At 58.4% G+C, this 56,759-nt stretch carries 50 protein-coding genes and 4 tRNA genes (1 of these 54 only partly in view); 26 read left to right on the forward strand and 28 right to left on the reverse strand.

Features of this window, described 5'->3' with window-relative positions; translation table 11 throughout:
* Positions 1 to 15: 15 nt before the first annotated feature.
* Entirely contained in the window at positions 16 to 588 is a 573-nt protein-coding gene (locus ACR0MI_RS01990) for a lipid-binding SYLF domain-containing protein (RefSeq protein WP_170610771.1), read from the reverse strand.
* Positions 589 to 731: 143 nt separating this feature from the next.
* A complete protein-coding gene (hemB, locus tag ACR0MI_RS01995) occupies positions 732 to 1,730 on the reverse strand; it encodes a porphobilinogen synthase (RefSeq protein ID WP_170619164.1) in 999 nt (332 codons plus the stop codon).
* Between the two features lie 119 nt (positions 1,731 to 1,849).
* On the opposite strand from hemB, the gene ACR0MI_RS02000 reads away from it, so the two are divergent.
* On the forward strand, positions 1,850 to 2,371 hold the full coding sequence (locus ACR0MI_RS02000; protein WP_170610777.1) for a component of SufBCD complex: 522 nt from the start codon (positions 1,850 to 1,852) through the stop codon (positions 2,369 to 2,371).
* 21 nt (positions 2,372 to 2,392) lie between these two features.
* Complete coding sequence (gene mfd, locus ACR0MI_RS02005; RefSeq protein WP_170816565.1) at positions 2,393 to 5,848, forward strand: transcription-repair coupling factor; 3,456 nt, start codon at positions 2,393 to 2,395, stop codon at positions 5,846 to 5,848.
* 9 nt (positions 5,849 to 5,857) lie between these two features.
* Here the strand turns inward: mfd and ACR0MI_RS02010 are convergent, their stop codons facing one another.
* The 5 genes from ACR0MI_RS02010 to ACR0MI_RS02030 form a co-directional block, all read right to left on the reverse strand.
* Positions 5,858 to 6,535, reverse strand: a complete 678-nt coding sequence (locus ACR0MI_RS02010; protein ID WP_170610782.1) for an SH3 domain-containing protein — start codon at positions 6,533 to 6,535, stop codon at positions 5,858 to 5,860.
* Complete coding sequence (locus ACR0MI_RS02015) at positions 6,532 to 8,196, reverse strand: tetratricopeptide repeat protein (protein WP_170816564.1); 1,665 nt, start codon at positions 8,194 to 8,196, stop codon at positions 6,532 to 6,534. The genes ACR0MI_RS02010 and ACR0MI_RS02015 overlap by 4 nt, the downstream gene beginning before the upstream one ends.
* Before the next feature lie 58 nt (positions 8,197 to 8,254).
* A complete protein-coding gene (locus ACR0MI_RS02020) occupies positions 8,255 to 9,463 on the reverse strand; it encodes an MFS transporter (RefSeq protein WP_170610787.1) in 1,209 nt (402 codons plus the stop codon).
* A 74-nt stretch (positions 9,464 to 9,537) separates the two neighbouring features.
* On the reverse strand, positions 9,538 to 10,197 hold the full coding sequence (locus ACR0MI_RS02025) for a DsbA family oxidoreductase (RefSeq protein WP_170610790.1): 660 nt from the start codon (positions 10,195 to 10,197) through the stop codon (positions 9,538 to 9,540).
* Entirely contained in the window at positions 10,194 to 11,711 is a 1,518-nt protein-coding gene (locus ACR0MI_RS02030; protein ID WP_170610793.1) for a class I adenylate-forming enzyme family protein, read from the reverse strand. The genes ACR0MI_RS02025 and ACR0MI_RS02030 overlap by 4 nt, the downstream gene beginning before the upstream one ends.
* 64 nt (positions 11,712 to 11,775) lie before the next feature.
* Between ACR0MI_RS02030 and ACR0MI_RS02035 the strand changes: the two genes are divergently transcribed.
* A complete protein-coding gene (locus ACR0MI_RS02035; protein ID WP_170610796.1) occupies positions 11,776 to 12,399 on the forward strand; it encodes an XRE family transcriptional regulator in 624 nt (207 codons plus the stop codon).
* Here ACR0MI_RS02035 and ACR0MI_RS02040 read toward each other — a convergent pair.
* Positions 12,388 to 12,621 carry a hypothetical protein gene (locus ACR0MI_RS02040; protein WP_321252695.1) on the reverse strand — a complete coding sequence of 78 codons (234 nt, stop codon included), beginning with the start codon at positions 12,619 to 12,621 and terminating at the stop codon, positions 12,388 to 12,390. The two genes, ACR0MI_RS02035 and ACR0MI_RS02040, sit on opposite strands and share 12 nt — an antisense overlap.
* 562 nt (positions 12,622 to 13,183) lie before the next feature.
* Positions 13,184 to 14,998: an extracellular solute-binding protein gene (locus ACR0MI_RS02045; protein ID WP_170610799.1), complete on the reverse strand. Its 1,815-nt coding sequence runs from the start codon at positions 14,996 to 14,998 to the stop codon at positions 13,184 to 13,186.
* 301 nt (positions 14,999 to 15,299) lie between these two features.
* On the opposite strand from ACR0MI_RS02045, the gene ACR0MI_RS02050 reads away from it, so the two are divergent.
* On the forward strand, positions 15,300 to 16,073 hold the full coding sequence (locus tag ACR0MI_RS02050) for a 3-hydroxybutyrate dehydrogenase (RefSeq protein WP_170816563.1): 774 nt from the start codon (positions 15,300 to 15,302) through the stop codon (positions 16,071 to 16,073).
* A gap of 64 nt (positions 16,074 to 16,137) precedes the next feature.
* Positions 16,138 to 17,163: a patatin-like phospholipase family protein gene (locus ACR0MI_RS02055; RefSeq protein WP_480853504.1), complete on the forward strand. Its 1,026-nt coding sequence runs from the start codon at positions 16,138 to 16,140 to the stop codon at positions 17,161 to 17,163.
* On the opposite strand, the gene ACR0MI_RS02060 is transcribed toward ACR0MI_RS02055, so the two are convergent.
* The 3 genes from ACR0MI_RS02060 to ACR0MI_RS02070 all read right to left on the reverse strand — a co-directional run bounded on the left by ACR0MI_RS02060 (position 17,164) and on the right by ACR0MI_RS02070 (position 19,712).
* The gene (locus tag ACR0MI_RS02060; protein WP_170610807.1) at positions 17,164 to 17,841 is read right to left on the reverse strand and encodes a DUF502 domain-containing protein; all 678 of its coding nucleotides are present in this window, start codon (positions 17,839 to 17,841) and stop codon (positions 17,164 to 17,166) included.
* 66 nt (positions 17,842 to 17,907) lie between these two features.
* Positions 17,908 to 18,822, reverse strand: coding sequence for a pseudouridine-5'-phosphate glycosidase (locus ACR0MI_RS02065; protein WP_170610810.1), 915 nt, complete (start codon positions 18,820 to 18,822; stop codon positions 17,908 to 17,910).
* Positions 18,819 to 19,712 carry a PfkB family carbohydrate kinase gene (locus tag ACR0MI_RS02070; protein ID WP_170610812.1) on the reverse strand — a complete coding sequence of 298 codons (894 nt, stop codon included), beginning with the start codon at positions 19,710 to 19,712 and terminating at the stop codon, positions 18,819 to 18,821. The genes ACR0MI_RS02065 and ACR0MI_RS02070 overlap by 4 nt, the downstream gene beginning before the upstream one ends.
* A 161-nt stretch (positions 19,713 to 19,873) precedes the next feature.
* Here ACR0MI_RS02070 and ACR0MI_RS02075 point away from each other — a divergent pair, with 161 nt between their 5' ends.
* Complete coding sequence (locus ACR0MI_RS02075; RefSeq protein WP_170610815.1) at positions 19,874 to 21,013, forward strand: HupE/UreJ family protein; 1,140 nt, start codon at positions 19,874 to 19,876, stop codon at positions 21,011 to 21,013.
* Here the strand turns inward: ACR0MI_RS02075 and ACR0MI_RS02080 are convergent.
* Entirely contained in the window at positions 21,010 to 21,630 is a 621-nt protein-coding gene (locus ACR0MI_RS02080; RefSeq protein ID WP_170610818.1) for a thiamine phosphate synthase, read from the reverse strand. The two genes, ACR0MI_RS02075 and ACR0MI_RS02080, sit on opposite strands and share 4 nt — an antisense overlap.
* Positions 21,631 to 21,792: 162 nt before the next feature.
* On the opposite strand from ACR0MI_RS02080, the gene ACR0MI_RS02085 reads away from it, so the two are divergent.
* The 3 genes from ACR0MI_RS02085 to ACR0MI_RS02095 are packed head-to-tail and all read left to right on the forward strand — an operon-like array spanning position 21,793 to position 25,217.
* Entirely contained in the window at positions 21,793 to 22,536 is a 744-nt protein-coding gene (locus ACR0MI_RS02085) for an RNA methyltransferase (RefSeq protein WP_170610821.1), read from the forward strand.
* Between the two features lie 60 nt (positions 22,537 to 22,596).
* The gene (gene ctaA / locus ACR0MI_RS02090; protein WP_170610824.1) at positions 22,597 to 23,742 is read left to right on the forward strand and encodes a heme A synthase; all 1,146 of its coding nucleotides are present in this window, start codon (positions 22,597 to 22,599) and stop codon (positions 23,740 to 23,742) included.
* A gap of 5 nt (positions 23,743 to 23,747) precedes the next feature.
* Complete coding sequence (locus ACR0MI_RS02095; protein WP_170610827.1) at positions 23,748 to 25,217, forward strand: carboxypeptidase M32; 1,470 nt, start codon at positions 23,748 to 23,750, stop codon at positions 25,215 to 25,217.
* A 40-nt stretch (positions 25,218 to 25,257) separates the two neighbouring features.
* Here the strand turns inward: ACR0MI_RS02095 and ACR0MI_RS02100 are convergent, their stop codons facing one another.
* Both ACR0MI_RS02100 and gyrA read right to left on the reverse strand, forming a co-directional pair.
* Positions 25,258 to 26,067 (reverse strand): M90 family metallopeptidase, encoded by an 810-nt coding sequence (locus ACR0MI_RS02100; protein WP_170610829.1) that lies wholly within the window; start codon positions 26,065 to 26,067, stop codon positions 25,258 to 25,260.
* Between the two features lie 86 nt (positions 26,068 to 26,153).
* Positions 26,154 to 28,880, reverse strand: coding sequence for a DNA gyrase subunit A (gene gyrA / locus ACR0MI_RS02105; protein WP_170816562.1), 2,727 nt, complete (start codon positions 28,878 to 28,880; stop codon positions 26,154 to 26,156).
* 193 nt (positions 28,881 to 29,073) lie between these two features.
* Here gyrA and ACR0MI_RS02110 point away from each other — a divergent pair, with 193 nt between their 5' ends.
* Both ACR0MI_RS02110 and ACR0MI_RS02115 read left to right on the forward strand, forming a co-directional pair.
* The gene (locus ACR0MI_RS02110) at positions 29,074 to 29,343 is read left to right on the forward strand and encodes an usg protein (RefSeq protein WP_170610835.1); all 270 of its coding nucleotides are present in this window, start codon (positions 29,074 to 29,076) and stop codon (positions 29,341 to 29,343) included.
* A gap of 168 nt (positions 29,344 to 29,511) precedes the next feature.
* Complete coding sequence (locus ACR0MI_RS02115) at positions 29,512 to 30,141, forward strand: lipid-binding SYLF domain-containing protein (protein WP_480853507.1); 630 nt, start codon at positions 29,512 to 29,514, stop codon at positions 30,139 to 30,141.
* A 3-nt stretch (positions 30,142 to 30,144) separates the two neighbouring features.
* Here the strand turns inward: ACR0MI_RS02115 and ACR0MI_RS02120 are convergent, their stop codons facing one another.
* Positions 30,145 to 31,098 (reverse strand): radical SAM family protein, encoded by a 954-nt coding sequence (locus ACR0MI_RS02120; protein WP_170610841.1) that lies wholly within the window; start codon positions 31,096 to 31,098, stop codon positions 30,145 to 30,147.
* Positions 31,099 to 31,261: 163 nt separating this feature from the next.
* On the opposite strand from ACR0MI_RS02120, the gene zwf reads away from it, so the two are divergent.
* The 4 genes from zwf to ACR0MI_RS02140 all read left to right on the forward strand — a co-directional run bounded on the left by zwf (position 31,262) and on the right by ACR0MI_RS02140 (position 36,808).
* Complete coding sequence (gene zwf / locus ACR0MI_RS02125) at positions 31,262 to 32,716, forward strand: glucose-6-phosphate dehydrogenase (RefSeq protein ID WP_170610844.1); 1,455 nt, start codon at positions 31,262 to 31,264, stop codon at positions 32,714 to 32,716.
* Positions 32,713 to 33,384, forward strand: coding sequence for a 6-phosphogluconolactonase (gene pgl / locus ACR0MI_RS02130; protein ID WP_170610847.1), 672 nt, complete (start codon positions 32,713 to 32,715; stop codon positions 33,382 to 33,384). The genes zwf and pgl overlap by 4 nt, the downstream gene beginning before the upstream one ends.
* A gap of 5 nt (positions 33,385 to 33,389) precedes the next feature.
* Complete coding sequence (gene pgi, locus ACR0MI_RS02135; RefSeq protein ID WP_170610850.1) at positions 33,390 to 35,000, forward strand: glucose-6-phosphate isomerase; 1,611 nt, start codon at positions 33,390 to 33,392, stop codon at positions 34,998 to 35,000.
* Positions 35,001 to 35,188: 188 nt separating this feature from the next.
* Positions 35,189 to 36,808 (forward strand): long-chain-fatty-acid--CoA ligase, encoded by a 1,620-nt coding sequence (locus tag ACR0MI_RS02140; protein WP_170610852.1) that lies wholly within the window; start codon positions 35,189 to 35,191, stop codon positions 36,806 to 36,808.
* 21 nt (positions 36,809 to 36,829) lie between these two features.
* Here the strand turns inward: ACR0MI_RS02140 and ACR0MI_RS02145 are convergent.
* Both ACR0MI_RS02145 and ACR0MI_RS02150 read right to left on the reverse strand, forming a co-directional pair.
* Positions 36,830 to 36,904, reverse strand: a tRNA-Asn gene (locus ACR0MI_RS02145).
* Positions 36,905 to 37,387: 483 nt separating this feature from the next.
* On the reverse strand, positions 37,388 to 38,389 hold the full coding sequence (locus ACR0MI_RS02150; RefSeq protein ID WP_480853512.1) for a helix-turn-helix domain-containing protein: 1,002 nt from the start codon (positions 38,387 to 38,389) through the stop codon (positions 37,388 to 37,390).
* Between the two features lie 269 nt (positions 38,390 to 38,658).
* On the opposite strand from ACR0MI_RS02150, the gene ACR0MI_RS02155 reads away from it, so the two are divergent.
* From ACR0MI_RS02155 to ACR0MI_RS02165, 3 genes are read left to right on the forward strand one after another with little or no spacing between them, the layout of a single operon-like run.
* Positions 38,659 to 38,985: a hypothetical protein gene (locus ACR0MI_RS02155; protein ID WP_170610858.1), complete on the forward strand. Its 327-nt coding sequence runs from the start codon at positions 38,659 to 38,661 to the stop codon at positions 38,983 to 38,985.
* Positions 38,986 to 39,015: 30 nt separating this feature from the next.
* On the forward strand, positions 39,016 to 39,441 hold the full coding sequence (locus tag ACR0MI_RS02160) for a hypothetical protein (RefSeq protein WP_170816560.1): 426 nt from the start codon (positions 39,016 to 39,018) through the stop codon (positions 39,439 to 39,441).
* Positions 39,438 to 40,370, forward strand: a complete 933-nt coding sequence (locus ACR0MI_RS02165; RefSeq protein ID WP_170816559.1) for a YbjQ family protein — start codon at positions 39,438 to 39,440, stop codon at positions 40,368 to 40,370. The genes ACR0MI_RS02160 and ACR0MI_RS02165 overlap by 4 nt, the downstream gene beginning before the upstream one ends.
* A gap of 81 nt (positions 40,371 to 40,451) precedes the next feature.
* On the opposite strand, the gene ACR0MI_RS02170 is transcribed toward ACR0MI_RS02165, so the two are convergent.
* Both ACR0MI_RS02170 and ACR0MI_RS02175 read right to left on the reverse strand, forming a co-directional pair.
* A tRNA-Asn gene (locus ACR0MI_RS02170) sits at positions 40,452 to 40,526 on the reverse strand.
* Positions 40,527 to 40,601: 75 nt separating this feature from the next.
* Positions 40,602 to 41,516 carry an MBL fold metallo-hydrolase gene (locus ACR0MI_RS02175; RefSeq protein WP_170614911.1) on the reverse strand — a complete coding sequence of 305 codons (915 nt, stop codon included), beginning with the start codon at positions 41,514 to 41,516 and terminating at the stop codon, positions 40,602 to 40,604.
* Positions 41,517 to 41,564: 48 nt separating this feature from the next.
* On the opposite strand from ACR0MI_RS02175, the gene ACR0MI_RS02180 reads away from it, so the two are divergent.
* Both ACR0MI_RS02180 and ACR0MI_RS02185 read left to right on the forward strand, forming a co-directional pair.
* A complete protein-coding gene (locus ACR0MI_RS02180) occupies positions 41,565 to 42,884 on the forward strand; it encodes an ATP-binding protein (protein ID WP_170614912.1) in 1,320 nt (439 codons plus the stop codon).
* Positions 42,885 to 43,107: 223 nt separating this feature from the next.
* Positions 43,108 to 43,184, forward strand: a tRNA-Arg gene (locus ACR0MI_RS02185).
* 145 nt (positions 43,185 to 43,329) lie between these two features.
* On the opposite strand, the gene ACR0MI_RS02190 is transcribed toward ACR0MI_RS02185, so the two are convergent.
* Positions 43,330 to 43,403 (reverse strand) — tRNA-Met (locus ACR0MI_RS02190).
* A 180-nt stretch (positions 43,404 to 43,583) separates the two neighbouring features.
* Here ACR0MI_RS02190 and purM point away from each other — a divergent pair.
* The 3 genes from purM (at position 43,584) to rnd (ending at position 46,494) form a co-directional block, all read left to right on the forward strand.
* Positions 43,584 to 44,630, forward strand: coding sequence for a phosphoribosylformylglycinamidine cyclo-ligase (gene purM, locus ACR0MI_RS02195; protein WP_170614913.1), 1,047 nt, complete (start codon positions 43,584 to 43,586; stop codon positions 44,628 to 44,630).
* Positions 44,627 to 45,223, forward strand: coding sequence for a phosphoribosylglycinamide formyltransferase (gene purN / locus ACR0MI_RS02200; RefSeq protein ID WP_170614914.1), 597 nt, complete (start codon positions 44,627 to 44,629; stop codon positions 45,221 to 45,223). Before purM ends, purN begins: the two co-directional genes overlap by 4 nt.
* Positions 45,224 to 45,336: 113 nt before the next feature.
* Positions 45,337 to 46,494, forward strand: coding sequence for a ribonuclease D (gene rnd, locus ACR0MI_RS02205; protein ID WP_170677296.1), 1,158 nt, complete (start codon positions 45,337 to 45,339; stop codon positions 46,492 to 46,494).
* Between the two features lie 6 nt (positions 46,495 to 46,500).
* Here rnd and ACR0MI_RS02210 read toward each other — a convergent pair whose 3' ends face one another.
* The gene (locus tag ACR0MI_RS02210; protein ID WP_170614916.1) at positions 46,501 to 47,025 is read right to left on the reverse strand and encodes a hypothetical protein; all 525 of its coding nucleotides are present in this window, start codon (positions 47,023 to 47,025) and stop codon (positions 46,501 to 46,503) included.
* 138 nt (positions 47,026 to 47,163) lie between these two features.
* Here ACR0MI_RS02210 and ACR0MI_RS02215 point away from each other — a divergent pair, with 138 nt between their 5' ends.
* Entirely contained in the window at positions 47,164 to 47,574 is a 411-nt protein-coding gene (locus ACR0MI_RS02215; protein WP_170614917.1) for a SufE family protein, read from the forward strand.
* A gap of 40 nt (positions 47,575 to 47,614) precedes the next feature.
* On the opposite strand, the gene ACR0MI_RS02220 is transcribed toward ACR0MI_RS02215, so the two are convergent.
* The gene (locus ACR0MI_RS02220; RefSeq protein WP_170614918.1) at positions 47,615 to 48,283 is read right to left on the reverse strand and encodes a DUF1638 domain-containing protein; all 669 of its coding nucleotides are present in this window, start codon (positions 48,281 to 48,283) and stop codon (positions 47,615 to 47,617) included.
* Positions 48,284 to 48,444: 161 nt separating this feature from the next.
* The gene (locus ACR0MI_RS02225; protein WP_170614919.1) at positions 48,445 to 49,143 is read right to left on the reverse strand and encodes a corrinoid protein; all 699 of its coding nucleotides are present in this window, start codon (positions 49,141 to 49,143) and stop codon (positions 48,445 to 48,447) included.
* Between the two features lie 317 nt (positions 49,144 to 49,460).
* On the opposite strand from ACR0MI_RS02225, the gene ACR0MI_RS02230 reads away from it, so the two are divergent.
* Positions 49,461 to 50,525: a PA0069 family radical SAM protein gene (locus tag ACR0MI_RS02230; RefSeq protein WP_170614920.1), complete on the forward strand. Its 1,065-nt coding sequence runs from the start codon at positions 49,461 to 49,463 to the stop codon at positions 50,523 to 50,525.
* 51 nt (positions 50,526 to 50,576) lie between these two features.
* On the opposite strand, the gene gltA is transcribed toward ACR0MI_RS02230, so the two are convergent.
* Together gltA and gltX are read right to left on the reverse strand one after the other, a co-directional pair.
* Positions 50,577 to 51,872 (reverse strand): citrate synthase, encoded by a 1,296-nt coding sequence (gene gltA / locus ACR0MI_RS02235; protein ID WP_170614921.1) that lies wholly within the window; start codon positions 51,870 to 51,872, stop codon positions 50,577 to 50,579.
* A 121-nt stretch (positions 51,873 to 51,993) separates the two neighbouring features.
* The gene (gene gltX, locus ACR0MI_RS02240) at positions 51,994 to 53,394 is read right to left on the reverse strand and encodes a glutamate--tRNA ligase (protein ID WP_170614922.1); all 1,401 of its coding nucleotides are present in this window, start codon (positions 53,392 to 53,394) and stop codon (positions 51,994 to 51,996) included.
* Between the two features lie 78 nt (positions 53,395 to 53,472).
* Here gltX and ACR0MI_RS02245 point away from each other — a divergent pair, with 78 nt between their 5' ends.
* Positions 53,473 to 55,506, forward strand: a complete 2,034-nt coding sequence (locus tag ACR0MI_RS02245; protein ID WP_170816558.1) for a ComEC/Rec2 family competence protein — start codon at positions 53,473 to 53,475, stop codon at positions 55,504 to 55,506.
* A 4-nt stretch (positions 55,507 to 55,510) separates the two neighbouring features.
* On the opposite strand, the gene lexA is transcribed toward ACR0MI_RS02245, so the two are convergent.
* Both lexA and ACR0MI_RS02255 read right to left on the reverse strand, forming a co-directional pair.
* Positions 55,511 to 56,209, reverse strand: coding sequence for a transcriptional repressor LexA (gene lexA / locus ACR0MI_RS02250; RefSeq protein ID WP_170614924.1), 699 nt, complete (start codon positions 56,207 to 56,209; stop codon positions 55,511 to 55,513).
* A 77-nt stretch (positions 56,210 to 56,286) separates the two neighbouring features.
* Positions 56,287 to 56,759, reverse strand: partial view of a molybdopterin molybdotransferase MoeA gene (locus ACR0MI_RS02255; RefSeq protein ID WP_170614925.1) — the 3' portion only. It continues 700 nt past the right edge of the window; the window shows 473 of its 1,173 coding nt (coding positions 701-1,173); its start codon lies off the right edge, out of view — the gene reads right to left on this strand; the stop codon is at positions 56,287 to 56,289.

A 56,759-nucleotide genomic window follows, 5' to 3' on the forward strand; every position in this document is an offset into this window, starting at 1 on the left:
AGTGGTAACCCGGTGTTACGGAATGATACGCGTGTATTTGATGCCTTCGACGGTCGCCCCGAACAGCAGGCCCGCCTGACCAAAGACCGCCGCGATCACAGGCGTGCGCAATGTCGTGGTGCTGGCCCCGACGCTGCTGCCGGTTGCGTCGACCACATAGCCGATGTCCGCGCCTGCGGTCCAACCGTTGGAGCGGCGGAAGTCGTTCAGCGCGTCTTCGGTCATGAAAAACAGAACATGCGCGTATTGCTGCGCGCCGATCTGCAGCCCGGCTGAGCCTTTGACAGCGGAATAATAATCGACTGTCGCACCCTGAACTCGCAATGCGCCCTGGCCAAAACCGCCGCCGAAGATGAACCCGGCTTCGGTGATCAGAGGCATGACAAGCATACCGTTCGCCTTGCTGGCGATCTCGATCGTGTTCGGGTACTTACTGTACATTTCGTTCAGCGTCGCATCGACACGGGCGTCGATGGTCGCTGCGTTGGTGTTGCCGACGCCGTTCCCGCAGGCGGCGGTAAATGTCAGCCCTGCCATGCCAAGTGCAAAGCCGCGACGACCCAGTCGGGGGGAATTGGAACTGCTCATGTTTCCTGTCTCTGTAATAAGTGCCTGATATGTCGGGTGTTCCCGATCTTGTGTGCAAGAATACGCCGATTGCGCCCGGCTGTCACGGGAAAGCTGCGGGTCAGGGGCCTTCAATCGGCGAAAAATTGCGACAGGGCGGGGTTTTAGCCTTGCAGAAGGCGCGCTACTTCGGGCGCGAAATAGGTCAGAACTCCGTCACAGCCCGCGCGTTTGAACGCCATCAGACTTTCCAGCATCACCTTCTCGCCATCGATCCATCCGTTCTGGGCCGCCGCCCGGATCATCGCAAACTCGCCCGACACCTGGTAGGCATAGGTCGGCGCGCCAAACGTGTCTTTAACCTGACGGCAGATATCAAGATAAGGCATGCCCGGCTTGATCATCACCATATCGGCGCCCTCGGTCAGGTCGCGTTCGATCAGACGCAGCGCCTCGTTCGAATTGGCCGGGTCCATCTGATAGGTCTTCTTGTCGCCGGTCAGTGCGCCCGATGCGCCAACCGCATCGCGGAATGGACCGTAAAACGCGCTGGCATACTTGGCGGCGTAGCTGAGAATCATGACGTTGTGATGCCCCGCAGACTCGAGCGCGTGGCGCATCGCACCGATACGTCCATCCATCATGTCCGACGGGCCGATGATGTCCGCGCCAGCATCCGCCTGCGCCAGCGTCATTTTCACCAGTGCTTCGACCGTGCGGTCATTTACGATCTCGCCATCGACGACATACCCGTCATGGCCGTTAATGTTGTACGGATCCAGCGCCACATCGGTCATGACGGCGATATCGGGGGCAGCATCCTTGATGGCACGAATGGCCCGGTTCGACAGGTTGTCAGGATTCCACGCTTCGGCGCAGTCTTCGGTTTTCAGGGCGCTGTCGGTATAGGGGAAAATACAGATTGCTGGGATGCCAAGCGCCTGCGCCTCGACGGCGGCGTGGGCGATCAGATCGACCGATCGGCGCACGACGCCCGGCATTGACGGCACCGGTTCCTCGACCCCTTCGCCGTCGCGCACGAACACCGGCCAGATCAGGTCATCCGGCGTCAGCGTATTCTCGCGGACCAGCCCCCGGATCGCCGCAGACTGGCGGGCCCGGCGGAAACGGGCGAGCGGATAGGGGGCGATGGTCGGTTTCATGGCGCGTTCTCCTTGAACAATCGTGCTTTGGGTGGCATGAAAACGCGTAGGTCTCAAGGGTAACAATCGACGCGGCATTGTGACAAAACCCCGTAAGACAATGTTTAAGGGGTTATGGCTTGGACTTATACTCTTCGATTACCGAAGTCATTGATTTGCGAAGCTTCTCGAACCTGTGGTTCTGGATCGCACTGGCTGTCATGTGGTCATCAGTGAGCCATTGGGTTCTTGGCGTGCCCTATGATCTGATCGTGCGCGCGCGACGCTCGGGCGGGCAGGCCGAAACGGACCTGATGGATATCGTCCGGATCAACACGAACCGTATGCTTTACATCATGGACATGTCCGGTGCCATTTTGTTTGCGATTTCGTGTTTTGTGCTGACCGGGCTTGCGATATCGGGCTTTTATTATGGGGTGGAGTTCGCGCAGGCTGTTTTCCTGCTGATGTTTCCGATGTCGATCGTGGTCATGCTGTATGTGGCGACCGCGCGTCGGCTGCAGCAGATCCCGAAACCTGACTTGGTCATCCGGACCCTGATGCGATGCAGGCTGTACACCCAGTTGATCGGCATGTTTTCGATACTGGTCACGGCCTTCTGGGGCATGTATCAGAACTTTTCTCTGGGACCACTGGGATAGACAAGTCGGAAAGGCGAGGCGATGAAGGCTGCGGACCACGTAACAGTTGGCGGAGCCCCCGAAGGGTTTGACGCGCAGCTTGTTCTGAAAGAGATTTCGCGGACCGGCGGTCCGGTGGCCCATGTCGCACGTGATGACAAGCGGATGGAGGCGATGCGGGCCGCGCTGGCCTTTTTTGCACCGGAAATGCCGGTCTTTGTGTTTCCCGGCTGGGATTGCCTGCCTTACGATCGGGTTTCACCCAACGCCGATATTTCGGCCACACGGGTGGCGACTCTGGCGGCGCTGGTGCATCAGATGCCGCAGCAATTCGTGCTGTTGACGACCCTGAATGCCGCAACCCAGCGCGTGCCGGCCCGTGAGGTCCTGCGCGAAGCGGCCTTTACTGCGCGGGTCGGGCATCGCATTGACGAAGACGCATTGCGCAATTTTCTGGTTCGCATGGGGTTCACCCAAAGCCCCACGGTAATGGAGCCCGGCGACTATGCCATCCGGGGCGGGATCATCGACATATTCCCGCCCGGTGAATCCGGCCCCGTTCGTCTGGATCTGTTTGGCGATGTTCTGGACGGTGCACGCCGGTTCGACCCGGTATCGCAGCGCACCACCGAGAAACTGCAAATTGTCGAACTGGCCCCGGTATCGGAAGTCATTCTGGACGAGGCCGCGATCACCCGGTTCCGTCAAAACTATCGTATTGAGTTCGGCGCCGCAGGTACGGACGACCCGCTTTACGAAGCGGTCAGTGCCGGGCGCAAGCATCAGGGGATGGAGCACTGGCTGCCTTTCTTCCATGACCGGCTGGAGACACTGTTCGACTATCTGTCCGGTGCGACGATCCTGCTGGATGATCAGGTTACGCCCGCGCGGCTGGCCCGGTGGGACAGTATTGCTGATCAGTATGAAACCCGCAGGCTGGCGCTGGAAAACCGGTCGCGCATGGACACGGTCTACAAGCCAACTCCGCCAGCCTTGCTGTACTTGGATGACGGGGCCTGGGAACAGGCTGTTGCAGACCGGCGCGTGATGCAGTTCAGCCCGTTGCCGCAGGCAAGCGGACCGGGCGTGATCGACGCAGGTGGCCGGATCGGGCGCAATTTCGCCCCCGAACGACAGCAGGAAAACATCAGCCTGTTTGGCGCACTGGCCAGTCACATCACCGACAAACTGGCCAAGGGGCCAGTTCTGATCGCGTCCTATTCCGAAGGCGCCCGCGAACGCCTGACCGGTCTGATCGAGGATGAAGGCCTGGCCGAGGCGATCCCGGTGAAGGACGGCACTCGCATCGGCAAGCGCGGGTTGTACTTGGCTGTCTGGGCGCTGGAGCACGGGTTCGAAACCCCCGGTCTGACGGTGATTGCAGAACAGGATGTTCTGGGCGACCGCTTGATCCGGCAGCCAAGAAAACGCCGCAAGGCCGAGAATTTCCTGACCGAGACCCAATCGCTCAGCCCCGGTGATCTTGTTGTTCATGTCGACCATGGCATCGGTCGCTACATGGGGATGGAAGTGGTGACGGCAGCTGGGGCCGCGCACGAATGCCTTCTGCTGGAATACGCGGAACAGTCCAAACTGTATCTGCCGGTTGAAAACATTGAGTTGCTGTCAAAATACGGTCACGAAGAAGGTCTGCTGGACCGTTTGGGCGGTGGCGCCTGGCAGGCCAAGAAAGCCAAATTGAAAGAGCGCATCCGCGAAATGGCGGACAAGCTGATCCGTATCGCCGCCGAACGCGCCCTGCGCAAGGCTCCGGTCATGGACCCGCCGCCGCATGCGTGGGAGGAGTTCAGCGCCCGTTTCCCCTATCAGGAAACCGACGACCAGTTGCGCGCCATTGCCGAGGTGATGGAGGACATGCATTCAGGCGCGCCGATGGACCGCCTGATCTGCGGCGATGTGGGCTTTGGCAAGACCGAGGTTGCAATGCGCGCGGCATTTGTCGCTGCCATGTCCGGTGTTCAGGTGGCGGTTGTTGCGCCCACGACGCTGCTGGCCCGCCAGCACGCGGCCAGCTTCAGGGACCGTTTCAGAGGGTTCCCCCTGGAGGTCCGGCAGCTCTCGCGCTTTGTTTCGGCCAAAGAGGCGCAGCAGACCCGGGACGGACTGGCGCGGGGAACGATTGATATCGTGGTCGGTACCCATGCGTTGCTGGCCAAGGGTATTCGGTTCAACAATCTGGGCCTCCTGATTATCGACGAGGAACAGCATTTCGGAGTGGCGCATAAAGAGCGTCTGAAACAATTGCGCTCGGACATTCACGTGCTGACCCTGACTGCCACGCCGATCCCGCGTACTTTGCAACTGTCGCTGACAGGCGTGCGCGATCTTTCGATCATCGGCACCCCGCCTATCGACCGTCTGGCCATCCGTACCTATGTCAGCGAATTCGATGCGGTCACTGTCCGCGAGGCGCTGCTGCGCGAACATTATCGGGGTGGGCAGAGCTTCTACGTGGTGCCGCGAATATCCGATCTACGCGAGATCGAGGAATTCCTGAACGAACAGCTGCCGGAACTGACTTATGTCATCGCTCATGGCCAAATGGCGGCTGGCGAGCTCGATGACCGGATGAATGCTTTCTACGACGGCAAATACGATGTGCTGCTGGCCACGACGATTGTGGAAAGCGGTCTGGATATTCCGACCGCAAACACCATGGTCGTGCACCGCGCGGATATGTTCGGCCTTTCGCAGTTGTATCAGATACGGGGCCGGGTCGGGCGTTCGAAGGCCCGCGCCTATGCTTATCTGACCACCAAGCCACGCCAGAAGCTGACCGCCACGGCTGAAAAACGCCTGCGCGTTCTGGGTTCGCTGGATACGCTTGGCGCAGGTTTCACCCTTGCCAGCCAGGATCTGGACATTCGTGGTGCAGGCAACCTGCTGGGCGAGGAGCAGTCCGGCCAGATGCGCGACGTGGGCTATGAACTGTATCAGTCGATGCTGGAAGAGGCGATTGCCAAGATCAAAGCCGGTGAGATGGAAGGGTTGTCGGATGCTGATGATCAATGGGCTCCGCAGATCAATCTGGGTGTGCCGGTCCTGATCCCCGAGGATTACGTGCCGGATCTGGATGTACGGCTGGGCTTGTATCGCCGCCTCTCGTCGCTCTCGACCAAGGTCGAGTTGGAAGGGTTTGCAGCCGAACTGATCGACCGCTTTGGCACTCTCCCGAAAGAGGTGAACACCCTGATGCTGGTCGTGCGCATCAAGGCGATGTGCAAGCGGGCGGGGATCGCCAAACTGGATGGCGGACCGAAGGGCGCGACGATCCAGTTCCACAACGACAAGTTCGCCTCGCCTCAGGGATTGGTCGATTTCATTCAGAACCAGCGCGGACTGGCGAAGGTCAAGGACAACAAGATTGTTGTGCGCAGGGATTGGAAGAAAGAGAGCGACAAGATCAAGGGCGCGTTTGCCATTGCCCGCGATCTGGCCGAGAAGGTGGTTGCCGTGAAGAACAAGGCCAAGGTCTGAGCGTCGCGCTCAGTCACCGCCCACGAAGGTGCACAACTGCCATTCCCCCTGGTCGGATTTTACCAGCGCCGCGCGATGACCGGTCATAGGCCAGAGGTAGTCGCGGTGCATGAAGCCTCGCGCGCCGTCGGTCAGCATGACCTTCTGGTATTCGGCGTCAGGATCGTATTCGCTAATCAGCACGACCTCATGGCTGATCAGATCGACGATGTCAGCGGTCCGGTCTGCGCCCACCCGCAGTGACACCCCGGAGCCATTCACAAAATAGGCGTTGAACGGGTCGACGGATGCAGGCAGGCCGATCTTCCACTGATACGGCATCCAGAATTCGCCCAGATCGTCAAAATAACCGGGCGCGGCGAGGGTTTCCTCGAGGGCGGACCAGTAGGCTTCGCGCATCTCGTCGGCCTGATCTCGGTATTCCTCGGCCAGGGTGCCGGCAGGAAGTGTCAGGTTTTCCCTGAGTTCCCGGGGGCCGCCATTGCCGCCGTGGCTGAGATAGATGTCCGGGCAGGCCACCGCCACAACCGCTTCGGTATCGCGGGCTGCGATGTTGGCCAGCAGGTTGGCGCGGAACGTCACCAATGTCGGGTCACGTTCGGCCTGGTCGACCGGGGTAAACGTCATGCGTTCGGCCTGAACGGGAAGACCGGCGGCCAAAAGCATCAGGGCAGGGAGCAGTCTCATTCGGCGGCTTTCATTGCGGACTGGGCGCAGAAGCACGAAGCGGCGACCGCGCAGTCTGCACGGGCCAGAGCCAGATCCAGTCTTTGTTTGATCTGCCTGATTTCAATGGAGTCACCTCGGGATTTCAGGCAATCGTATAGCCCCCTTAGGCTCCAGACATTGTCGGGATGGATCGACGCACGGCTGAGCGAGCCGCCCAGTCCTAGATCCTCGCGGTAGACAGCTTCGGCCTCGGCTACGTGGCCCTGTTCAAACAGCAAGGCCCCGAGTGCGTGGCGGGTTGGCTGCATCCAGCCCCAGGGTTCGTCATACGGCAAAGTGTCATCCAATTCGACCGAGCGGCGCAGGTGTGCATAGGCCGTGTCGTAGTTTCCCTTGCGGTATTCGATTTCGCCCCGCAGCATTTCAGCTGCGATATCCAGCAGGTCGACGACACGATTATTGTGCAGTCGCCGGGTTTCGGGGACGCGGCCCCGGGCGGCAAGAAACCTCTGTTCTTCCGCTTCGGCCTCGGCCACCTGATCCGTCGCTGCAAATGCGATGGCACGGGCGTAGAGCGTGGTCGCGGTCAATGTGCAGTAGAGATCCGGGTCTTCGGGCAGTTCCAGAGCCTTGGCTTCGTCCCAACGGCCAAACCGGATAAGGATATGCGGCCCCATGGACATGTAGCTTTCGAAATAGTCCGCCATCGGCGGGCTTTCGATGCGCAGCATTTCCTCGGGCGTGGTGTCCCAGATGCCCTGATTGGCACGCAAGGCCGGTTCCATCTGGCCCATAAACAGCGCGCCGTAGATGGTGAAGTGATAGTTGTGCTGACGGTAACCGGTGTAGATGTTGAACGGACCTTCGCGTTCGTAATACTTCAAATCTGCTTCGGTGGCTTTTTCGTTCCAATGGGTGACGTTCTGGTAGTGGCCACACTGGACATCGATATGGGTGGGCATGTGCACCAGATGACCTGCGTCCGGCACCAGAGTGCGCAACACGTCCCCGGCTTTCAGTGCTTTTTCAGGAGTGGGCGACATCTCCATCAGGTGCACATACAAGTGCAAAAGCCCCGGATGCGACATGGCGGCCGGGTCGTTCCCCATGGCCCATTCCAGGGTGTCCTGCGCTTCAAGGGTTGCGGCGCCTTCGGCGGGTTGACCGGATTTCAAATCCCACATTTTCCAGGGGGTCAGGTTCAGCAACGCCTCGACAAATATGGTGCGCAGATCAAGGTGATCGGGAAAAGCTGCAAAAACCGCGCGCATCGCGTCCGCAAAATCGTGGTCCCAGTCGTGCATATCCGCGATCGGCTCGCGCTGAGGATAACGGGCGGGCAGGGCGCGGATGAGCGCCTGTTCAACCGGAGTGCACCATTCAGCCAGCGCCAATGCTTTTTGGGTGGCGTCATAGGCCTCGGCCAATGCCTTCTCTTGTCCCTGATCGTCCAGCAATTCCCACGGCAGGTTGTAGTTTGGTCCGGCTGCGTAAGCCACGCCCCAATGCGCCATGGCGCAGTCCGGATCATGTTCCGCCGCGCGCTGGAAACAGGCCAGGGCCTCTGTATGGTTGTAGCCGTAGGTCCAGATCAGACCTCGGTCGAACCACAGCTGCGCCTTTTCCGATGATGTGGTGACGGGGCAATAGTATGTGCCCAGATCATAGTAATCACTCATAGAAAACTCCCCCGAAAATCGCGGAAAGCTTAACGTGATTCAGGGCATTTGCACAGGCTCAGGCCAGTAATCTGTTTTCGACGCGACCCATGTGAACCATCACGCCGAAAGCCATGACGCACATGGCAAGGATGCCCGTTGTCAGCGGTGTCACTGAGCCATCGAACAAGAGGCCCACAGGCGCTGCGATGGCTGCGGCCAGAACGGTCGAGATCGACCCGATCACAGATGCCGCCATGCCTGCGATGTGGCCCATCGGTTCCATCGCGATGGCATTCAAATTGCCTAAAGTGACGCCAGCCATGAAGAAGATGGTGGTCTGCCAGAAAACAAACACCGCGAATGAGGCGGCGGGCGTCAGGTTCGCCATATTCAGAAATATGACGCAGGACGTGATCAGAATCTGTGCCCCAAGCGCCCATGTCACCACGCGCCGCATACCCACGCGGACGACAATCGCGGCGTTCAACAGGCTGGCCGAACCAGACATCAGCGCGACAAACCCGAACCAGAACGGGAAACTGTCCGCACTGTCATGGATCACGTCATAGACCGGCTGCACCATGGTCAGCATGGTGAACAGAATGCCCATGCACAGGGTCTGAACCAGTATCGAAAGGCGCACCGTTGGGTGTGACATCATCTCGTGCGTGGCCGCTACCAGCAGCGGCAGGCGAAACGGGCGACGGTCTTCGCGGGCCAGCGATTCTGGCAACCGTTTTCCCATCCACATCACAACAATCAGGGCGAACAAGATGAAGGATACGAAAATCCCGCGCCAGCCAAACAGGGCTATCACGCCTGCGCCCAGCATCGGCGCAATCGCGGGAACAAGCGTAAATATCATCATCGCGATCGAAATGATCCGGGCCATCTCGCGCCCGGAATAGAGGTCGCGGATAATGGCCATGGCCACCACGCGGGGACCGGCGGCACCAAGTCCCTGAAGAACACGCGCGGCCAGAACCAGTTCAAGCGAGGAACTTGCCCAGGCAACAGCGGACGCCACGATATATAGCACTGCACCGCCAAAGATGACGGGCTTGCGCCCCAGCGCGTCCGAGATCGGGCCGGTGAAAAATGTGCCAAGCCCCATGCCCAGAACAAAGGATGTCAGGATCAGTTGCGCCCGGTTCACATCATCAGGGCTGAGCTCTGCGCCGATTTCGGGCAGTGCAGGCAGCATCGAGTCGATAGAGAACGCGATCGTGGCGAACATCATTGCTATCAAAGCAATGAACTCGCCCCGCGACATGCGATTGGTCATGGGGAACTCCTTACCTGCTTGCGCTATCACGGCAAATCAGGCGGCGCTATGGCGCAAACGCACAGGACTATGTGCTAATTTGCAGGGGAAGCCTCAAGTTGAGACATGATTTCGCGGATGACTTTTTCCCACATTTCCGGCTGCTGGGCGCCAGGAACTGCGTGTTTGTTGGCCACGATGAAGGTCGGTACTGACCCAACACCCATTTCCCGTGAATGCGTATCGCGGTTGCGGATATCGTCCCGGTCCGCGTCGGATTTCAGCAGCTTCATGACGACAGCCGCGTCCATTCCCTGGCTGTCGGCGATGTCGGCAAGCACCTCATGGTCGCCGATGTCGCGTGCCTGCACAAAATAAGCATCGAACAAGGCGTCGACCACCGCGTCCTGCTTGCCTTCAATCCCGGCCCAATGGATCAGCCGGTGCGCATCAAGTGTGTTGGGCGTGCGTTTCATGCCCTCGAAATCGATTTTCAGGCCAGCATTTTCGGCGTGTTCGACCACGGGCGCATAGGCCTGCACGGCACCGTCCTTGCCGCCAAACTTGCGCTCAAGGTATTCTCGGCGGTCCATGCCCGCGTCCGGCATGTCGGGGTTCAGTTGAAACGGATGCCATTCGATCACGAAAGGATGGTCCGGTATGGCGGCCAGCGCTTTGTCCAGATGGGTTTTGCCAATATAGCACCACGGGCAGATCGGATCGGACAGAATATCAAGCTTGACGGATTGGGTCATGAGTTCGGTGCCTTGAAATAGGCCGGCAACGCGCGGCGCAGGAGTTTCCCATTGCCGCCTGCGGGAAGCGCCGGCAGATGTACGAAAGCGCGGGGCTGTTTGTATCGCGCAAGGTTGTCCTGGACATAGGCATGCAAGGCCGTCTCGTCCAGAGTTTCGGGGCCGGTGTAAAAGGCAGCTATCACAAATGTGTCCTGCTTGACCTCGACCGCCGCGGCACCGACCTGTGTGATCCCGGGGTATTTTGACAAGACGGCCTCGACCTCGACCGGTGAAACCCGATAACCGCCCGCATTCATCATATCATCGTCGCGACCCAGGTAGGTGATTTGCCCGTCGACCGCCATGGCGCCCTGATCTCCGGTCAGAAACCAGTCCCCCTGCATGCGGGCCTGAGCCTCATCCGGGGCGTTCAGATAGGTCAGCATAAGGCCGGGGTCGGAACGGTGGATCGCGATTGTGCCTTCCTGTCCCTGCGGAACAGGGCCATCGGGTCCCAGGATGGCGATCTTGCGACCGGGTTGCGGCTGGCCCAATGCCTCGCCCCGGGCCGGGTTTTCAGGGCTGGAGGAAATGAAGGTCGAGCATTCGGACATGCCGTAGGCTTCGTAAAGTTCGGTTCCCGTCACCTCGGTCCAGCGTTCGTGCAGGTGGCGCGACAGTTTTTCGCCTGCGCACAGTCCGTGGCGCAGGTGGGGCAGGCTGAGCCGGTCTGTCCGCTGAACCATCTTTCGGTACACGCCGGGTGCTGCGGCAAAGATTGTGGCCCCGTGACGCCGCAACAAGTCGGGCAATGCTGCCGGATCGGTTCCCGGTTCGGGGATCAGCGCCGTCGCACCGATGGTCCACGGATCCATCAGGCCAGTGCCCAGCGTGTAGGTCCAGTTGAACGCACCGGCATGACACAGCCGATCCTCGGGGCGCAGCCCATACCACCCGTCCACCATCATTTGCCGTGCCCAGATCGCGCGATGCGCATGCGCAACCGCACGCGGCTTGCCCGATGTCCCCGAGGTATAGACCACATAAGCCAGCCGATCCGGATTACCGAGATCAAAGGTGGCGGGCGGCAGATCACGGATGGCACGCAACGTTGCCAGATCGATCTGCCGGGGGTGCGGGGCACAGGCAACATCCGGTGCCTTCAGGATGGCGGCCGGAGACAGGTCGTCAATCATGCGGGCCGTTTCAGGCGCCGTCAGTTGCGATGACGTCGGAACAGGAACGACACCTACGGCAATCGCCCCCAAGTAGGCAATCGGGAAATCGACGGTATTCCCAAGGCGCATCAGAACGATGTCGCCGGGTTTCAACCCGGCCTGCAACAACCCTGTGCCGGTGCCCAGAACGGCAGACAGCAGTTGCCGATAGCTCCAGTCCTCGGTCGCCGTTTCATTCAGAACGGAGAGCGCGGTTTTTTCCGGAATCCGCTCTGCGTGGCGCAGAACGTGCGCTGCGAGATTAAACGGGGTGGGGCAAGGGGCAGGCAGACCCTGATCAAATATGGACAGCATGTCGTCTGGCTAACGCGGGGCAAGGCGCGTTGCAAGCGGCGCGGCCCGGCCCTATAGAAGTGCCATGAGAACGCAGGACCCGAAATCCCTGATCCGTATAGCCCGCGATGCCGGTGAAAATGTCGAACCCGAGCCATTGGATCTGGGCGCGCGCGTGCGCGAATTGCGCAAGGCCCGCAAATGGACGCTGGAACAGGCGGCGACCCAGGCCGGTCTGGCGCGCTCAACGCTCAGCAAGATCGAAAACGGTCAGATGTCGCCGACCTATGATGCCCTGAAGAAACTCGCGACGGGGCTGGGGATTTCGGTGCCTCAACTGTTCACGCCACCCCAGCGCGATCAGGTCATTGGACGCATGTCCGTCACACGGATGGGGGAAGGTGCGGCCCATGCCACGACGACATACGAGCATGAGTTGCTGGCCGAAACGCTGACGAAAAAACAAATGCTGCCCTACCGGGCCCGCGTACGCGCCCGCTCGATGGACGAGTTCGATGGCTGGGTTCGTCATGATGGTGAGGAATTCCTGTACGTTCTGACAGGCGTTGTGCGGCTTTACACCGAGTATTATGAACCTGTCGAAATGCGCCGCGGCGACAGCGCCTATTACGACGGAAGCATGGGTCACAACGTCGTCTCGGTCAGTGACGAAGACGCGTTGATCCTGTGGGTTACGTCACTTGCGTAACGTCTGATCGAATTCGCGATTCAGGCTTTCGGTGAACAGGAAATCCTCCAGTTCTTCCCGGGCTTCGTTCACGGTCAGGTGGTGCCGTTCCGCCAGGTAAGCCTCGAACTGTTTTCTGTCTTGCCGGAAATGCGCGACATCCTGATCACGCAGATTCGGAAAGCGCCGCTTAGCGCGCGCCAAGGATCCGTTCCAGTCCTGCGTCAGTTCTGTCCATTTCATAATCATCAGCGAGCTTTCCGTTTCTTATGCTACAGGACTGCCCGGCCCCCAGATATCAGGTTACGTAGGGGCGGAGTATATACATGCATGACAAAATGTCGCACCCGGGGATGTGGTGACCGGAATGGAAAATGCCCGCTGCGGAACGTCCGCAACGGGCCACGGACCTGCGTTTCGGAGTGAGTGGCGGCCGGTCCGTGAACCACCAGGGCAGGGCGAACCGCCCGCAACTATATCACCGAAACTCAACAACTTTTGCACGGTTCACTGAGGTTCGATTTGATGACACGTTACATGCCCGGCACCCGATCCGTAAAAGTTCTTGTGTCCATTGGAGCAATTTTCGCTGAAATTAGAAGGTCCAACAACATATTGCGGCGAACGTCGCGTAAGCAGTCATATGCTGCGGTGTTTTGACATGTGCCACTTTCCGCCGAAGTATTCCCTGACAACCGCCATCCGAGAAGACCGGGGCAGCACACGTTAGACGAGCGTTGTGAGGCGTTGGTAAAGCGGGTTTCGCCGCACAAATGCGGCCGAAGCGGCGTACACCCACTGCAGATTATTCCTGATACCACCAGACCTCGGGCATGTATTGAGGGCCATCGCCGTAAATGGGCAGGTTTGGCGCGTACTTAAGCTCTTTCACATGCGCGATACGGCCGACATCGAAGTTCCAGATGGGAATGACATACCGGCCAGCGGTCAGGGTGCGGTCAAGCGCGCGGGTGGCCGCGACAAAGTCTTGCCGCGTTTCCGAAGCCAGCATCGCATCGATCATCGCGTCGACTGCGGGTGAAGCGACACCCATCAGGTTCCGGGTTCCGGGCGTGTTCGCGCCATCGCTGCCCCAATAGAGGCGCTGCTCGTTGCCTGGGGACAGGGACATGGCCCTTCGGAATGGCGTCATATCGAAATCGTGTTCCGAGATGCGACCGGTGTATTGCGCGTTATCGACCGTTTCGGTTGTCACCTGAATGCCAAGTCGTTCCAATGCACGGGAATAGATCTCGACTGCGGTGGCCATATCGCTGTCGCCCTGCTGCAGCAAAGCGGTCATGGTGAAGGCATCGCCATTCTGGTTGCGCAGCACACCGTCCTGAATGGTCCACCCCGCTTCGGACAGCAGGTTCGCGGCCTTTCGGATATTGGCGCGATTGCGCGCCGAGCCATCGCCTTGTGGCGGGCTGTAGCCTTCAATCGTTCCGGGCAGAAGATCATCGGCAAACGGTTGCAGCAATTCGGCGACCCGGCCTGTCGCCGGCCCGGGTTGCATCGCCAGGTCCGAGCCCGAGAAATACGAGGTGATCCGGGGCTGGGCACCGCCGGTGATGGTGTCGTTGATGAATTCGAAGTTGAACGCCAGCGTCAGCGCCTCGCGCACGCGCCAGTCATCGAATGGCGCCTTGCGCGTGTTCATCACAAAGCCGGTCATGCCCGACGGTTTGCCATGCGGGATTTCCGTTTTGACTACGTCTCCGCGCTGCGCGGCGGGGAAACTGTATTGCGTGTCCCACTTGTCGGCGTTGAATTCCCGAATGGCGGAGAGTTCCCCAGCCTTGAACGCTTCGAACAACACGGTCTGATCGCCGTAGAACTCGATCCTCATTTCATCGAGGTTCATGGTGCCACGGCGGAAGGGAACATCGCTGCCCCAGTAGTCTGGGTTACGGCGCAGGTTTACGAAGCGCCCGGCCTCATAGTCCTCGACGACATAAGGCCCCGAGCCGATTGGAACATCGTGCAACTGCGCGTCGGCAAAATCCTTGCCGTCCCATTGCGCCTTCTGAAGGATCGGGCGCAGGCCCGCAATCAGGGCCAGTTCGCGGTCAGGTTCGTTGAATGTGATCCTGACCGAGCGTGGACCGGTCTGTTCGATGCTGTCGATCTTGGACCACAACCCGCGATACCGGAGATGCCCTTCGGTCCCCAGAGTTTCATAGGACCACATCACGTCGTCCACGGTGACTGGGCTGCCGTCCGAGAATCGGGCGTTCTCGCGCAGCGTGAATTCCACCCAGGATCGGTCCTCGGCCGTCTCAACTGATTCGGCTAACAACCCGTAAAGAGTGAAAGGTTCGTCCCAGGATCGGCCCATCAGGCTCTCATGGGTCCAGAATCTCAGTTGCCAGGGTGACGTGCCTTTTTGCACAAACGGGTTCAAACTGTTATAGCCGCCGGTATTCCCGAAAACGACTTTTCCTCCTTTTGGTGCATCCGGGTTCACGTAAGGCAGAGACACAAAATCCGGTGGTAGGGCGGGATCACCATACATAGCTATGCCATGAGACGAATCTGCATGGGCGAATGTGGTCGCAAAAATGCCGGTGATTCCCACCAGCATTGAACGAAGGGAGGGTGAAAAATCGGGGCTCATTTTGGAAACAATCCTGCTCTGGCCTTATTTTGTTGGGATTCACCGTAGCCATGATTTTTCTTATTATCAAACTTTTAGCTTGGACGAAGGCGCAGAATTGCTTATAAAGGATGCACTGCTCGATAGGTTTCTTGCCTGTATGAAACCTGCCTCAATAACTTAACGCCCGCTTCGTGCGGGCGTTTTTTTGTGATGGTGATGCCGGTGCCAGAGGAGTTGCATTGGCCCCAGCTTTCCCCGTTTTCTTTGCACGTGCAGCATGGCACTGTGTCGGAAATTCTGACTCAGCAGGAGAGCGGCGATGAGCGTTTCGGGAAAGACGGCAATTATCACGGGATCGAATTCGGGGATCGGGCTGGGCGTTGCGCGCGAACTGGCCAGGGCGGGCGCCAATGTGGTTTTGAATTCGTTCACCGATCGGGATGAGGACCATGCACTGGCTGCTGAAATCTCGAACGAGACCGGAACCAACGCGCGATATATCCAGGCCGACATGTCCAAGGGGGATGATTGCCGGGCCCTGATCGAAAAGACCGGGGCTTGCGACATTCTTGTCAATAATGCGGGCATTCAGCACGTCGCGCCGATCGACCAGTTCCCGGTCGACAAATGGGATGCAATCATCGCGATCAACATGAACTCGGCCTTTCACACGATGGCGGCAGCTTTGCCAATGATGCGAAAGGCCGGGTGGGGGCGCATCGTCAATATCGCGTCGGCCCATGGTCTGACGGCGTCGCCCTACAAGGCGGCCTATGTGTCGGCCAAACATGGTGTGGTCGGCATGACCAAGACAGTTGCGCTGGAAACGGCGCAGGAGCCGATCACCTGCAACGCCATTTGCCCGGGCTATGTTCTGACACCGCTGGTCGAGGCGCAAATCCCCGACACGATGAAAGAATACAACATGAGCCGCGAGGACGTGATCAAGAACGTGATGCTGGAACGCCAGCCCTCGAAAGAGTTTGCCACGGTCGAGCAACTTGGCGGGACGGCTTTGTTTTTGTGCTCGGATGCGGCGGCGCAGATTACCGGGACGACGATTTCCGTCGATGGCGGTTGGACTGCCCTGTAGTGTTTCATGGGGGCGCGGCCCCCATACCCCCGGAGTATTTCGGAAAAGATGAAGGGGCGGGCTTTTGAAACGGATCAATCTGGCTTTGCAGGGCGGCGGCGCACATGGCGCCTTTACCTGGGGTGTACTGGACCGGTTGCTGGATGAAGAGGATATTGAGGTTGCCGCGATTACCGGCACATCCGCAGGGGCGTTAAACGGGGCGGCTTTCAAGTCCGGGATGGTGTGGGCCGGGCGCGAAGGCGCGCGCGAGTGTCTGAACGGATTATGGGAGCGCATGGGGGCGGTTGGCGACATGCGGATTGCCAACTGGATGCAGGCGCTTGAGCCTGCCCAGATCGCGCAGGCCATGGAGTATTCGCTTCCCTATTCGTTTGGCGACGCGTGGTCGCGCATGGTTTCGCCTTATGCCTACGGTCCGTTTTACCAGAACCCGCTAAAGCCTGTTATCGACCGTTTTGACTTCGACGAGATTTGCGCGACTGAAGGCCCGCAGCTGTTTGTCTGTGCGACCTGCGTGCGCAGCGGCAAGATCCGGGTGTTCACTGGCGAGGATGTATCGACCGATGCCATACTCGCCTCGGCCTGCCTGCCGACGCTGTTCAAGGCCGTAGAGATATTCGATCCGAAAACGGGGCGAACCGAGGCCTATTGGGACGGAGGTTTTACGGGAAATCCTGCGCTGTTTCCTTTGTTCAATGACGAGTTGCCGGATGATGTTGTCATCGTGAACATCAACCCGCTTGAGCGGGACGAGGTTCCGAAGACACCACAGCAGATTCAGAACCGGATCAACGAGATCAGCTTCAATTCGTCCCTGTTTCGCGAACTCAGGGCGATTGACTTTGTGCAGCGCTTGTTGCGTGAGGGCAAACTGAAGGCGGGTGAGATGAGCCGGGTTCTGGTTCACATGATCGCAGACAATGAGTTGATGAACAGTCTGTCGGTTGCCACGAAGACCGTTCCCAACCCGGTGATCCTGCACAAGCTGAAAAAGGCTGGCCGGGCAGCCGCGGACGGCTTTCTGTCAGCCCACAAAACCGATCTGGGTGCGCGTAGCACAGTAGATCTGCGTGCGATGTTTGGCTGATCACTCTGGCGGGCGGGTCGGGTCTTTTTCGTTTGGATAGACAAGACCAGCCGAGATCACCAGTTTCGCGGCATCCTCGATCGTCATGTCCAGCAAGATGACGTCTTCGGCCGGAAAAAACAGCAGAAACCCGGATGTGGGGTTCGGGGTCGTCGGAACAAACACGCTGAGCAGTTCGCCGCCGGTTTCTGCAAGACGGCTGACCTCGCCTTTGGCGGTGGTGGACACGAAGCCGATGGCCCAGATACCACGGCGCGGATACTGGATAAGGCAAGCCTTTTCGAACGAGCGGTCTGTTTGGGCAAAAACCGTTTCGGAAATTTGTTTGATCCCGGAATAGACCGAGCGGACGACAGGCATCCGATCAACAACGCGTTCTGCAAAAAGGATCAGCGAACGTCCCAGTATGCCCTTGGCCACCCAGCCCACGATCACCGTGAAGATCAGGAAGATGATGACCCCGACGCCGCGCAGGTTGATGCCGACATATTCCTGCGGCTGAAACCTTTGCGGCACCAGCGGCAGGACCGCACTGTCGATCCAGCCCACCACGGACCAGATCAACCAGATTGTAAGCCAGACCGGCGCAATGACGACAATCCCCGTCAGAAACGACGCCCGCAGGCCTGCAAACAGGCCGGGGCGGCGATGCGGTTCTTCGTCAAACGGTGTATTCATCTTAGTTCCGAGCGGTTTGCAGACTGCAATTAAGCAGTCTGGCGTGATGGTGCAATAGGGACGGTGTCAGGCGGTGTTGCGGGTCAAAGCCTTTGCGATGCCGGCGGCAAGGCGGGCGTTGTTGCGAACAAGCGCGATATTGGCCGTCAGGGATCGGCCCTTGGTCTGCTCGAATATACGCTGCAGAAGATAAGGGGTGACGCCTTTTCCCGTGATCCGGTGTGTCTCGGCGTCGGATTGGGCTGATGCGATGATCGGTGCCAGTTCATCGGCCGGAATCTGGTCGGTCTCGGGGATCGGGTTTGCAACAAGTTGTCCCCCGGGTAGGCCGAGGGCGCGGCGGGTTGAGTGGGCCCTTGCGATCTCTTCCGGGCTGTCCATGCGCAAAGGCGCGGCATAGGGTGATTTGGCTGACCAGAAGGCCGGGAATTCATCCTGACCATGGGCAATCACCGGAACGCCCAGTGTTTCCAGAACCTCGAGCGTTTTGGCCAGATCCAGAATGGCCTTGGCGCCCGCGGCCACGACCGTCACCGGCGTCTGGGCAAGCTCATGCAGGTCAGCGGAAATATCGAACGAGGTTTCGGCCCCCTGATGCACGCCGCCGATGCCGCCGGTGGCAAAAACCTCGATCCCCGCGTAATGAGCGGCGATCATGGTTGCGGCAACGGTTGTCGCACCGGTGCCGCCTGTGGAGATACAGGCGGCCATGTCGGCGCGCGAGATTTTGGCGACACCCTGCGCCTTGCCCAGATCCTGTAACTGCTCAGGTTCCAGCCCAACATGCAGTTTGCCCCTGATCACAGCCATGGTGGCCGGAACCGCCCCTGCGTCGCGAATATCTTGCTCGACCTGCGCGGCGACCTCGATGTTCTGCGGGTAGGGCATTCCGTGGGTGATGATTGTGCTTTCAAGTGCAACGATGGGCTGGCCTGCGTCTTTGGCGGCGCGGACCTCGGCTGAGTATTGGATGTCGATCACAGTGGGGTTTCTCCGGAAACATATGTTGCGGCGGCGTGCAGAGCGCGGGTCAGGGCCGCGTCGCTATCTGCGCCATTTGCTTCAGCGGCAATATGGGCCGCCATGAAAGTATCACCCGCGCCGGTCACGCGCGTAACCAAAACGGATGGGGGTTTCTGGGTCTGGATTCCATCGGCCGAGCCGACAGTGGCCGAGTTGCCGCCATCCGTTACCAAAACCCGTAGCGCGCCCCGATCCACCAGGCCCTGGGCAGCGCTTTCGGAATCCTCGAACTCGCGCTGACACAGCAGACCGGCCTCTTCGAGGTTGACGTAAAGCGTCGCGCGGGCGTGTTTGAGGAAAGGCAGAAGGCGCTCGGCCTTGCCGGGTGAGGCCGGGGCAACGCGCAGGTCAGCGCGAGAGAACGCCGGACTTTGCGCGATCTCCTCCAGCAGGTCTTGCGTCAGGTTCCCGTCCAGCGCAACCGGACCTTCAAACGGCGTATTCACGTACCCCAATGGCCCGTGCATCAGTGGCCGGAGGATCTTGGCCCCGGCGGCTTCGAGAGAGTGGGCATCCGCGATTGCGGCAATCAGACCGTTTGCACCTTCGACCGCCATGTACCGGTCTGTCGGCAAATCCTGCGAGCGGTAGATATGGTCTGTCACCATCCCAAGGCGGGCACAGGCGTGCACAAGCTCGTCACCTTCGGGATCACGGCCAACGGCGGTCAACAGGGTTGGGGTCATACCAAAGCGGACCAGCGTCATTGCGATGTTCATCGCCACGCCACCAGGCAGTCGGGTAATCCGCCCCGGAACGTCCGAGCCCTGACGCATGACGCTGGCGGATCGTCCGATCACGTCCCACAGGACGGACCCGATACACAAAATTTCACTGGTCTGAGTCATGCCGTTGTCATGCCGCAGCCCCGTGATCCGTGCAAGTCAGAACGTTAACGCCGACGGGAATTCCTGCCACGGCCTGCCGTTTTGGCTTGCCATCGCGCGTCATCGGCAGAACAATCGAAGGATATGTTGTCGGTATTCATGTTCATGTTGGATTGCAGCAAATGAGCCGCATTGTCAGAGCGTTATGCAAAACCCGCCCTGTACTTCTTTTTCTTGTTGCTCCTTTGGTTTTCTGGATTGCAGTCGGCAACGCATCAGCTCAGACGGCGAAACCGACAGTGGTGGATTTTCGGATCAATCAGGACACATTGTTTCTGGAAATCAGCATGAATGCCGAGGCATTCGTCGCCGGGATTAACCCTTCGGCGGATCCGTCGCCCGTTTCAGGTGAGTACAGAAGACTTCGCCGCTTGGCGTCTTCGGAACTTGAGCCGCACATAAAGCAGTTCATTAAAGGCTGGTCGCCGTCCATGAACGTGTTGGCAGGTGGACCCGTCACGCTGTCCTACGAAGGTTCCCGCGTTCCTGTGGCCGGAGACCCTGAGGTGCCAAGGATTTCACGGGTTCTGCTGGCCGGGGCTTTACCGCCCGGCGCGTCCAGCCTGCAGCTGACCTGGCCGGAAGGTCACGGGCCGATGGTCCTCAGGCAGCAGGGGGTGGATGCGCCTTATACCGGGTATCTTGTGGCGGGCGAGGCAAGCCCTCTGATTCCGCTGCGGGGTGGGGCCGGTCTGGACCCGGGTCAAACCTTGAAGGCCTATTTCTCCAACGGAATCGTGTATGCCACGACAGTGGGGCTGCCGGTTATCCTGATTGCGTTGCTGCTGGTGCTGCACGCCCTTTGGGTGTCGGCGGCCTTATGGCAGCTTTCTGCTTTCGCGCTGGCCACATCGATTGGTCTGGGATTGGGCACGCTACAGCTTGTCACGATGCCCTCAGCATGGTTGCCGTATCTCATGCCCGCAGCAACCGTGGTGCTGGGTGTGTGGAACGTTACAGTCCGGCGACCGGGCTTTCTGCGTTTGCTGACCGTTGCTCTGGTGGGTGGTCTGATCGGTTTAAGCCAGGCCTTCGCTTTGACGACGATCGGAGTACCGCCGGATCGGCTGGCACCGGCGGTTCTGGGCTTTGGTCTGGGCGCGTTGACCGTGCCGGTCTCGGCCGCTGCCGTGGTATTTGCATTGGCACTGGCGGTTTCTCGCAGATCGATCCGGCTCAGGCTTCGGATTTCGGTTCTGCTATCCCTCGTGATTGCCGGCTTCGGGGCATTTACCTTTGTTCGGCCCTTCCTGCCTTTCTAGGAAAGTGGCGCCAACAAAGTGGTCAGCGCTGCGACAGGATCATCACCCGCCCAGATTTCGTCGCCGATCCCAAAAAAGTCGGTGCATGGGGCCAGACTGCCAATCAGTTCAGCCGTCAGGCCGCCTTCGGCCACTACCGGGACTTCGATCATCTCGGACCACCACTGAAACAGATCTTGTTCGGCGCGCGTGCCGTCGCCAAGCTTGTCTGTTCCAACCGGCCCGAAGGCGACATAGTCCGCCCCGGCTTCACCGGCGGTCATGCCGTCATGGCTGGAAGCACCGCAAAAGCTGCCGACGATCGCATCTGCCCCCAGTTCCTTACGGGCGGACCGCACGGAACGGGCGGCGTCATCCAGATGCACCCCGTCCAGACCCAGACGTTGCGCCAGCAGAACGTGGTTTGAAATCACCAGCGCCACGTCCCGCGCATGGGCGACTTCACGGCAGGCATCGGCCGCGCGTGCGATTGCATCTTCGTCGTTGCCTGCCAGCGCCAAGCGGATGCACGCGATTTCTGTGCTGTCCAGAACGCGCGCCAGTTTTTCAGGGAATCGGCTCAGTTCGATGGCCGGCGGTGTGATCAGGTAGATCTGCGGCTGCTCGGGGGTGTCCATTGGCGCGTCCTTCGGATTTCTGTCTTTGGCGGGGTTTAGCGGATTGAGCGGGGGAAGCAAACTTTTATGCCTGCCAAGCGGGTATTTGAGAGCAGAACAAGGTGATTGGCTTGCCTCGTCGGTGACAGGGTATTAGAGCGGGCGGAACTTTCGGAGTAAGCCATGCCCAGCGACAAATCCCAGCCCTCATTCGTGCTTGTGCGCCCGCAGATGGGTGAAAACATCGGCGCAGCCGCGCGCGCGATGTGGAATTTCGGCCTGGATCGGATGCGTATCGTGGCCCCCCGGGACGGCTGGCCCAACCCCAAGGCAGTGGCCATGTCCAGCGGCGCGGGGCGGCTGCTGGATGAGGCGCAGCTGTTCGACGACCTGGCCGGAGCGCTTGAGGACAGCACCTTTGTCTTTGCCACCACGGCCCGTCAGCGCGGGTTGACCAAACCGGTTTACAGCCCCGAGCGCGCCATGCAACTGGCCGCCGAAAAAGTTGCAGCCGGTCAAAAGGTTGCGGTTCTGTTCGGACCGGAACGCGCAGGGCTTGAGAATGAGGATATTGCGAAGGCAAACGCCATCATTTCGGTTCCTGTGAACCCCGAGTACGCCTCGCTGAACCTCGGGCAGTGCGTGCTGCTGACCGCTTACGAGTGGATGCGCCAGACCGGAGACGTGGTGCACGAGACCACCGATCTGGGCAAGGGCGACTGGGCGACAGGGATCGAGGTTGAGAAACTGGCCGAACATTTCGAAGACCGGCTTGAGACCGCGGGATTCTTTTATCCGCCAGAGAAGGCCGATGGGATGAAGGTGAACCTGCGCAATCTTTGGTCGCGGATGAACATGACACGGGCAGATGTGCAGATGTTGCACGGTGTCATGCGGCAGATGGTCCGCTGGAAGGAAAAGGGCTGAGGCTGGACCTTACACTCCGGTAGCCCTAGCTTGCGTGAAAATCAAAGGCATGAGGACGGCATGAGCGGCAAGCGCAGCATCTTCGAAGAAGTTTCGGACACCGAAAAACAAAAGGCGGTGCAGCCGGGGATGATCGACCGGGGCCGGGGCGGTGCGCGCGGGGCCATTCGCGTCTGGCTGATGAGCCTGTTTGCCCTGGTCGTGATCATGATCGCCGTAGGCGGGCTGACGCGGCTGACCGACAGCGGATTGTCGATCACCGAATGGCGCCCTGTTACCGGAGCCATCCCGCCGATGTCCGAGGCCGACTGGCAGGCCGAGTTCGACAAATACAAGCAGATCGATCAATGGCGCATTCAGAACCAGTGGATGGAACTCGATGATTTCAAGTCGATCTACTGGTGGGAATGGGGTCATCGGCAGCTGGGCCGTGTGATCGGTTTGGTCTGGGCGCTCGGGTTCCTGGGCTTCTTGGTGACGCGCAAGATACCGACCGGTTGGACCGGGCGATTGCTGATCCCCGGCGCATTGGGTGGCGTTCAGGGTGCAGTTGGCTGGTGGATGGTCGCCTCGGGCGTGACCCAGGGCGAAGGGATGACGGCCGTCGCCAGCTATCGGCTGGCAATACACCTGGGGCTGGCCTTCGTGATCTTAGGGTTCCTCGCCTGGTACATCCTTCTGCTGGGCCGGGAGGAGCGCGACCTGATGCAGGCCCGCCGTGCGAAAGAGGCAAAGCTGTTTTCTCTCTCAACCAGCCTGATGCATTTCGCCTTTTTGCAAATACTCATTGGCGCCTTGGTTGCGGGGATCGACGCCGGTCGTTCTTATACCGACTGGCCGTTGATCGGCGGGCAGCTTCTGCCGCCTGACGCAACAATGCTGGAACCGATCTGGCGGAACTTCTTCGAAAGCCCGGGGCTGGTGCAGTTCATCCATCGCTGCGCCGGTTATCTTCTGTTTGCGTTTGCGGTTGTCGTTTGGCGTCGTGGCGGAACCAGCGCGCATCTCCAGACCCGATTTGCATTCAATGCGGCCTTTGCGGCCTTGTCGCTGCAAGTGGTCGTGGGAATCCTGACGGTGGTCTACGGGGCGCCATGGCAGATCGCCATATTCCATCAGTTCATGGCCGTTGTGGTTTGGACGCTGATCCTGCGTGCGCGTTTCCTGACGGCCTATCCCATCGCAACTTCACTACGCGGAGCGTGACTTACATGACTGCATTCAATGACCTGATGGCTTTTCAGCGCGAAACTTCGGCCCTGGGACAGATTGCCGGGCGTCTGGGTTGGGATCAGGAAACAGTCATGCCGCGTGGGGCTGCCCCTCAACGGGCCGAGGAAATGGCGGCGATCGAGGCGGTTCTGCATGCCCGTCGGTCTGACCCGCGGGTGGCCGATTGGCTGGATCAGGCCGCGCCTCAGGACGAGATCGGCAAGGCCCAGTTGCGCGAAATTCGCCGTGCTTATGAACGGGCGGTCAAGGTGCCGGCTGATCTGGCGACGGCAATTGCCCGCGTGACATCTGCGGCGCAGGGGAAATGGGCGCAGGCTCGTGCTGATGAAGATGTATCGGCCTTTCTTCCGGTTCTGGCTGAGGTCGTCTCGCTGAAACGTCAGGAAGGTGAGGCCCTGGCGCAGGGCGGCGACATTTATGACGCTATGGTCGAGGATTATGAGCCCTATACGACGGGTGCCCAGATCGCCGCCATCTTTGATGAGATGCGCCCGCGGCTGGTTGCCCTGCGTGCTGCGGTTCTGGACCGGCCGGAACCGGCTGCGCTGAGCGGAAGGTTTGATGAAGCGTCGCAGATGAAACTGTCGCAACAGCTGGCTGTAGCCTTCGGCTATGACCTGAACAACGGACGCGTGGACAAGGCCGTGCATCCGTTCAGCTCGGGCTCTGGTCTGGATGTGCGGATTACCACGCGGACCAGCGAGACCGACCCGTTCAATTGTTTCTACTCAACGATTCACGAGGTTGGCCACGCCGCGTATGAACAGGGCATTGACAGTGCCTATCTGCTGACCCCGCTGGGCAGCGGTGTGTCCATGGGCGTGCATGAGAGCCAAAGCCGGATATACGAGAACCAGCTGGGCCGCTCGCGCGCCTTCACGGGCTGGTTGTTCGGTCAGATGGTCGAGGTTTTCGGCGGTTTTGGAATCCCCGATGCGGAGGCGTTTTATGCAACCGTCAACCGCGTCCACAACGGGTACATCCGGACCGAAGCGGATGAGGTGCAGTACAATCTGCACATCATGCTGCGCTTTGATCTGGAACGTGCGCTGATGGCAGGTGATCTGCAGGTGAGTGACTTGGAGGCTGCCTGGAACGACCGGTTCAAGGCCGATTTCGGTTACGCGGTCGACAAGCCCTCGAACGGATGTTTGCAGGACGTGCACTGGTCGATCGGACTGTTTGGGTACTTCCCGACCTATTCACTGGGCAATGTTTATGCCGGGTGTCTGAATCAGGCCTTACGCGCCGCAGTTCCGGGGTTGGATGCGCAGCTTGCCAAGGGCGACACTTCAGGAGCTACAGGATGGCTGCGCGAGAATGTGCAGCGGCATGGCGGGCTGTATGCGCCGCGGGAAATCATCGCCCGCGCCAGTGGTTTGGAGCCGGGCCCTGAGCCGCTGTTGACCTATCTGGAAGAAAAGTTCGGATCGATTTACGGATTGTGATGAAAGAACTGCGCCCGGGGTTTCGCAGCCTGGCCGCAGTTCAACCCCACGTCACCGGGTCCAGACGGAACAGTTTGGACAACTGTTCGTATACATCCGGCACCTCGTGTTTCAGAGCTTGGGGCCGTTCGAAAAACACCTCGACTGAAACTGCGAAGAATTCTTCGTGCCCCGTGGCGCCATAAGGGTCGATAACGGTGTGACGCCCGGTCTCGACCGCGTGAACATGGGCGTCAAAAGCGGTAAGGAAAACGCTTTCCCACTCGGCAAAGCTCTGACCTTCGCTCAGGACTGGTACGCCGTTTGTGCCGCCTGACAGGTCGTCGATCTGGTGGGCGAATTCGTGCAATACGACATTCTGCCCGTCACGGTCATCCATCGCGCCCTGACGGCTATGCGCCCAGGACAGGATAACCGGCCCCCGGTCCCAGCTTTCACCGGTGCGGACGATTTCTTTTTCGGTCACGACGTAACCGCTGCGTCGGCTCTGACGGGATTTGAAAGCGCTGGGATAAATCAGGATCGTGGTCAGATTGTCATACCAAAGATCACTGTTCACCACGAGCAGACAGGCCTGCGTCGCGATCGAAAGCTGCATTTCCTCGGTCACGTCCAGCCCGTCACAGCCATAAAACTCGACCTGATCAAGAAACAGGTTGACCTTGCCCTCCAGCGTGGTCCGAAACCGGGCCGGGAGCCGTCTGATCATGGGAACCTGATCGGCGATCACGGCACGCTCGTGATCGGACAAAGGAGACGACAGCAGAGAGTTCCGCGTTTGCCTTTTGGACCAGTAGCGATAGCCGAGGAAACCGGTGACAAGCAGCAGGCAGGCGATCAGGATGAACATGGCGTCACTCTAGTCGGAAGATACCGAGACAGAAACGCTTTTTGCTGCCGGGCCGCACAGAGAATGACTGCGCGGTCCGGCAGAATTTACTCTTCAGTCTCTTCGTCGCCCTGATCGGCAATCCAGGCAACGCTGACGACTTCTTCGCCTTTCCCGGTGTTGAACACCTTCACGCCACCTGCCGAACGCGAGCGGAAGGAAATGCCATCGACCGGCACCCGGATCGACTGGCCCTTGGAGGTGGCCAGCATGATCTGATCGTCGATTTCAACCGGGAACGAAGCCACCAGTTCGCCACCGCGCATGGCTTTGTCCATGGCCGCAACGCCCATGCCACCGCGCCCGCGAACCGGGTAATCATGGCTGGAGCTCAGCTTGCCCGAACCGCCTGTCGTGATGGTCAGGATCAGGTTTTCGGCCGCCGACATCTCGGCATACCGCTCCTGAGGCAGAACGCTGTCGGCGTTGCCTTCATCCTCGTCGGCCTCGGCCTCATCGGTAACACCGGCCATCAGGCGACGCATTTTGAGGTAAGCGGCACGCTCGTCCGAGGTTGCCTCGAAATGGCGGATGACCGACATTGAAACGACCCGGTCGCCGTTGGTCAGCTTGATGCCGCGTACACCCGTCGACTTGCGGCCCTTGAAAACCCGGACAGCCGTGGTCTGGAACCGGATCGCGCGGCCGGAATTGGTGACCAGCATCACGTCGTCATCTTCCGAACAGATGCGGGCATTCACCAGTTCCACGCTTTCCGGCAGGTCCATCGCAATCTTGCCATTGCGCTTGACGTTGGTGAAATCGCTCAGCGCATTGCGGCGTACATCTCCGGCGCTGGTGGCGAATACGATCTGCAGGTTTTCCCATTCATCATCCGGTACATCCACGGGCATGATAGCCGCGATGGAAACGCCGGTCGGGATCGGCAGGATGTTAACGATAGCCTTGCCCTTGCCGGTGCGCCCGGACTGCGGCAAACGCCAGGTCTTGAGCTTGTAGACCATCCCTTCGGTGGTGAAGAACAGCAATTGCGTATGGGTATTCGCCACGAAGAGGGTGGTAACCACGTCCTCTTCCTTGGTCTGCATACCCGAAAGACCCTTGCCGCCGCGTTTCTGGGCGCGGAAATCGGCCAGCGGCGTGCGTTTGATGTACCCGCCCGAAGTGACGGTCACGACCATGTCTTCACGCTCGATCAGGTCTTCGTCTTCCATGTCGCCGGACCAGTCGACGATCTCGGTACGGCGTGGAACGGCGAACTGGTCACGCACTTCGCGCAACTCATCGCCGATGATGCCCATGATGCGCTCGCGCGAGGACAGAGTATCCAGGTATTCCTTGATCTTGGCGGCCAGTTGCTCCAGCTCGTCCGTGACCTCTTTGACGCCCAGTTGAGTCAGACGCTGCAAGCGCAGTTCGAGGATGGCACGGGCCTGAACTTCGGTCAGGTTATAGGTGCCGTCGTCGTTCATTCTTGACAGAGGGTCGTCGATCAGGCGCAGGTAGCCCTTGATTTCGGCAGCGGGCCAGCGGCGGGTCATCAGCTTTTCGCGCGCCTCTGCGGCGTCGGCGGATGAGCGGATCGTGGCGACCACCTCGTCCACGTTCGAAACGGCCACTGCCAGACCACACAGGATATGGCTGCGTTCGCGGGCCTTGCGCAGGTCGTATGCCGTGCGGCGGGCGACAACATCTTCGCGGAAGTCGATGAACGAGGTCAGGAAGCGGCGCAGGGTCAACTGCTCGGGGCGGCCACCGTTCAGCGCCAGCATGTTGCAGCCGAACGAGGTTTGCATCGGCGAGAACCGGTAAAGCTGGTTCAGAACCACTTCGGGGGTCGCGTCGCGTTTCAGCTCGACCACAACGCGTACACCGTTGCGGTCGGATTCATCCTGAACATGGGCAACACCTTCTATGCGTTTCTCACGCACGGCTTCGGCGATCTTTTCGATCATCGCAGCTTTGTTCACCTGATAGGGAATCTCGTCCACGACGATGGCGTAACGGTCTTTGCGGATCTCCTCAACGCGGGTCTTGGCGCGTATGATGACGCTGCCGCGGCCTTCCAGATAGGCTTTGCGCGCACCGGAGCGGCCCAGCATCACGCCGCCGGTCGGGAAATCGGGACCGGGGACGTATTCGATAAGTTGCTCGGAGGTCAGGTCCGGATCGTCGATCAGCGCCAGCGTGGCATCGACCACTTCGCCCAGATTATGTGGCGGGATGTTGGTCGCCATACCAACGGCAATACCGCCGGCACCGTTGACCAGCATGTTTGGGAAGCGCGCGGGTAGAACAGTCGGTTCCTTGTCCTTGCCGTCGTAGTTGTCCTGAAAATCGACCGTCTCTTTTTCGATATCGGCCAGCAGCGACGCAGCAGGTTTGTCCATTCGGACTTCGGTGTACCGCATGGCCGCCGGGTTGTCGCCGTCCATCGATCCAAAGTTGCCCTGACCATCCAGAAGCGGCAGCGACATCGAAAAATCCTGCGCCATCCGCACCAGCGCGTCATAGATCGCGCTGTCACCGTGCGGGTGGTACTTACCCATCACATCGCCAACAGGACGCGCGGACTTGCGGTATGCCTTGTCGTGCGTGTTCCCCGTCTCGTGCATCGCATAGAGGATACGCCGGTGGACCGGTTTCAGCCCGTCGCGCAGATCGGGGATTGCACGGCTGACGATGACGGACATCGCATAATCGAGGTACGACGTGCGCATCTCGGATTCGATGGACACCGTCGGGCCGTCATAAGCGGGGCGTGCCGGTGGGGTTTCGTCCATGTTTTCAGGGGTTTCTGGCGTATCGCTCACGTAAACTGCCCGTTCTTTGTGCGGAGTCTATATCTTGTGGATGCACCTTATCAGACCCGGCACATAAGGTGCAAGCAACCTGCGTAATCGCGCAAGAATAACCTCGGTAACATCAGAGTAACATATTGTTAAGTAAGGATTAGGTGGTTTGCATGCTATGCTGAAGAGACCTTGACAGAAATCGGAGGTCTGCATGGAGCGAAGTGAAACGGAGCTGATGTTAAAGGGGTACGGGCTGACAACAGCGGAATTCTTCTATCACATGCCCGACTACATTCATGTCCTGAATACGTTCATCTGGCAGGATTACGATCTTGCTCCGGATCACCCGAAGCTGTTTGATTTCATTGACTTTTGGCAACGCGAAATCGAAGGGCCGCTTCATTCCGTCCGGTTCACGCATCGCAAGATGATCGCACCGGGTGAATGGCGTAACATGGTAGGTGAATTTCGGGTGAACTGAAAACGGACCAGAAAGGCAGCTGTTGATGTTGCCTGTGTCATTTTCTGTTGTATCGGTTAAGGTGCGCTTCAGACTTCGGATCACACACGGATTAGCCTGATGCAGAGAGTAATGATTGCGGTTGCCGCCTGTTTGACGTTTTGCGGGCCGGCATCGTCCGAAGGAGTTTTGGACAAGATAAAAAAGGGTGCTGAAAGCACGGCGGACGCCATCGGTCAGGGGGCCGAAGCCGTCGGCGGGACACTCAAGAAGGGCGCAGGCGCGGTTGATGAGACGCTCAATTCAACCGCCGATCTGGTGACTAACGAAGCCACCCCGGAAGAAACACGCGCCAAGCTGGATGCTATGGCGGAAACGGTACTGACCCAGTTGCTGGCGGAAAACCCGGATGCGGCGTTTCTTTATGAAATCAGTGCGGGCTATGCGGTGTTTGATTCCCGAAAAGTCACGGTTTTTCCTGTTTCCGCAGGATATGGGCGAGGTGTGGCGGTATCAAAAGAAACAGGTCAGCACACTTACATGAACATGGGAACAGGTGGGGTTGGTGCAGCTATCGGCATTGGCGGTTTTGAAACCAAGTTCGTCATCCTGTTCGAGACCCCCGCAGATCTGGAACACTTTATCGCCTACGGATACGACGCGACGGCTGAATCCGGTGCCATGTACGGCGATGACAGCAAAAGCGAGACGGTCCGGTTCACCGAGGGGCGTTCGTTCTTTGTGCTCAGCAAAAAGGGCTGGCGCGTCTCTGCCGGGGCGTCAGGAACCAAATACTGGAAATCCCCGGAACTGAACTGAGGTTCAAGCGGAACAGCTTGCGCCGCCCAGGACGCAGAATTTGGCGCAATGTGGGTGGTTCAGGTGCACGTCCGCCTCAGCGTCTGCAAGTGTCGGCCCCATCTCGAACTCAGCCTCATAGGGTAGCAAGGTGCAGGCCAGAACCGCCGGACGATCCGCGCCTTTGCGTTTGACCACCATGCGGGACGAGGCGCACATGACGCTGTCGGGAGATTTGTCCAGTATGCCCCAACAAGCGGTCGTGATTTCAGGTACTTCGGCGGTTTCGTCCATCTCGGGAAACAGGACAGTTTGACCAGGGTCGTGCGCGTCGATGTCAAAGCCATGCTCTGCAAAAAACGCCGCATAGCCGGCGCGGCTTTCTGTGTCGGTATCCCCCCAGACCGTACGGCCGGCAACCGCCATTTTGATCCCGTTGTCGCGCAGCCATTCCATCCCGGTCTGGGTTTTTCCAAAGCTTCCTGTGCCGCGTTCCTTGTCGTGCAGTTCGGGCAGGAAGTGATCGACCGAGACCCGCAATGTCAGCTTGTCGCCAAAGTCACGTTGCAGACCTAAAAGGCCCTCGCGCATCTTGCGGCGCATCATCGGTTTCATGGCGTTGGTCAGGATCAGGACCTCAAACCCGTGTTCCAAGGCGGCCCGGGTCATGTCGATCATCTCGGGGTTCATGAACGGCTCGCCCCCAGTGAATCCAATTTCGCGGACCGGCCAGTTTCTGGATTTGATTTGCTTCAGAAAATCAGTCACCTCCGCCGCCGTGATATAGACCAGAGCATCGTTGGTTGGACTGCTGGCAATATAACAGTTCACGCATTCGATATTGCATAGGGTTCCGGTGTTGAACCAAAGCGTTTCGGGATTGCTCAGCCTTACCGAGGCGCGAATCTGACCGTCTGCTGTCATCAGTTTGTCCTGAAATTTTCCAGCATTGGCGATTTGGGCAGCGTTGTCTTTCATTCCCGTATCCGGTTCCTTGCAGTCGTCAGAATGACTTAACCTTTCGGGACAGCAGAGTTAAGTATGACGCGGCGGTCCTGACAGAGTTTTGATGACCTGCGAGAATTGAAAATTGATTGCGCTAACATTGGACATGCCGTCAGGGGCAAGGTAAGGAAAACCCATGGTTTCTCGTGTCATACCTGTGGACCCGTTCGATCTGGTCATTTTCGGCGCAACCGGCGATCTGGCAAAGCGCAAGATTCTTCCTGCGTTGTTCCGGAGGTTCTGTGCAAGGCAATGGCCCGACGATGTTCAGATCATCGGCGCGGCACGAGGGGATCATGACCGTCAGGGGTTCCGCGATATCGTGGCCGAATCTCTGCGTCAGCACGCGTCCCGGCATTGTCAGGACGAAGCAGCGCTGGAAAGCTTCCTTCAACGTGTCGATTATGTCGCTCTGGACGGCCTGTCGACAGTGGGATGGGATCGGCTGGCGGAAAAACTGACAACCGACCGCATCCGCGCATTTTACTTTTCGGTTGGTCCAAGGTTGTTTGGACCGTTGGCGGAGCGGATCAAATCCAACGATCTGGCGACATCGCAAACGCGGATCGTGGTTGAAAAACCCTTTGGGCATGATCTGGACAGTGCGCGGGTCCTGAATGCGACTTTGGCGGCGCATTTCGAAGAGGGGCAGATCTATCGGATTGATCACTACCTGGGCAAGGAAACGGTTCAGAACCTGATGGCTGTCCGCTTCGGGAACATGCTGTTCGAACCGTTGTGGAACAGCCAGTATGTCGATCACATCCAGATCACCGTTGCCGAGACCGTCGGCATAAACGGCCGCGAGGAGTATTACGACCGCGCGGGTGCAATGCGTGATATGATGCAGAACCATCTGATGCAGCTTCTGTGCCTGATCGCGATGGAACCGCCGGCCAAGTTCGACCCGGACGCGGTGCGGGATGAAAAGCTGAAAGTCATTCGCGCACTGGACCCGGTTGAGCCGCACCACATCGTGCGCGGTCAATTTGCGGCAGGCGGCGGCATGCCCGGCTATCGTGACATTGTGGGCAACCCGCGTTCGACCACGGAAAGCTACGTGGCCTTGCGGGCCCATATCAGCAATTGGCGGTGGGCGGGGACCCCGTTCTATATGCGCACGGGCAAGAGGCTGGTGGCGCGGTCCTCGGTGATCAATGTGCAGTTCAAGGATGCGCCGCACTCGATCTTTGGTGAGGAATCCGGGCGGCATGCCAATGCGCTATCCATCCGGCTGCAGCCAAATGAGGGCATCACGCTGAAGGTTACGATCAAGGAACCGGGACAGGGCGGGATGCGTCTGATCGACGTGCCGCTGGACATGAGCTTTGCCGTTGCTCTGGGCCCCGAAAATCAGGACCCGCCGGACGCTTATGAACGGCTTGTCATGGACGTGATCCGGGGCAACCAGACCCTGTTCATGCGCGGGGACGAGGTCGACGCGGCGTGGGCCTGGACCGACCCGATCATTGCCGGGTGGCAGGCGCGGGGTGACGTGCCGAAACCCTATGATACAGGCAGCACCGGTCCGGGCGACGCCGAGCAGCTGATGAAAAGAGATGGTCGCCACTGGCAAGGGATAAAGCCATGAATATTCAGAAATATGCAGACCGCGACATGCTGGCCATCGATGTGGCAAACGCGTTGGCCGGGGATCTTGAGGCGGCCTTGCTGCACCATGACGTGGTGTCTTTGGCTGTTCCAGGGGGCACGACACCGGGGCCGATCTTCGATGGGCTTTGCGCCGCCGATCTTGAGTGGGACCGGGTATGTGTCCTGCCGACGGATGAACGCTGCGTTCCGGGCGACCACGACCGCTCGAACGAACGGCTCATTCGCGAACGTTTGCTGACCAGCCGGGCCTCGGTCGCGCAATATCTTCCGCTTTATGTTTCCGGCAAGGCGCCCGAAGAGATTTTACCCGAGATTGAAAGCCTTCTTGCCCCGGTTCTGCCTTTGTCGGTTCTGGTGCTGGGCATGGGCGAAGACATGCACACGGCATCGTTGTTTCCCGGTATGGACGGGCTCGAGGCAGCCCTGAGCAGCCACGCACCTACACTGGCGGTGGCTCGTACCGAAGTTCAGCCCGAAGCGCGCATCACCCTGACCGCGCCGGTACTGGATGGGGCGCTGTCCAAACATCTGGTCATCTATGGCGCATCCAAGCGCGAGGCGCTGGAACGCGCAATGTCACTGCCGCCGGAAGAAGCGCCGATCGCCGCGGTTCTGAGCGGTTTGACGGTTCACTGGGCGGAGTGATGACAATGCAGTTGGACACTCTCAAATCGCTGGCAACATCTGCGAAGGATCACAGCATTCTGGACCTTTTCGACAGTGACGCTGACCGGGCGCACGAGTTTTCGGCATCTGCCGGGGATCTGCTGTTCGACTACTCCAAAACCCTGATCAACTCGGAAATTCGCGACGCCTTGACCGGGCTCTGCGATTCTGCGGGGCTGGCCGACAAGCGTGCCGCCATGTTTAACGGCGAGAAAATAAATCAGACCGAAGGGCGCGCGGTCCTTCACACCGCGCTGCGAAATTTGGATGGCGGGCCGGTTGAGGTCGATGGTCAGGATGTGATGCCAGAGGTTCTGGACACATTGCAGCGGATGCGCGTTTTTGCGGAAGAAGTACGCGGAGGCTCGATCGTTGGGGCAGGGGGTAGCTTTACGGATGTAGTGAATATCGGGATCGGCGGATCCGACCTGGGGCCCGTCATGGCCACCCATGCGCTTTCGCCATACCATGACGGTCCAAGGCTGCACTATGTCTCGAACGTGGATGGTGCGCATATCGCGGATACGTTGCGCCAGCTGGATCCAACGCGAACGCTGGTCATAGTCGCCTCCAAGACGTTCACGACCATCGAAACAATGACCAATGCCCGAACAGCGCGCGCCTGGATGCTGGACGGCGGCGGTGACCCGGCCCGTCAATTTGCCGCCGTGTCAAGCGCGCTTGACAAGACGCAGGCCTTTGGCATCCCGGAAGACCGCGTATTTGGTTTCGCCGACTGGGTCGGCGGGCGCTATTCCGTCTGGGGGCCAGTTGGCCTGCCGGTGATGATCGCCGTCGGGTCCAACGCCTTTGACGCGTTCCTGCGTGGCGGTCAGGCAATGGACCTGCATTTCCGGTCGGCTGAGTGGTCCGAGAATATGCCGGTGATGCTGGCGCTTGTTGGTGTATGGCACCGTCAGGTACTGGGCTATCCCAGCCGCGCCGTTCTGCCCTATGATCAGCGTTTGCTGCGTCTTCCGGCCTATTTCCAACAGCTTGAAATGGAATCGAACGGCAAGTCGGTCGCCATGGATGGCAGCCCGTTGACCGTGCCGTCTGGCCCGGTTGTCTGGGGAGAGCCGGGAACAAACGGACAGCACGCCTTTTACCAGCTGATCCATCAGGGCACCGACATAATCCCGTGCGAGTTCATGGTGGCCGCAGAAGGACACGAACCTGAACTGGCGCATCACCACCGCCTTTTGCTGGCCAATTGTCTGGCCCAATCCGAAGCGCTGATGCGCGGGCGTTCGCTGGACGAAGCGCGGTCGCGGATGGCAGACAAGGGGTTGAAGGGCGATGAGCTGGTGCGGCAGGCGCGTCACCGCGTGTTTCCGGGTAACCGTCCATCCTCGACGCTGATCTATCCAAACCTGACCCCGTTTGTGCTAGGCCAGATCATTGCACTCTATGAACATCGGGTTTTCGTGGAGGGCATTTTGCTGGGCATCAACTCGTTCGACCAATGGGGCGTTGAGCTGGGTAAAGAGCTTGCTACATCTCTGGGACCAATCATCGACGGCGACGAAAGTGCCGCGAAAAAGGACGGTTCGACCGCTGCCTTGGTAGACTACGCCCTACGTCACAGAGCCTGAATTCCCTAAAAACACCGGCTCCCTTAGCGCGGTTTTGTACAATCTTTTATTGTCAGACAATTAAATGATTGGCAGGATTTGTCGGGGGAGACGCTCTGATCAGACCGCCGAGACTTGGTCCGGTGCAGATTGATGATCAGGGATCAGCGCCGCGGGCCTCTTGCGGCGCAGCCAAAGGGAGGATGCCCATGCTGGGACAGATGATGACGCAGCCAATGCTGATTTCGTCGCTGATTGATCATGCGGAACGCTATCACGGACAGACCGAGATTCATTCGGTAGAAACCGATGGAACCTTCACACAGACCAACTGGTCCGAGATTGCCCGAAATGCGCGTCGGCTTGCGTCCGCAATTACGCAACTGGGCCTGCAGCCGCAGGACCGGATTGGTACGCTTGCATGGAACAACCGCCGCCATCTGGAAATCTACTATGCAACTTCGGGGGCCGGGTATGTCTGCCATACTGTGAACCCGCGCCTGTTTCCCGAACAGCTTACATACATCATCAACCACGCAAAGGATCGGGTCCTGTTCTTTGACGCGACCTTCATCCCCTTGGTCGCGGCGCTGCGCGACAAACTGACCGAAGTACAGCACTACGTACTGATGGGACCGAGAAATCAGGATGCCCTGTCGCAGATCCCAGGATTGCAGTTCTATGACGAGCTACTGGAAACCGGCAAGGCGGACTTTGATTGGCCCAGCTTTGATGAAAATACCGCTGCGGGCCTGTGCTACACGTCCGGAACAACCGGGAACCCAAAGGGGGTTCTGTATTCCCATCGTTCGACGGTGCTGCACAGCTTTGCGTCGAACGCTACGGATGTCATCGGGTTTTCGGCGGTTGATGTGGTCCTGCCGGTTGTTCCGATGTTTCACGTCAATGCCTGGGGGTCGCCCTATGCCTGTGCCATGTCCGGATCACGCATGGTTCTGCCTGGCCCTGATCTGCACGGGGAAGCGCTGGTCAAGCTGATCGACAAATATGGCGTTACGCTGGCCATGGGTGTGCCGACGATCTGGCAGGGTTTGCTGGCATATGCCGAACAGTCCGGCAGCAAACTGGCCAGTCTGAACCGTACGGTGATCGGTGGTGCCGCATGCCCGCCATCAATGATCGAAACGTTCAGGGAATCCTATGGTGTCGACACGGTGCACGCCTGGGGCATGAGCGAGATGAGCCCCCTGGGCACCGCGAATGTTGCTTTGGCAAAACACCGTGACCTTCCGGTTGAAGAACAGCACAGGTTGCGCGAAAATCAAGGTCGCCCGCCGTTTGGGGTCGAGCTGAAAATCGTGGATGACGCAGGCAACGATCTGCCGCACGACGGACAGACGCAGGGCGACCTGTTGGTGCGCGGGCATTGGGTGCTGGACAGCTATTTCCGGATGCAGGACGAGGACCTATTGCAGGATGGCTGGTTTGTGACCGGAGACGTCGCCACGCTGGACGCGGACGGATACATGACGATCCGCGACCGGTCCAAGGACATCATCAAGTCGGGTGGCGAATGGATCAGTTCGGTAGAACTGGAGAACATTGCCGTTGCGCATCCTCAACTGGCCACGGCCGCCGTCGTCGGCGTACCACACGCCAAATGGGGCGAACGCCCGCTGCTTGTGGCGGTCCGGGCCGATGGGCAGGATCCGGCGCCGGACGAGATATTGTCGTTCTTTGATGGGAAAATCGCCTCGTGGCAAATCCCGGACAGGGTCGTCTTTGTCGACGCCCTTCCACTGAGTGCAACCGGCAAGGTGATGAAACGCATTTTGCGTTCAGATCACGCGAATGCGCTGACCGGTTAAGCTCTTGTTTTTCTGGTATTTTGGCTCCGGCGGTAGGGATCGAACCTACGACCAATTGATTAACAGTCAACTGCTCTACCGCTGAGCTACGCCGGAACTGAGCTGCGTGTATCAACAGGCAAAGCGGAGGTCCAGATGCAAATACGTTTTTTTGAAGGGTGAAGTACAAGATCTTCTGATCTGATACGGCTGCGACTCAAGGCGGACTTTCCTTGACGGCGCGGCCAACGGTCTCGTTGAGCCCAAAGACGGCATTCAAACTTTGTATTCTACCGCCCTTCAGAAACCAGATTGCTCTGAGTATTCTACAGTCTTTTTGGCCAGCCCGCCCAGAGGGTCAATATGCCCAACGACCAAAAATCCTCATAAGTATCAGAATTCATTCAGTTTATTGAGCTAAGGCCCTGTTTGGCCTTTTGCCTAGCAATTTTCGGCTTTTCCCTTTATTTGTAATTGTTTGATAATCTTTGATAAATCGCTAAAAAATAATAATAATTTAACCGCGTTGCGCGAAAGAACCGGAGGGCGGGGGTCGCGGCAGGAAATCCGAAGCTTGCGAACCGCCCCCGTCCTTAGAAGCTAGGCGGATTGGCGATATGCACTCGGAGTTTCACCGGTCCACCTTTTGAATGCAGTCGAGAAAGCGGCGGAGTCTGCGTAGTCCAGAATGAATGAAATTTCGGAAACGTTGATGCCATCTTTCAAATAAGTTTTGGCGAGATCACACCTTAGCTCGTCGACGATTTCTCGGTAACCTAAGCCTTCCTCATTCAACTTTCTCGCAAATGTCCTTTTGCTCATGCCAAGACAAGAGGCAATTTCTTCTGCTGGCAGCATTCTTCCCGGTAACCCGTTGGAAAGCAGCGCTTCAATTCTTGATCGGAGGCCGGGTTTCTCGTTAGGGACTTGGCTCAACAACTGCTCGCCGTACTTCATCAGGTGCATTCTCAGGCGAGGTTCGTAGGTTGGAATAGGCAGATCTAAAACAGAGAGGGGCAAAATAACCTCTATGTTCTCAGCGCCAAAGGAAATCGGAAACCCAACAATTTTTTCGAGATCACACGGTGAGTTTCTTTCGTGCTTAAATCGAGCCTCTACGGGGTAGAAATCGACCCCAGTTAGCGATCGCATCCGAGAGATTGCTCCAAATAAAGCGAACTCGGTGTGCCTGTGGAACTTCGCGAAGGTCGCGTCCTTGTAGGACACTACGAAGGAACAATAGTTGCTAGATATGTTCAGAGTGTACGAAAAAGCGGGATCAATTAGAGTTGAAAACCTCGATGTGTTCCGGATTGCGGCTTCAAGGCTCTTTGAGTATTTTGCAATATAGCCCGTTAATGAGGCAGATTCCTTAAAGGTGAGACCTGCTTTGGCTCCGAAAGTGTTGTCCCGAAGCTCATCGCAGGCCGCTCTTACGAATCCTGCTTCCTTTGAAGCAAGTACTTCTTCGACGTTCGGCGCGATATCATCAGCTGACAGCCCGGCTGCATGGAGAACTCGCTCCAAAGATGACTTGTCGTCCGAAATGGAATTGAAGACATCTATCAGATGGCTCAAACGAGAAATATCAACCTTACTCATCGCGCGACCAATCCCTAAGCACTACCCAAAACACTCGTCGTTATCGTGGCGACGAGACTTTGTGTTGTGGTTTAATAACAATTTTTGACATTGTTAATGTTTCAGAGAAAATCACATTAAAACAGATGTCTATTGATGCTTTTTCAGCAACAAAAAGTTCAATTTTGGCAAAAATCACAAACTCAACGGCAATCTTTGAAAATCAGTGAACCGCTCGCTTGCCTAGGTTGATTGCTGAGAAAAGCATGAATAAGGAAAGGATCGGAAAAATGAAAAAAGCTGTTGTCGCTACGGCCCTGTTGGGCGGTACATTGGTATCGGCTTGCGCGCAATCGCCATCAGCCATCGCACCGGTAAGCATGGCTGGCGCATACACCAATACGTCATGTTCACAGGCAGCAAATATCCTGCACCAAGAGCAGACACGCCTAGCGGCGCTGTCGAGCAAGCAGGAAGGCGCAGTTGTGGGCGACGCGGTGGGCGTATTTCTAATTGGCGTCCCAGTATCTAGCCTGTCCGGAGCGGACGTCTCAGGAGACATCGCGGCCACCAAGGGTAAGGTCCTAGCGCTGCAAGCCAAGCTGACCAATTGCTGATGCCTTAGTTTCAGATTCAATCGAAATCGTGTGGCACTTGAGTTCGGGCGCCGCGCCAATCAAGAAATAGGGATCGAAACAGTGAAAATCTTCGCAATCTTAATTGCTACTTCCGTTGCTGGAACATCGTCTATCGCGAGCGAGGCGAAGGAATTTCAAACCGCGCATTGTCTATGTTACGTCGCTGCTGAAATGAGCGGAAGCTATGAACTTTTCGAAGCAATGAATTTTGTACAGGAACAGTTGGGCAAGACAATTTTTCCGGCAAAGGGTACTGTTGCTTGGGTCAATAATATGGATTGGTGGACCAACGTTCCTCCAAACAGTGAAATTGACAGAAAGCAATTTGCAGAAACGAAATGTGTGGATCGGTTTATCGCCGCTGGTTTGGCCTATGGGTTGGATAGTTTTGCGAAAGAATTGGAAAAACTAGAGTTTTCAGGAAACACAAAATGAACTGCAAAAAATGCGGCACGAAAGTCAGCTTCCTCAAACAAGTGATCGGGTACTGCGTAGACTGCCACCTCGACCAAATCGCAATCCACACCGGCGGAGCGCCAAGAGAAGTGCGCCAAATCGAGATCGCAGAGCGGGAAGAACAACAGCGCACCATCCAAGCTCAAGCGGCGGGCATGATCGTCACCACGGAGACGGCGCACAACCTGCCGGTCACAGAACGCCTCGGCATCGTCGCGGGCGAGACCGTCTTAGGCGTGAGCGTCTTCAAGGACATGATGGCCGACCTGCGGGGCGCGGTTGGGGGCAACTCGCAGACAATGCAGACAGCGATGAAGGACGCGCGCCAGCAGGCGATGGAAGACCTCAAGGCAGAAGCCGTGGCGCTAGGCGCAGACGCGGTGGTCGGCGTCAGCATCGAATACAACGACATCGGCGGCAGCGGAAAAATGATGGTGGTCGCGGCGACCGGCACGGCAGTAAAACTGGCCGGAAAAAATGGCGGAGGCAGCGAAATGAGGCTGATCGCCAGCACCATCGCAGCCGCATTGATCGGCACCAGCGCGATCGCAGACGTCTCCGAGAAAGACGTGCGCATCTGGAAAGACTACATCAGATGGTCTCAGCAAGCCTGCGAGAAGGGCGACAAGGACCAAGCCGCAGACTACCTCAAGAAAGTCGCCAAGGAAGCGAACACGCCAGAGGCGGTCAGCCTGATCGAAGACGAACTGGTCGAGTTGAACGAATGCCACCAAGGGGCAGGGGCCATCCTCCGGGTCGTAGAGATCAAGAAAAACAACCGCACCTTCAAAACGGAATTGGCATTGCGGATCAAAGACGCCTGCTATGACGTGGCAAAGTCAGACCCGCTGCGCGCGTACACGGACCAGACCTTCGTCGAAATCTTCAAGGTCCACGGATTGCCGTAGAATCGCACTCTTTCCGGGGACGCATAAGGGACGCAAGCCGCCTTTCAGCGGGCGGCTTTTTGCGTAACCTATTGGAAAATTTGGCTCCGGCGGTAGGGATCGAACCTACGACCAATTGATTAACAGTCAACTGCTCTACCGCTGAGCTACGCCGGAACTGAGGGCCATATAGCAACCTCGGATTTCGCCGTCCAGAGCAGAACGACCGGAAAAACGAAAATTCTTTTCGGCTTATTCCACCCTGTGAAAACAAGCGTCGGTCGACAATTTTCCTGTCGGACGGACGCGCGATCTTCCCCAAAGATCAACAAGATGCGCAAAAACATTCCGCTCGGCTGCGGGCAGAAGTGTTTCTGGCGTGTCGGTGTAAATTCGTGCGGCAAGCTCACGGGCGGTGCCGGGGTTATCGCTGAGCGTCTGCAGTATCTGGGCTTCACGGCTTCTTCGGTGGCTGATCAGCCAGTCCAGCCGGGCGGCGGGATCGGCAATGGGTGCACCATGTCCCGCATGAAAGACAGACCAGTCACGGGCACGAAGACGTTCACAGGCGACCATGAAATCGGTCAGATCCCCGTCCGGCGGAGACACCAGAGAACTGGCCCAGCCCATCACGTGATCCGCTGTAAAGCACACATCACCCCAGGCGAGCGCGATGTGGTTTCCCAGATGGCCCGGCGTATGAATAACCTCGACCTGCCAGCCGTCGCCGTCAACGGTTTCGCCGTCTGCCAGTTCGACATGCGGGCGAAAATCCCCGTCTATTCCTTCACCACCGCCAACAAGACCGTTTTCCGCAAGTTCGCGCATTACGTTGCTGCGCCCGGCCTCGGGGCCGCCAAAAGCCAGAATCGGCGCACCGGTGCGGGCGGACAAAGGGGCGGCGAGGGGAGAATGGTCCAGATGGCTGTGGGTGACAAAGATGTGGCTGATCTTCTGCCCAGGGTTCAGCGCGCCCAGAATGGCGTCGAGATGCGGTTCGCTGAGGGGGCCGGGATCGATAACCGCGACGTCCCCTGATCCCAGAAGATAAGTATTGGTCCCGCGATACGTCATCGGAGACGGGTTTGGAGCCACGATGCGTCTGAGGCCGTGTTGCAATTGCTCGGCCTGTCCTGTCGGCGGGTCGAAATCGTCGGGGGCTTGCATGGGCGATGTGCTCTTTCTCTTGCCGGTGCGGCTCGCTAGGTTTAGCGCATGTCAACGCATTGGCTCAAACCATATATGCCGCGCAGCCTGTACGCCCGGGCTGCCCTGATCATTGTTCTGCCGGTGGCTGTCCTGCTGCTGGTGGTGGGAATCGCGTTTCTGCAAAAACACCTGGAGGATGTCACCGCGCAGATGACGCGCGCGACGTCGCGCGAAGTGATGCTGGTGACCGAGGCCGTTGAACACGCGGAAACGCAGCAGCAGGTGTTGGCTGCGATACGGCCCGAACTGGCCACGCTCGAAATGCAGCTTCGGTTTCTTGACCTGAACGAACAGCCCGATGTCGGCAGGCGGCGCTGGTACGATTTCATCGCGCCTCAGGTGGAAGCGGAATTGCGAGCGTTGATTCCGAATCTGACGGCTGTGGCCCTTCCCAGCGGTCACGAAGCCCGGCTGTACCTGGATACGGACCTGGGACTGCTACAACTGACATTCGATCGTCGCCGCCTGTCACCTACAACACCGCATCAGTTGATTGTGACGATGGTGTTCTTCGCCATAGTGATGACAACGATATCGTTTCTGTACATGCGCAATCAGTTGCGACCGATCACCCGGCTGGCAAACGCGGCCCAGGCCTTCGGGCGGGGCAGGGTCGTGCCGTATTCACCCGGAGGTGCCACCGAAGTCCGCGCGGCAGGAAGCGCCTTTCTGGACATGCGCGCACGGATCGAACGTCAGATGGAACAGCGTACCCTGATGTTGTCCGGGGTCAGCCACGACCTGAGAACGCCGTTGACGCGTCTGAAACTGGGTCTGTCGATGTTGCCCGAGGATGAAGCAGCGCCCCTGTTGCAGGACGTGAATGAGATGCAATCGCTGCTGGATGCATTTCTGGAGTTTTCGCGGGGTGCCGCCGAGGGCGCACCGGAAGAAGTGAACCCGGAAATCCTGCTGCAGCAGATTGTGGACGACGCACAACGCGCCGGGCTAGCGGTTGAACTGGTTTCAGTCGAAGGCGGAGGAACCGTCATGTTGCGCTCGACGGCATTTCGGCGCGCCGTTGAAAACCTGATCGGTAATGCGGTTCGCTATGGCGACAGGGCAGAGGTCAGTCTGACCCTGACGCAGAAGTCGTTGCGGGTCAGGGTCGAAGATGACGGACCCGGCATCCCTGCGGAACAGCGCACCGAGGCGGTCAAGCCCTTCACCCGGCTTGATCCGTCCCGGAATCAAAACAAGGGCAGCGGCGTGGGATTGGGGCTGGCGATTGTGGCCGACATAGCCCGCGCGCACGGCGGCGTTTTGCGGCTGGCCGAAAGCAGCCGACTGGGCGGACTGTGTGCGGATATCATTATTGGACGGTAACGGCAGTTCCGGCGCGAATCGCGGCTACGATTGCGGAGGGCTTCCGGACCGGTATCTTGAAACTGCGCTCTATGGGAAGAATACCCAGTAACCTTTGCCTTTTCGGTCTTCGTTTCATATTTCGGCTGAAAGCAAATTGAGTGCCTTGGCCGGCCGTCGGTAATGCAAAAGCGTTACACCGTTGACATTGTCCGGGCATTCCCCGAATTACTTTGGGAGGCAAGGGCCGTTAGCTCATCTGGATAGAGCGCCAAATTCCTAATTTGGAGGCAGCAGGTTCGAGTCCTGCACGGCTCACCACTTTTCCGGTATTCACCCTCTCGCAGCGCAAGGTTTGCCACAACTGGCTAAGGTTATGATTCTTTACCGCGAATCGGATCTATTGTTCCTTGTCCAACTAACACCCGAACAGTGCCTGAACGTAATATGGGGAAATCCACTCTCCTAGGGGATGAGGGACTTGAACCCCCAACCAAAGCGTTATGAGCGCTCTGCTCTAACCAATTGAGCTAATCCCCCAGGAACACGCGCTACGTACAGCAATGTTATCGGCACGCCAAGAGTGTTCGGTGCTCAATCTGAAATTCTTGGCGTTCACGGCATCCGGCGGCGTCCAGTGACACACCTGTTGCGCCTGACCGTTGCAACGCGCGGCGCAATCGAATAACCCGCGCGAATAGCATTCAGGAAGGGTTGGCCATGACAGCGGGCAAGAACGGAATCACCTATGCTGACGCAGGTGTCGATATTGATGCGGGAAACGCATTGGTGGACCGCATTAAACCTGCGGCCAAGCGGACCAACCGTTCCGGAGTGATGAGCGGCCTGGGCGGGTTTGGCGCCTTGTTTGATCTGAAAGACGCGGGATACACCGATCCGATCCTGGTCGGTGCGACGGACGGAGTTGGAACGAAACTGCGGATTGCCATTGATACTGGCGTTGTCGACGGCGTGGGCATCGATCTTGTCGCCATGTGCGTCAACGACCTGATCTGTCAGGGGGCCGAGCCGCTGTTTTTCCTGGACTACTTTGCGACCGGCAAGCTGGATACCGATACAGCCGCCCGGATCATCGAAGGTATTGCTGAAGGTTGCGTTCAGTCTGGCTGTGCCCTGATCGGTGGAGAGACGGCGGAAATGCCGGGCATGTACCCGGAAGGAGATTTCGATCTGGCCGGCTTCTCGGTCGGTGCCATGGAACGCGGTGCGCATCTGCCGGCAGGTGTGCAGCAAGGCGATGTTCTGCTGGGACTGGCGTCCAATGGGGTGCATTCCAACGGGTATTCGCTGGTGCGCAAACTGGTCGAGATGTCGGGCCTGGGCTGGGATGCAGATTCTCCGTTTGGTGACGGGTCGTTGGGCGAGGCATTGCTGACCCCGACACGGCTTTATGTGAAACAAGCACTGCAGGCGATCCGGGCCGGGGGCGTACATGCGCTGGCCCATATTACCGGCGGCGGTCTGACCGAAAACCTGCCTCGGGTTCTGCCCGACGATCTGGGTGCCGAAATTGACTTGAGTTCGTGGACACTGCCCCCGGTCTTTGGCTGGATGGCTCAGGTCGGCGGCATTGCCGAGGCCGAGATGCTGAAGACTTTCAACTGCGGCATCGGCATGATCATTGTCTGCGCCGCTGACCGTGCTGATGAATTGGCAAACCTGTTGACTGAAGCCGGAGAAAGCGTTTCCCGCATTGGCACCGTTACCGATCAGCCCGGTGTATCCTATTCCGGTAAATTGCTGTGAGCCATAAGCGCGTCGCCATCCTGATTTCCGGTGGCGGATCGAACATGGTGTCGTTGGTTGACAGTATGACCGGCGAACATCCGGCGCGTCCCTGTCTGGTTCTGGCCAACAACGCGCAGGCCGGCGGTTTAAGAAAGGCCACGGATCGGGGCATTCCGACCGCTGTGGTGGATCACCGCCCGTTCAACGGTGATCGCGCCGCTTTCGAAGCCGAACTGTTGAAACCCTTGCAGGAAGCACAGCCGGATATTGTGTGCCTCGCCGGATTCATGCGGGTGCTGACCGGCGATTTCGTTTCCCAGTTTCAGGGCAGGATGCTGAATATCCACCCCTCTCTGCTGCCCAAGTACAAAGGTCTGGATACGCATGCCCGGGCCATCGCGGCGGGCGACGCGGAGCATGGATGCTCGGTGCACGAAGTCACCGCCGCGCTGGATGACGGGCCGATCCTGGGACAGGCGCGAGTCAGGGTCGAAGCAGGCGATACGCCGGAATCTTTGGCGGAGCGCGTGCTGGCCTGGGAACACAAACTGTATCCTGCCGTGCTGAGAAGGTATGCAGAAGGCAACAGGTCGCCAGTTCTGCTGCCGTGATCCGCTGTGGGTGATTTACACGCGGCTGTTATTCTGCCTATGGTTTGCTCAAAGGCTCGGGACGAGGTCAAAAACGGGCAATTGAAAGAACAAGAGCAAGAACAGTACGGCGAATGAAAACCCTGACAACGACGCAAGAGCTGGCCGCATTCTGCAAGGCCGCGGCGGACTTCCCTTATGTCACCGTGGACACCGAGTTTCTGCGCGAGCGTACCTATTATTCGAAACTCTGCCTGGTTCAGCTTGCCGTCCCTTCCAACGACGAAGACAGCGCCGTTCTGGTGGACCCACTGGCGGATGGGCTGTCGCTTGAACCGCTTTTCGACCTGTTTCGGAATGAGGACATCGTCAAGGTGTTCCACGCTGCGCGTCAGGATCTGGAGATTTTCTGGGTCGAGGCGGGTGTCTTCCCAAAACCCCTGTTCGATACGCAGGTGGCCGCAATGGTCTGCGGATTTGGCGAACAGGTCGGCTATGAGACGCTTGTGCGCAAGATTTGCCGACAGGGCGTCGACAAGACTTCTCGCTTTACGGATTGGTCACGGCGCCCGCTGACCGATGCGCAAAAGACCTATGCGCTGGCGGACGTGACCCACCTGCGTCAGATTTACGAACATCTGGCGGCTGAGCTGGAAAAAACACGCCGCAGCCATTGGGTGGCCGAAGAACTGCGCACCCTGACCGAGGCTGGCACTTATGAAATGCGGCCTGAGGAAGCTTGGAAGCGTGTCAAAACGCGCACGAATTCGGCAAGATTTCTGGCTGTCGTGCGTGAGCTTGCCAAGTTTCGCGAGGCATACGCGCAGGAAAACAATGTGCCACGCAGCCGCGTGTTCAAGGATGACGCATTGATCGAGCTGGCATCGACCAAACCGAAAACGGCATCAGATCTGGGCGGTTCACGTTTGTTGCTGCGCGAGGCGCGCAAAGGCGCAATTGCCAACGGGATTCTGGCAGCGGTTGAAACAGGTGTGAATTGCCCTTCGTCGGATCTACCGCTGGTCGACAAGGCGCGCGACAACCTCAAGGTCAACCCGGCGCTATCTGACTTGCTGCGCGTTCTGCTAAAGTCAAAAACCGAAAGTTCGGGTGTGGCGGCCAAACTGATTGCAACCAGTTCCGAGCTGGATCAGATCGCAGCGGGCGAACGTGAACTGCCAGCCATGTCGGGTTGGCGGTTTGAGGTGTTCGGTGAAGACGCCCTGAAACTGTGTGAGGGCAAGATCGCCCTGGCCGCCAAAGGGCAGGTCGTGAAGGTCGTTTCCCTCTGACGCCGATCAGCGCCGCCGCGATTCCAACGTGTTCTGCTGGCCGACCACCCGCACCAGACGGATGGATTGCAGATCCTGCAGGCTGACATTGATCGCGTCCGAAACCATCCGGGACCTCTCGGAACCTTGGCGGGTCTGAGCCTTGGGGTAATTTACCCGAAAGCCGAATTCCAGAACGCCGTTTTTCGAGTTCTCTTCACTGACAACAGGAACCAGACGCGCATTGAAGGCGCCCTGGCGTATTGCCGTGCCGGATGCATAGACAATCGCGCCCGAGGGTGTTGGATCGATCCTCAGTTCATCGATCCTTGCAAGCAGGACGCTCGTATCCGCTTCTTCGGGGCGGGAAAACAGGCCGGTTCCGGTGCGTTGCTTCGGGATAAGCGCATTGGCTTCGTCGACCGGAACCTCCTCCGGTGGGGGCGTGCCCGGGCCAAACCAGTTCGAAGGGTTCGCCCGAGAATCGCGCCAGCTATTGCAGGCAGACAGGGTCAGCGATGCGACCATTAGAAAGGTGAGTGTTTTTTTCATGGTCTCAAAGCCCTGAGCAGTAGTTCCGACAATGGGTTAGCGCAATTTCCATGCTTTGAAAAGCCGGACTGGGACTGGACAGACGCGCATGCTCGGCATAGGTCAAAAAAGTGAAGGTAACAAAAGGACAGCGGCAACATGGCAACGCCTGCCTTTGAAGAGATCGTCGAGGATTTCGAGTTCCTTGAGGACTGGGAAGACCGGTATCGTCATGTCATCGATCAGGGCAAGGCGATGGAACCTCTGGACGAGGCGCTGAAGGTTCCGGCCACAAAGGTTCATGGATGCGCCAGCCAGGTCTGGCTGCATCCGATGATTGACAACGGTGTTTTTCGTTTTGATGGCGACAGCGATGCACTGATCGTGCGCGGCCTGATTGCGGTGTTGCGGTCGTTGTACAATGGGTTGCCAGTGCGTGACGTGCCGATGGTGGACGCCGGCGGGGAACTGGCGAGATTGGGTCTGAATGATCATTTGTCAGCGCAACGGTCCAACGGCCTGCGTTCGATGATCGAACGGATTCGCGACGTAGCGCGGGAAAACGCCTGATCGGGACGGGCGAGGGACCAGCCCGGGCGCCAAGGTGTTGTCAAACAGAAGAAGACCGGGCTGCCCAGTCTGCCAGCGTGGTTTCGAGATCTCCGTACCCGGTAAACCGCCGCTCGAATTCCAGGCCCATGCGGTCGGCGCAGTCGCGCGCGCGAGCGGTCAGGTCGGGGTCGTCGGTTTGTGCCTGGTACACCAGCTTGGTGTAGTTGCCGAAATACATGTCGCGCAGTTCAGGGTGCCGATCGAGGCCCAAAGGTTTCCAAATGAACGCATCAAACTGGCGGGCCAGAAAGTCGGTCAGATAGAAAGCCGTGGTTTCATCCTCGCCGCGCGCCTCGAACCGGGTGTTACCTTCGAAGAAGGAATAGCAATGCGGTCCCTGAACCATTTCGACACCCAGTTCGGCGCACGCCTTTTGCAGCAGCCCTCCGGTTCCGCAATCGGCGTAGACAACAAAGATCTGGTCATAATTGTCGCGGTGTTTGGCGACGGCATCCTCAACGGCCTGAGTGATGCGATCGGGGTGGATATGCAGGATGGCAGGCAGGCAGGTCAGCGCCATGTGATCCCAGCCGTTACGCTTTTTCAGATCCAGAATTTCACGTGCTAGCGCGCCGCAAGCCAGCAAAAGAATGCGTCCCTGTTTTTCATCGCTGGAATAGCCTTCGGTTGTAAGGCTGACATCGTCAGGTATGCGGTCCTGTTGCATTGCATTGCCTCCCGGGCAGTCCTTTGATCAGAAAAGGCGCGATCCATCCATGTGGCAAGCCCTGTCGCGAAATCGATCGGCAACACGGCGAGAATTGCGATCGGGCGAACAAAAAAAGCCGCCCGGTGGCGGGCGGCTTAATGAACTCAGTCCTGAGCTTGTCAGCCCGCCATTTGATTGTGCTTGCGCGACACAAAGTCCTTGGCGGTTTCCACAGCCACGGCCGCATCGCGGCAATAGGCGTCTGCGCCAATCGCTTTGCCGAACTCTTCGTTCAGGGGGGCGCCGCCTACCAGAACAATATAGTCATCGCGAACGCCCTGTTCGACCAGGGTGTCGATCACCACCTTCATGTAGGGCATTGTGGTGGTCAGCAGGGCCGACATGCCCAGAATGTCCGGCTCTTCCGATTCCAGCGCTTCCAAATAGTTTTCGACCGGGTTGTTGATGCCGATGTCGACCACGTCAAAACCAGCACCTTCCATCATCATCGACACGAGGTTTTTACCGATGTCGTGGATGTCGCCCTTGACGGTTCCGATCACCATCTTGCCCACGCGTGGGGCACCGGTTTCGGCCAGCAGCGGCTTGAGGATCGCCATGCCACCCTTCATCGCGTTTGCAGCCAGCAGTACTTCGGGAACGAACAGGATGCCGTCACGGAAGTCATGGCCAACGATGGTCATGCCGCCGACCAGCGCTTTGGTCAGAATGTCGTAAGGGGTCCATCCGCGTTCCAGCAGGATGTTCACACCTTCTTCGATTTCTTCTTTCAGGCCGTCATAAAGATCGTCGAACATCTGTTCGACAAGTTCGTCGTCATTCAGTTCGGACAGGACGATGTCTTCCTCATCGGACATGGGGCATTTCCCTGAGCTGTGCGGACCCTTGGCCCGTGGTGGCGTTTTTCCCGTTTTGACCATTTTGCCGCAGTTCGACTGTGACGATTGCGACGTCGGCCGATCCGGGACCGACTTATAGGTCAAATTATTGACCCGCCCGAATGAATAATTTGCAGAATGATCCTGCAACTCATTCAGATTATGACAAAGCCACGGACCAATGGAATGACTCTGGATTCCATCGCTGTGGCGCGGCGATAATCAGGCGGAAATCGATGCTTGTGTCCGGGAAAAGCTGCATCTACATTGCAGTAGAACAAAAAGAGAACAGCGGGATGCAGCAACCTAACATTCGTGGCAGAGGTGTCGCGACAAACGCAACGGGGCGGTTTGAGCGTTTGCAGACCGTTGCCTGCGATGACGGTTGGGACATTGAAGAGGATCTTCCGCCCTTACGGACGGAATTGCGAGATGAATCCGCCCGTAGCCTGATCACCTATAACCGGTCGCCGGATCTTTCGTTCGACAGATCGATTAACCCTTATCGCGGGTGCGAACATGGGTGCGTGTATTGTTTTGCTCGCCCGACTCATGCCTATCTGGGATTGTCGCCGGGATTGGATTTTGAAACCCGTCTGATTGCGCGCCCCAACGCCGCCGAAATCCTGCGGCGCGAGATGTCATCCAAAAGCTACCGGGTTGCGCCAATAGCAATCGGTACGAATACCGATCCCTATCAGCCGGTCGAGAAAACCCGTTTTATTACAAGGTCGTGCCTGTCCGTTCTCAAGGACTTCCAGCATCCGGTCGCGGTTGTCACCAAGGGTGCGCTGATCGAACGAGATCTGGATATTCTGGCGCCCATGGCTGAACGCGGGTTGGCGTGCGTCGGGGTCTCTTTGACGACACTGGATGCGCAACTGTCCCGCAGGCTTGAACCTCGTGCACCATCGCCGCAGCGCCGATTGCAGATGATCCGGCAGTTGACTGGGGCAGGGGTCCCGGTTCGTGTCATGACCTCACCGGTCGTGCCCGGGCTGACGGGCCACGAGCTCGAAAACCTGCTTGAGGCCGGGAAGGAGGCCGGGGCCGAGTCCGCCAGCTGGATCATGCTGCGCCTGCCACGGGAAGTCTCGGAGCTTTGGCGCGAATGGCTGTTGGAGCATGAGCCGGCACGGGCGAACAAGATCATGTCATTGTTGCGGGACATGCATGGCGGACGTGAATACGACCCGCGTTGGGGTCACAGAATGCGCGGCGAAGGTGAATATGCGCAGATCATCGCCAAACGCTTCAGGCTGGCGACCAAACGATTGCAACTGAGTACCCGGACAACGCCTTTGCGGTGTGACCTGTTTGAACGGCCGCCTCAAGCTGGGGACCAACTTAGCCTGTTCTAACGAAAAACGCCCCGGGCAGGCCGGGGCGTTCTGTATAATAATCAGCTGCGATCAGCGGTTTTCGATATCCACATAGTCGCGCATTGTTTCGCCCAGATACAGCTGGCGCGGACGCCCGATCTTGTTCTGAGGATCGGCGATCATCTCTTTCCACTGGCTGACCCAGCCAACGGTGCGGGACAGCGCAAAGATCGGGGTGAACATCGAAGTCGGGAAACCCATCGCCTCAAGAATGATGCCCGAGTAAAAGTCGACATTCGGGAACAGCTTCTTCTCGGCGAAATACGGGTCATCCAGCGCCTGCTTTTCCAACGCCTTTGCAACCTGCAGTTTTGGGTTGTCTTCGATACCCAGCAGGTCCAGAACCTCGTCCGCCGATTGCTTCATCACCTTGGCGCGGGGGTCAAAGTTCTTGTAGACGCGGTGGCCAAAGCCCATCAGGCGGAACGGGTCGTTCTTGTCCTTGGCGCGGGCGATGTACTCCGGAATACGATCCACGCTGCCGATCTCTTCCAGCATCTCAAGGCAGGCCTGGTTGGCGCCGCCATGTGCGGGACCCCAAAGGCATGCAACACCCGCTGCGATACAGGCAAACGGGTTCGCGCCCGAGGACGAAGCCAGGCGCACGGTCGAGGTCGAGGCGTTCTGCTCGTGATCTGCGTGCAGCGTCAAAATCCGGTCCATTGCTCGGCTCAGGATCGGGTTTACTTCATATTCCTCTGCCGGCACTGCAAAGCACATGCTCAGGAAGTTGGACGCATAATCAAGATCATTGCGCGGGTAAACGAAGGGTTGGCCTATGTGGTACTTGAACGCCCAGGCGGCAATTGTCGGCATCTTGGCAATCAGACGGTGCGACGCGACTTCACGCTGGTGTGGGTCCGAAATGTCGGTGGAATCGTGGTAAAACGCCGACATTGCACCAACAACGCCCACCATGATCGCCATTGGATGTGCGTCCCGGCGGAAGCCACGGTAGAAATACTGCATCTGCTCATGCAGCATTGTGTGCCGCGTGATCGTGGTTTCGAACTTTTCTAGATCCTTTGCGACCGGCAGTTCCCCGTAGAGCAGCAGATAGCAGACTTCGAGGAAATGCGATTTCTCTGCCAGTTGGTCGATTGGATAGCCCCGATGCAGCAACTCACCCTTTTCGCCGTCGATGTAAGTGATCGTGCTGTCGCAGCTTGCTGTCGACGTGAAACCGGGATCATAAGTAAAGACACCCGCCTCGCTGTACAGTTTGCGGATATCGATGACGTCGGGCCCGGCGGTCGGCGAATGAACCGGCAACTCATAATCCTTGCCATGGACATTCAGAGTGGCTGTTTTTTTGCTGTCGGTCATCTTTATCCCTTCCTCAATCATGCGCTGGCCGGATCACAGTCCGACCTTGCGGCGACGGCTGTACGCAGGCGTACAGACCGGGTGTTAGCCGAGCAGCGTTACCCGAATATGAAGATTGGGTTTATTTCGCTGCATCAGAAAGCCGTGCCAGGGTCTCATCCCGTCCCAGCACAAGCATCATGTCAAAAACCGAAGGCGTTACAGCCCGACCCGCCAGAACTGCCCGCAAGGGACCAGCCAGCTTGCCGAACTTGAGCCCCTGAGATTCAGCAAACGAATTCAGGGCGTCCTCCAGCTCGCTTCGCGTCCAGCTAACATTTTGCACGTGCGGCGTCAATTCTCTCAGTATACCATCGGATACAGATGAAAGAGCTTTTGCCGCTTTCTCATCGAGCTCGATGGGGCGCGACGTCAGAACAAAATGAGCTTTTTCAAGCAGTTCGGGGAAAGTCCGTGCACGATCCTTGAGGCAATACATCGCACGCTCGAGATCACCACTTTGTGTCGCGCTGAGAGCAGGTTCGCCGGCGGCGGCCAGGTAGGCTTCGATTTCTTGCCGCAGCGCAGCATCGTCCGAAATCGCGACGTGCTGGCCGCACAGGTTTTCCAGCTTTTTCAGATCGAAACGGGCCGGGCTTTTGCCGATACCGTCCAGGTCGAACCATTCTTTGGCCTGTGCATCGGTGAAGAACTCATCATCTCCGTGGCTCCAGCCCAGGCGCGCCAGATAATTGCGCATTCCAGCAGCAGGATAACCCAATGCCTGGTATTCCTGTGCCCCCAATGCGCCATGGCGTTTGCTGAGTTTCTTGCCGTCAGGCCCGTGAATCAGCGGGATGTGGGCCCAGACCGGGACATCCCAGCCCATCGCCTGATAGATCATCATCTGGCGGGCAGCGTTATTAAGATGGTCGTCGCCACGAATGACGTGGGTCACGCCCATATCGTGATCATCGACCACGACGGCCAACATATAGACGGGGGTGCCGTCCGACCGCAGCAGAACCATGTCGTCCAACTGGTCGTTGCGTATGGTTACGTCGCCCTGAACCTGATCGTGGATAACGGTGCTGCCTTCCTTCGGGGCCTTGATGCGGATCACATACTGAGCGTCGGGGTGCGAGGCCGGGTCGGCGTCGCGCCAGGGGCTGCGGAACAGGGTCGATTTTCCCTCGGCCCGGGCCTGTTCGCGGAAGGCGGCGATCTCGTCCTGTGTCGAGAAACACTTGTAAGCCTTTCCTTCGGCCAGCAATTGCAGCGCAACTTCGGCGTGGCGGTCCGCGCCCTCGAACTGGCTGATCACATCCCCGTCATGATCCAGACCCAGCCAGGCCATGCCCTGCAGGATGGCTTCTGTTGCTTCCGGGGTCGAACGTTCACGGTCGGTATCCTCGATCCGCAGCAGGAACTTACCGTCACGTCCCCGCGCATACAGCCAGTTGAACAGCGCGGTCCGCGCGCCACCGATATGCAAAAAACCGGTGGGGGAAGGGGCAAAACGGGTGACGACCTGATCGGACATTGTGTTGATTAACCTTTTGGTAACCGTGTCGGGTTTAGTTTGGCGCCTGTCTAACGAGCCCGAAGGACGGGGGCAACCATGCGCGTTCTTGCACGGATTGAGGTCGCGCTGCGGAACCAGAGTGGGTCTTTGTTCCACTGGTCTCCGGTTTGTCTGGCCGCAGGCATTGGCCTGTACTTCAGTTTGCGGTTCGAGCCGGACCGGGAGCTGTATGTTTGGGTGGCTGGAATTGGCTTGGCAATCGGGATCCTCGGGGTTCGGTTGCGGTCCGGCTGGGCGGCGTTGGCATTGGGGGGTACGCTGATCGCTGGCGGGTTCATTCTTGCTGGCGCGCGTTCCCACATGGTGGCAGAGCCGGTCCTGTCGTGGCGTTACTACGGCCCGGTCGAGGGGCGGGTCGTGGCCCTGGATCGCTCTGCGTCGGATGCGCTGCGGGTCACGCTGGACCGGGTACGACTAGGGGATCTACCCGTGAACAGCAGGCCCCGGCGCATCCGGCTTTCTTTGCACGGTAGTGTGGGGCCTCTGGTTCCGGGGCAACGGATTATGACGACGGCTCATCTTTCGCCACCCCAGGGTCCGGTGGAACCTGGCGGGTTCGATTTCCGCCGACATGCATGGTTCCAGCGCCTGGGGGCCGTTGGATACACGCGCGTTCCATTACTTACCACCGAAGCGGCGACAGTAGGTGACAGCCAAATTTGGATCGCGTCCTGGCGGGCCACGATTTCGAGCAAGGTTCGTTCAGTCCTGCCCGGTGAGGTCGGAGGATTTGCCGCTGCCGTTACAACAGGGGACCGCAGCGGCATGGGGCAATCCACGCTTGAAAGCCTGCGGGCCTCGAATCTGGCACATCTACTTGCGATATCCGGCCTGCATATGGGGCTGCTGACCGGGTTCGTTTATGTGATTTGCCGTATCGGGCTTTCTTCGGTTCCTCCATTGGCATTGCGCGCACCAGTTCGAAAGCTGGCAGCGCTTTGCGCTCTGTTCGCCGCCGTGATCTATCTGCTGCTTTCCGGTGGAAATGTCGCAACGGAAAGAGCCTTTATCATGGTTAGTGTCATGTTTGGGGCCGTGCTGATCGACCGGCGAGCGATCTCTCTGCGCACAGTAGCGGTAGCCGCATTAGCAGTATTGGTTCTGCGCCCGGAATCTTTGCTGAGCCCGGGCTTTCAGATGTCATTTGCTGCCACTACAGCCCTGGTTGTTGTGTTTGGTGCATTGCGAGATTTTGGCCCGCTCCCCGGTCCCAAATGGCTTAGATCGGTTGCAGGAGTCCTCTTGTCATCTGCAATTGCAGGCCTGGCAACTGCCCCGATCGGCGCGGCGCATTTCAACACGATGTCGCACTACGGGTTGCTGGCGAACGTTTTGTCGGTACCTGTGATGGGAACAATCGTGGTCCCATCGGCCGTGGTTGCGGCCTTGCTGTCACCCTTTGGGCTGGAAGCACTAGCGTTAAGCGTCATGGGAATCGGCCTGCGCTGGATTTTGGGCGTTTCCGAATGGGTGTCAGGGCTGGAAGGCGCGCAGGGCTTTGTCGCCAGCCCACCAGACTTTGTGCTGCCGGTGTTTGCGCTGGGTGCTTTGTGGTTATCTCTGTGGCATGGCAAGGCGAGATGGGCCGGTGTGGTGCCCGTTGCCACGGCTTTTCTGTTGTGGGGGCAGGGGCATCGCCCCGAGGTTCTTATCGCCGATTCCGGCGCGTTGGTTGGTGTGATGACCGAGAACGGTCGGGCGCTGAGCAAGGCGAAAGGAAGCGGCTTTGTCGCGTCGGTCTGGCTTGAGAATGACGGTGACGGTGTTGATCAGGTGCTTGCAGCCGGAAGGTGGCCGCAGACGGATAAAAAAATCGCCCGATATGACCTGAAAGGCACTGAACTGGTACATCTGTCCGGCAAAAAGGCGGTTCAACTGTTTGATGAATGCAAATCCAACCAGATCATCGTGTCTGCTTTTGAACTGTCGTTGAGCGGGGGATGCCAAATCATCGATGCTGGGATTCTGCGACAGACCGGCAGCCTTTCCATCTCGGGTCAGACTGTGCGAACAAGCTCGGAACTGTCGGGCCAAAGGCTATGGTCCCCGGGCAGGCCCGGGAACTCCTGAGCGGTCAGTAAGTTCGGATCAGGCCGACGAGTCGCCCCTGAACCCTGACTTTGTCCTCGGGCAGAACACGGGTTTCATAGGCCGGGTTTGCGGCTTCCAGCGCAATGGCTTGGCCACGGCGGAAGAACCGTTTCAATGTTGCTTCCTGCTCTTCAACCAGGGCCACTACGATATCGCCGTTGTCTGCGGTCGATGTTTCCCGGATTACAACCACGTCACCGTCGTTGATCCCGGCATCGATCATCGAGTCACCGCGAACCTCAAGCGCATAGTGTTCGCCCTTGCCGGACACCATCGTGCCGGGAACCGCCACGCGATGCGATACATGGCTGATCGCTTCGATCGGGACACCAGCAGCGATCCGCCCCATTACCGGCAATTCCAGTGCGTCGACTGAAACAGGTTCGAAATTCGCAGGGCGTGGGCCCGCTGGTTTGTCACCTTCAATCACGCGGGGCGAGAATGCGGCCGTGGGTTCGCCACCGAGGCTTTCAGGCAGCTTCACGATCTCGATCGCGCGCGCCCGGTGGGCGAGGCGTCGGATAAACCCGCGTTCTTCCAATGCAGTGATCAGGCGATGAATGCCGGATTTCGATCTGAGGTCCAGCGCCGCCTTCATTTCATCGAAACTTGGCGGAACACCGTCCGACTGCACGCGTTTGTGGATGAATTCCAGCAAATCCAATTGCTTCTTGGTCAGCATTGCTCACACCTCGATGGTCATGCGTTTTCTTTTGTTCTACGCATGTTCACGTTTTGTGTCAACGGATTTGCCGGTTTTCAGATCGGCAGGTACTGAACCTCGTCACCTGTATCGCGTGCGGGATCGTGCGGAGGGCGAACGATCAGCGCATTCGCCTGTGCCAGAACACTAAGCAGGGAACTGTCCTGATCCGCACAGGCCCGGATACCGTTTTCGTCCCGAACGGCGCGCATATAGTGTTCGCGCGGGCCGTTGTCCCCTACTGGTTCAGTCAGTTTAGCGGATCTGAGCGGTTGCAGCGTCTGCTCCAACCCCAGCATGCGTCGAACCATGGGAGCGAGGAACAGGTAGCCACATACCATGGCACTGACCGGGTTGCCCGGCAGACCCACCATAGCTGCATCCCCTAAACGTCCTGCCATCAACGGTTTCCCCGGGCGCATACGGATTTTGTAGAAGGCGCGCTGCATCCCAAGACCTTGCGAAACGTCAGACACCAGATCGTAGTCGCCAACTGACGCGCCACCAATCGTAACCACCAGATCCGCCC

The organism is Ruegeria sp. D4 (genome assembly GCF_056534475.1).

What these genes read in the sequence shown, in the direction of transcription:
- ACR0MI_RS01990 (WP_170610771.1), bottom strand. Translation starts at nt 588, where the DNA reads ATGAGCAGTTCCAATTCCCCCCGACTGGGTCGTCGCGGCTTTGCACTT.
- hemB (WP_170619164.1), bottom strand. Translation starts at nt 1,730, where the DNA reads ATGAAACCGACCATCGCCCCCTATCCGCTCGCCCGTTTCCGCCGGGCC.
- mfd (WP_170816565.1), top strand. Translation starts at nt 2,393, where the DNA reads ATGAAGGCTGCGGACCACGTAACAGTTGGCGGAGCCCCCGAAGGGTTT.
- ACR0MI_RS02010 (WP_170610782.1), bottom strand. Translation starts at nt 6,535, where the DNA reads ATGAGACTGCTCCCTGCCCTGATGCTTTTGGCCGCCGGTCTTCCCGTT.
- ACR0MI_RS02015 (WP_170816564.1), bottom strand. Translation starts at nt 8,196, where the DNA reads ATGAGTGATTACTATGATCTGGGCACATACTATTGCCCCGTCACCACA.
- ACR0MI_RS02020 (WP_170610787.1), bottom strand. Translation starts at nt 9,463, where the DNA reads ATGACCAATCGCATGTCGCGGGGCGAGTTCATTGCTTTGATAGCAATG.
- ACR0MI_RS02025 (WP_170610790.1), bottom strand. Translation starts at nt 10,197, where the DNA reads ATGACCCAATCCGTCAAGCTTGATATTCTGTCCGATCCGATCTGCCCG.
- ACR0MI_RS02030 (WP_170610793.1), bottom strand. Translation starts at nt 11,711, where the DNA reads ATGCTGTCCATATTTGATCAGGGTCTGCCTGCCCCTTGCCCCACCCCG.
- ACR0MI_RS02035 (WP_170610796.1), top strand. Translation starts at nt 11,776, where the DNA reads ATGAGAACGCAGGACCCGAAATCCCTGATCCGTATAGCCCGCGATGCC.
- ACR0MI_RS02040 (WP_321252695.1), bottom strand. Translation starts at nt 12,621, where the DNA reads ATGAAATGGACAGAACTGACGCAGGACTGGAACGGATCCTTGGCGCGC.
- ACR0MI_RS02045 (WP_170610799.1), bottom strand. Translation starts at nt 14,998, where the DNA reads ATGAGCCCCGATTTTTCACCCTCCCTTCGTTCAATGCTGGTGGGAATC.
- ACR0MI_RS02050 (WP_170816563.1), top strand. Translation starts at nt 15,300, where the DNA reads ATGAGCGTTTCGGGAAAGACGGCAATTATCACGGGATCGAATTCGGGG.
- ACR0MI_RS02060 (WP_170610807.1), bottom strand. Translation starts at nt 17,841, where the DNA reads ATGAATACACCGTTTGACGAAGAACCGCATCGCCGCCCCGGCCTGTTT.
- ACR0MI_RS02070 (WP_170610812.1), bottom strand. Translation starts at nt 19,712, where the DNA reads ATGACTCAGACCAGTGAAATTTTGTGTATCGGGTCCGTCCTGTGGGAC.
- ACR0MI_RS02075 (WP_170610815.1), top strand. Translation starts at nt 19,874, where the DNA reads ATGAGCCGCATTGTCAGAGCGTTATGCAAAACCCGCCCTGTACTTCTT.
- ACR0MI_RS02080 (WP_170610818.1), bottom strand. Translation starts at nt 21,630, where the DNA reads ATGGACACCCCCGAGCAGCCGCAGATCTACCTGATCACACCGCCGGCC.
- ACR0MI_RS02085 (WP_170610821.1), top strand. Translation starts at nt 21,793, where the DNA reads ATGCCCAGCGACAAATCCCAGCCCTCATTCGTGCTTGTGCGCCCGCAG.
- ctaA (WP_170610824.1), top strand. Translation starts at nt 22,597, where the DNA reads ATGAGCGGCAAGCGCAGCATCTTCGAAGAAGTTTCGGACACCGAAAAA.
- ACR0MI_RS02095 (WP_170610827.1), top strand. Translation starts at nt 23,748, where the DNA reads ATGACTGCATTCAATGACCTGATGGCTTTTCAGCGCGAAACTTCGGCC.
- ACR0MI_RS02100 (WP_170610829.1), bottom strand. Translation starts at nt 26,067, where the DNA reads ATGTTCATCCTGATCGCCTGCCTGCTGCTTGTCACCGGTTTCCTCGGC.
- ACR0MI_RS02110 (WP_170610835.1), top strand. Translation starts at nt 29,074, where the DNA reads ATGGAGCGAAGTGAAACGGAGCTGATGTTAAAGGGGTACGGGCTGACA.
- ACR0MI_RS02120 (WP_170610841.1), bottom strand. Translation starts at nt 31,098, where the DNA reads ATGAAAGACAACGCTGCCCAAATCGCCAATGCTGGAAAATTTCAGGAC.
- zwf (WP_170610844.1), top strand. Translation starts at nt 31,262, where the DNA reads ATGGTTTCTCGTGTCATACCTGTGGACCCGTTCGATCTGGTCATTTTC.
- pgl (WP_170610847.1), top strand. Translation starts at nt 32,713, where the DNA reads ATGAATATTCAGAAATATGCAGACCGCGACATGCTGGCCATCGATGTG.
- pgi (WP_170610850.1), top strand. Translation starts at nt 33,390, where the DNA reads ATGCAGTTGGACACTCTCAAATCGCTGGCAACATCTGCGAAGGATCAC.
- ACR0MI_RS02140 (WP_170610852.1), top strand. Translation starts at nt 35,189, where the DNA reads ATGCTGGGACAGATGATGACGCAGCCAATGCTGATTTCGTCGCTGATT.
- ACR0MI_RS02150 (WP_480853512.1), bottom strand. Translation starts at nt 38,389, where the DNA reads ATGAGTAAGGTTGATATTTCTCGTTTGAGCCATCTGATAGATGTCTTC.
- ACR0MI_RS02155 (WP_170610858.1), top strand. Translation starts at nt 38,659, where the DNA reads ATGAAAAAAGCTGTTGTCGCTACGGCCCTGTTGGGCGGTACATTGGTA.
- ACR0MI_RS02165 (WP_170816559.1), top strand. Translation starts at nt 39,438, where the DNA reads ATGAACTGCAAAAAATGCGGCACGAAAGTCAGCTTCCTCAAACAAGTG.
- ACR0MI_RS02175 (WP_170614911.1), bottom strand. Translation starts at nt 41,516, where the DNA reads ATGCAAGCCCCCGACGATTTCGACCCGCCGACAGGACAGGCCGAGCAA.
- ACR0MI_RS02180 (WP_170614912.1), top strand. Translation starts at nt 41,565, where the DNA reads ATGTCAACGCATTGGCTCAAACCATATATGCCGCGCAGCCTGTACGCC.
- purM (WP_170614913.1), top strand. Translation starts at nt 43,584, where the DNA reads ATGACAGCGGGCAAGAACGGAATCACCTATGCTGACGCAGGTGTCGAT.
- rnd (WP_170677296.1), top strand. Translation starts at nt 45,337, where the DNA reads ATGAAAACCCTGACAACGACGCAAGAGCTGGCCGCATTCTGCAAGGCC.
- ACR0MI_RS02210 (WP_170614916.1), bottom strand. Translation starts at nt 47,025, where the DNA reads ATGAAAAAAACACTCACCTTTCTAATGGTCGCATCGCTGACCCTGTCT.
- ACR0MI_RS02215 (WP_170614917.1), top strand. Translation starts at nt 47,164, where the DNA reads ATGGCAACGCCTGCCTTTGAAGAGATCGTCGAGGATTTCGAGTTCCTT.
- ACR0MI_RS02220 (WP_170614918.1), bottom strand. Translation starts at nt 48,283, where the DNA reads ATGCAACAGGACCGCATACCTGACGATGTCAGCCTTACAACCGAAGGC.
- ACR0MI_RS02225 (WP_170614919.1), bottom strand. Translation starts at nt 49,143, where the DNA reads ATGTCCGATGAGGAAGACATCGTCCTGTCCGAACTGAATGACGACGAA.
- ACR0MI_RS02230 (WP_170614920.1), top strand. Translation starts at nt 49,461, where the DNA reads ATGCAGCAACCTAACATTCGTGGCAGAGGTGTCGCGACAAACGCAACG.
- gltA (WP_170614921.1), bottom strand. Translation starts at nt 51,872, where the DNA reads ATGACCGACAGCAAAAAAACAGCCACTCTGAATGTCCATGGCAAGGAT.
- gltX (WP_170614922.1), bottom strand. Translation starts at nt 53,394, where the DNA reads ATGTCCGATCAGGTCGTCACCCGTTTTGCCCCTTCCCCCACCGGTTTT.
- ACR0MI_RS02245 (WP_170816558.1), top strand. Translation starts at nt 53,473, where the DNA reads ATGCGCGTTCTTGCACGGATTGAGGTCGCGCTGCGGAACCAGAGTGGG.
- lexA (WP_170614924.1), bottom strand. Translation starts at nt 56,209, where the DNA reads ATGCTGACCAAGAAGCAATTGGATTTGCTGGAATTCATCCACAAACGC.